This is a genomic window from Pseudomonas sp. B21-048 (genome assembly GCF_024748615.1).
Classification (GTDB): domain Bacteria; phylum Pseudomonadota; class Gammaproteobacteria; order Pseudomonadales; family Pseudomonadaceae; genus Aquipseudomonas.
The window spans coordinates 4,054,819-4,111,580 of the sequence record NZ_CP087168.1 but is presented as its reverse complement, the minus strand read 5'-3'; the positions used below and the strand labels follow the sequence as shown (position 1 = coordinate 4,111,580).

General features: G+C 59.6%; 52 protein-coding genes (2 of these 52 only partly in view). 31 read left to right on the top strand and 21 right to left on the bottom strand.

Annotated elements, in window-relative coordinates:
* Positions 1 to 371, top strand: partial view of a flagellar hook assembly protein FlgD gene (gene flgD / locus LOY56_RS19345; RefSeq protein ID WP_258616615.1) — the 3' portion only. Its footprint begins 319 nt before the window's first position; the window shows 371 of its 690 coding nt (coding positions 320–690); its start codon lies beyond the left edge, outside the window; it ends in the stop codon at positions 369 to 371.
* Positions 372 to 402: 31 nt separating this feature from the next.
* Positions 403 to 1,716, top strand: a complete 1,314-nt coding sequence (flgE, locus tag LOY56_RS19340) for a flagellar hook protein FlgE (RefSeq protein WP_258616614.1) — start codon at positions 403 to 405, stop codon at positions 1,714 to 1,716.
* Positions 1,717 to 1,875: 159 nt separating this feature from the next.
* Here flgE and LOY56_RS19335 read toward each other — a convergent pair whose 3' ends face one another.
* The gene (locus LOY56_RS19335) at positions 1,876 to 4,770 is read right to left on the bottom strand and encodes a ribonucleoside-diphosphate reductase subunit alpha (protein ID WP_258616613.1); all 2,895 of its coding nucleotides are present in this window, start codon (positions 4,768 to 4,770) and stop codon (positions 1,876 to 1,878) included.
* A 733-nt stretch (positions 4,771 to 5,503) separates the two neighbouring features.
* On the opposite strand from LOY56_RS19335, the gene LOY56_RS19330 reads away from it, so the two are divergent.
* Both LOY56_RS19330 and LOY56_RS19325 read left to right on the top strand, forming a co-directional pair.
* Complete coding sequence (locus LOY56_RS19330; RefSeq protein WP_258616612.1) at positions 5,504 to 6,217, top strand: response regulator; 714 nt, start codon at positions 5,504 to 5,506, stop codon at positions 6,215 to 6,217.
* Positions 6,214 to 7,824 (top strand): ATP-binding protein, encoded by a 1,611-nt coding sequence (locus tag LOY56_RS19325; RefSeq protein WP_258616610.1) that lies wholly within the window; start codon positions 6,214 to 6,216, stop codon positions 7,822 to 7,824. Before LOY56_RS19330 ends, LOY56_RS19325 begins: the two co-directional genes overlap by 4 nt.
* A gap of 143 nt (positions 7,825 to 7,967) precedes the next feature.
* Here LOY56_RS19325 and LOY56_RS19320 read toward each other — a convergent pair whose 3' ends face one another.
* The gene (locus tag LOY56_RS19320) at positions 7,968 to 8,693 is read right to left on the bottom strand and encodes a 4'-phosphopantetheinyl transferase (protein ID WP_258616609.1); all 726 of its coding nucleotides are present in this window, start codon (positions 8,691 to 8,693) and stop codon (positions 7,968 to 7,970) included.
* Positions 8,694 to 8,856: 163 nt separating this feature from the next.
* Entirely contained in the window at positions 8,857 to 9,648 is a 792-nt protein-coding gene (locus LOY56_RS19315; protein WP_258616608.1) for a dienelactone hydrolase family protein, read from the bottom strand.
* 148 nt (positions 9,649 to 9,796) lie between these two features.
* Here LOY56_RS19315 and LOY56_RS19310 point away from each other — a divergent pair, with 148 nt between their 5' ends.
* The 4 genes from LOY56_RS19310 (at position 9,797) to LOY56_RS19295 (ending at position 13,447) form a co-directional block, all read left to right on the top strand.
* A complete protein-coding gene (locus tag LOY56_RS19310; RefSeq protein WP_258616606.1) occupies positions 9,797 to 10,399 on the top strand; it encodes a porin family protein in 603 nt (200 codons plus the stop codon).
* A gap of 242 nt (positions 10,400 to 10,641) precedes the next feature.
* Positions 10,642 to 11,319 (top strand): response regulator transcription factor, encoded by a 678-nt coding sequence (locus LOY56_RS19305; RefSeq protein ID WP_258616604.1) that lies wholly within the window; start codon positions 10,642 to 10,644, stop codon positions 11,317 to 11,319.
* Positions 11,316 to 12,662, top strand: coding sequence for an ATP-binding protein (locus LOY56_RS19300; protein ID WP_258616602.1), 1,347 nt, complete (start codon positions 11,316 to 11,318; stop codon positions 12,660 to 12,662). Before LOY56_RS19305 ends, LOY56_RS19300 begins: the two co-directional genes overlap by 4 nt.
* A 425-nt stretch (positions 12,663 to 13,087) precedes the next feature.
* Positions 13,088 to 13,447 (top strand): DUF6124 family protein, encoded by a 360-nt coding sequence (locus LOY56_RS19295; protein ID WP_258616601.1) that lies wholly within the window; start codon positions 13,088 to 13,090, stop codon positions 13,445 to 13,447.
* 142 nt (positions 13,448 to 13,589) lie between these two features.
* Here LOY56_RS19295 and LOY56_RS19290 read toward each other — a convergent pair whose 3' ends face one another.
* Positions 13,590 to 14,588 carry an AraC family transcriptional regulator gene (locus LOY56_RS19290; protein WP_258616600.1) on the bottom strand — a complete coding sequence of 333 codons (999 nt, stop codon included), beginning with the start codon at positions 14,586 to 14,588 and terminating at the stop codon, positions 13,590 to 13,592.
* Positions 14,589 to 14,927: 339 nt separating this feature from the next.
* Here LOY56_RS19290 and LOY56_RS19285 point away from each other — a divergent pair, with 339 nt between their 5' ends.
* The gene (locus tag LOY56_RS19285; RefSeq protein WP_258616598.1) at positions 14,928 to 16,262 is read left to right on the top strand and encodes a dicarboxylate/amino acid:cation symporter; all 1,335 of its coding nucleotides are present in this window, start codon (positions 14,928 to 14,930) and stop codon (positions 16,260 to 16,262) included.
* A gap of 145 nt (positions 16,263 to 16,407) precedes the next feature.
* Positions 16,408 to 17,589, top strand: a complete 1,182-nt coding sequence (locus LOY56_RS19280) for a CaiB/BaiF CoA-transferase family protein (RefSeq protein WP_258616597.1) — start codon at positions 16,408 to 16,410, stop codon at positions 17,587 to 17,589.
* A gap of 110 nt (positions 17,590 to 17,699) precedes the next feature.
* Here LOY56_RS19280 and LOY56_RS19275 read toward each other — a convergent pair whose 3' ends face one another.
* The gene (locus LOY56_RS19275) at positions 17,700 to 18,194 is read right to left on the bottom strand and encodes a SprT family zinc-dependent metalloprotease (RefSeq protein ID WP_008011643.1); all 495 of its coding nucleotides are present in this window, start codon (positions 18,192 to 18,194) and stop codon (positions 17,700 to 17,702) included.
* Positions 18,195 to 18,352: 158 nt separating this feature from the next.
* Positions 18,353 to 18,955, bottom strand: a complete 603-nt coding sequence (locus tag LOY56_RS19270; RefSeq protein WP_258616595.1) for a Yip1 family protein — start codon at positions 18,953 to 18,955, stop codon at positions 18,353 to 18,355.
* A 308-nt stretch (positions 18,956 to 19,263) separates the two neighbouring features.
* Between LOY56_RS19270 and ttcA the strand changes: the two genes are divergently transcribed.
* Together ttcA and LOY56_RS19260 are read left to right on the top strand one after the other, a co-directional pair.
* Positions 19,264 to 20,088 carry a tRNA 2-thiocytidine(32) synthetase TtcA gene (gene ttcA, locus LOY56_RS19265; protein WP_258616594.1) on the top strand — a complete coding sequence of 275 codons (825 nt, stop codon included), beginning with the start codon at positions 19,264 to 19,266 and terminating at the stop codon, positions 20,086 to 20,088.
* A 146-nt stretch (positions 20,089 to 20,234) separates the two neighbouring features.
* Positions 20,235 to 20,909, top strand: a complete 675-nt coding sequence (locus LOY56_RS19260; RefSeq protein ID WP_258616593.1) for a DNA-3-methyladenine glycosylase I — start codon at positions 20,235 to 20,237, stop codon at positions 20,907 to 20,909.
* A 123-nt stretch (positions 20,910 to 21,032) separates the two neighbouring features.
* Here the strand turns inward: LOY56_RS19260 and LOY56_RS19255 are convergent, their stop codons facing one another.
* Genes LOY56_RS19255 through arsC form a run of 3 tightly spaced genes read right to left on the bottom strand, consistent with a single transcriptional unit; the run spans position 21,033 to position 22,406 of the window.
* Complete coding sequence (locus LOY56_RS19255) at positions 21,033 to 21,458, bottom strand: DUF2069 domain-containing protein (RefSeq protein WP_258616592.1); 426 nt, start codon at positions 21,456 to 21,458, stop codon at positions 21,033 to 21,035.
* A 1-nt stretch (position 21,459) separates the two neighbouring features.
* On the bottom strand, positions 21,460 to 22,056 hold the full coding sequence (gene wrbA, locus LOY56_RS19250; RefSeq protein ID WP_008011647.1) for an NAD(P)H:quinone oxidoreductase: 597 nt from the start codon (positions 22,054 to 22,056) through the stop codon (positions 21,460 to 21,462).
* The gene (gene arsC, locus LOY56_RS19245; RefSeq protein WP_258616590.1) at positions 22,053 to 22,406 is read right to left on the bottom strand and encodes an arsenate reductase (glutaredoxin); all 354 of its coding nucleotides are present in this window, start codon (positions 22,404 to 22,406) and stop codon (positions 22,053 to 22,055) included. Before arsC ends, wrbA begins: the two co-directional genes overlap by 4 nt.
* A 115-nt stretch (positions 22,407 to 22,521) precedes the next feature.
* Between arsC and LOY56_RS19240 the strand changes: the two genes are divergently transcribed.
* Entirely contained in the window at positions 22,522 to 22,989 is a 468-nt protein-coding gene (locus LOY56_RS19240) for a TlpA disulfide reductase family protein (RefSeq protein WP_258616588.1), read from the top strand.
* A 144-nt stretch (positions 22,990 to 23,133) separates the two neighbouring features.
* Here LOY56_RS19240 and LOY56_RS19235 read toward each other — a convergent pair whose 3' ends face one another.
* The 4 genes from LOY56_RS19235 to LOY56_RS19220 form a co-directional block, all read right to left on the bottom strand.
* Positions 23,134 to 23,538 carry an META domain-containing protein gene (locus LOY56_RS19235; RefSeq protein WP_258616587.1) on the bottom strand — a complete coding sequence of 135 codons (405 nt, stop codon included), beginning with the start codon at positions 23,536 to 23,538 and terminating at the stop codon, positions 23,134 to 23,136.
* Positions 23,538 to 23,972: a hypothetical protein gene (locus LOY56_RS19230; RefSeq protein ID WP_258616586.1), complete on the bottom strand. Its 435-nt coding sequence runs from the start codon at positions 23,970 to 23,972 to the stop codon at positions 23,538 to 23,540. The genes LOY56_RS19235 and LOY56_RS19230 overlap by 1 nt, the downstream gene beginning before the upstream one ends.
* A gap of 77 nt (positions 23,973 to 24,049) precedes the next feature.
* On the bottom strand, positions 24,050 to 25,042 hold the full coding sequence (locus tag LOY56_RS19225; RefSeq protein WP_258616585.1) for a 2-hydroxyacid dehydrogenase: 993 nt from the start codon (positions 25,040 to 25,042) through the stop codon (positions 24,050 to 24,052).
* Positions 25,043 to 25,105: 63 nt separating this feature from the next.
* The gene (locus LOY56_RS19220; protein WP_258616584.1) at positions 25,106 to 27,856 is read right to left on the bottom strand and encodes a response regulator; all 2,751 of its coding nucleotides are present in this window, start codon (positions 27,854 to 27,856) and stop codon (positions 25,106 to 25,108) included.
* Positions 27,857 to 28,071: 215 nt separating this feature from the next.
* Here LOY56_RS19220 and LOY56_RS19215 point away from each other — a divergent pair, with 215 nt between their 5' ends.
* The 7 genes from LOY56_RS19215 (at position 28,072) to LOY56_RS19185 (ending at position 36,466) form a co-directional block, all read left to right on the top strand.
* Positions 28,072 to 28,794 carry a response regulator transcription factor gene (locus tag LOY56_RS19215; RefSeq protein ID WP_258616583.1) on the top strand — a complete coding sequence of 241 codons (723 nt, stop codon included), beginning with the start codon at positions 28,072 to 28,074 and terminating at the stop codon, positions 28,792 to 28,794.
* Entirely contained in the window at positions 28,781 to 30,343 is a 1,563-nt protein-coding gene (locus LOY56_RS19210; protein WP_258616581.1) for a sensor histidine kinase, read from the top strand. Before LOY56_RS19215 ends, LOY56_RS19210 begins: the two co-directional genes overlap by 14 nt.
* A gap of 34 nt (positions 30,344 to 30,377) precedes the next feature.
* Entirely contained in the window at positions 30,378 to 31,280 is a 903-nt protein-coding gene (gene cysM / locus LOY56_RS19205; RefSeq protein WP_007899067.1) for a cysteine synthase CysM, read from the top strand.
* Positions 31,280 to 32,632: a 23S rRNA (uracil(1939)-C(5))-methyltransferase RlmD gene (rlmD, locus tag LOY56_RS19200; protein WP_258616576.1), complete on the top strand. Its 1,353-nt coding sequence runs from the start codon at positions 31,280 to 31,282 to the stop codon at positions 32,630 to 32,632. Before cysM ends, rlmD begins: the two co-directional genes overlap by 1 nt.
* Before the next feature lie 128 nt (positions 32,633 to 32,760).
* Positions 32,761 to 35,004 (top strand): GTP diphosphokinase, encoded by a 2,244-nt coding sequence (gene relA, locus LOY56_RS19195; protein ID WP_258616574.1) that lies wholly within the window; start codon positions 32,761 to 32,763, stop codon positions 35,002 to 35,004.
* A 57-nt stretch (positions 35,005 to 35,061) separates the two neighbouring features.
* Positions 35,062 to 35,895 (top strand): nucleoside triphosphate pyrophosphohydrolase, encoded by an 834-nt coding sequence (gene mazG, locus LOY56_RS19190; RefSeq protein ID WP_258616573.1) that lies wholly within the window; start codon positions 35,062 to 35,064, stop codon positions 35,893 to 35,895.
* Between the two features lie 28 nt (positions 35,896 to 35,923).
* Positions 35,924 to 36,466, top strand: coding sequence for a DUF2058 domain-containing protein (locus tag LOY56_RS19185; RefSeq protein ID WP_030130085.1), 543 nt, complete (start codon positions 35,924 to 35,926; stop codon positions 36,464 to 36,466).
* A 66-nt stretch (positions 36,467 to 36,532) separates the two neighbouring features.
* On the opposite strand, the gene LOY56_RS19180 is transcribed toward LOY56_RS19185, so the two are convergent.
* From LOY56_RS19180 to LOY56_RS19155, 6 genes are all read right to left on the bottom strand, one after another.
* Positions 36,533 to 36,721, bottom strand: a complete 189-nt coding sequence (locus tag LOY56_RS19180) for a hypothetical protein (protein ID WP_030130084.1) — start codon at positions 36,719 to 36,721, stop codon at positions 36,533 to 36,535.
* 310 nt (positions 36,722 to 37,031) lie between these two features.
* Positions 37,032 to 38,252, bottom strand: a complete 1,221-nt coding sequence (fabB, locus tag LOY56_RS19175; RefSeq protein WP_258616571.1) for a beta-ketoacyl-ACP synthase I — start codon at positions 38,250 to 38,252, stop codon at positions 37,032 to 37,034.
* Between the two features lie 11 nt (positions 38,253 to 38,263).
* A complete protein-coding gene (fabA, locus tag LOY56_RS19170) occupies positions 38,264 to 38,779 on the bottom strand; it encodes a 3-hydroxyacyl-[acyl-carrier-protein] dehydratase FabA (protein WP_007899046.1) in 516 nt (171 codons plus the stop codon).
* Positions 38,780 to 39,027: 248 nt separating this feature from the next.
* On the bottom strand, positions 39,028 to 40,929 hold the full coding sequence (locus tag LOY56_RS19165; RefSeq protein ID WP_258616570.1) for an ATP-binding protein: 1,902 nt from the start codon (positions 40,927 to 40,929) through the stop codon (positions 39,028 to 39,030).
* On the bottom strand, positions 40,926 to 41,858 hold the full coding sequence (locus LOY56_RS19160) for an ABC transporter substrate-binding protein (protein WP_258616569.1): 933 nt from the start codon (positions 41,856 to 41,858) through the stop codon (positions 40,926 to 40,928). Before LOY56_RS19160 ends, LOY56_RS19165 begins: the two co-directional genes overlap by 4 nt.
* Position 41,859: 1 nt before the next feature.
* Positions 41,860 to 43,983 carry a TonB-dependent siderophore receptor gene (locus tag LOY56_RS19155; protein ID WP_258616567.1) on the bottom strand — a complete coding sequence of 708 codons (2,124 nt, stop codon included), beginning with the start codon at positions 43,981 to 43,983 and terminating at the stop codon, positions 41,860 to 41,862.
* A gap of 196 nt (positions 43,984 to 44,179) precedes the next feature.
* Here LOY56_RS19155 and LOY56_RS19150 point away from each other — a divergent pair, with 196 nt between their 5' ends.
* The 4 genes from LOY56_RS19150 to LOY56_RS19135 all read left to right on the top strand — a co-directional run bounded on the left by LOY56_RS19150 (position 44,180) and on the right by LOY56_RS19135 (position 46,663).
* Positions 44,180 to 45,205 (top strand): NAD(P)H-dependent glycerol-3-phosphate dehydrogenase, encoded by a 1,026-nt coding sequence (locus LOY56_RS19150; RefSeq protein WP_258616566.1) that lies wholly within the window; start codon positions 44,180 to 44,182, stop codon positions 45,203 to 45,205.
* Between the two features lie 30 nt (positions 45,206 to 45,235).
* A complete protein-coding gene (locus LOY56_RS19145) occupies positions 45,236 to 45,583 on the top strand; it encodes a DUF4389 domain-containing protein (RefSeq protein WP_258616565.1) in 348 nt (115 codons plus the stop codon).
* Positions 45,580 to 46,032, top strand: coding sequence for a phosphohistidine phosphatase SixA (gene sixA / locus LOY56_RS19140; protein WP_258616563.1), 453 nt, complete (start codon positions 45,580 to 45,582; stop codon positions 46,030 to 46,032). Before LOY56_RS19145 ends, sixA begins: the two co-directional genes overlap by 4 nt.
* A 187-nt stretch (positions 46,033 to 46,219) precedes the next feature.
* Positions 46,220 to 46,663, top strand: a complete 444-nt coding sequence (locus tag LOY56_RS19135) for a hotdog fold thioesterase (protein ID WP_258616561.1) — start codon at positions 46,220 to 46,222, stop codon at positions 46,661 to 46,663.
* 46 nt (positions 46,664 to 46,709) lie between these two features.
* On the opposite strand, the gene LOY56_RS19130 is transcribed toward LOY56_RS19135, so the two are convergent.
* Entirely contained in the window at positions 46,710 to 49,511 is a 2,802-nt protein-coding gene (locus LOY56_RS19130) for an RHS repeat-associated core domain-containing protein (protein ID WP_258616559.1), read from the bottom strand.
* A 223-nt stretch (positions 49,512 to 49,734) separates the two neighbouring features.
* Between LOY56_RS19130 and LOY56_RS19125 the strand changes: the two genes are divergently transcribed.
* The 6 genes from LOY56_RS19125 (at position 49,735) to pyrF (ending at position 55,030) form a co-directional block, all read left to right on the top strand.
* Positions 49,735 to 50,541, top strand: coding sequence for an alpha/beta fold hydrolase (locus tag LOY56_RS19125; protein ID WP_258616556.1), 807 nt, complete (start codon positions 49,735 to 49,737; stop codon positions 50,539 to 50,541).
* Entirely contained in the window at positions 50,538 to 51,392 is an 855-nt protein-coding gene (locus LOY56_RS19120) for an alpha/beta hydrolase (RefSeq protein WP_258616555.1), read from the top strand. The genes LOY56_RS19125 and LOY56_RS19120 overlap by 4 nt, the downstream gene beginning before the upstream one ends.
* A 50-nt stretch (positions 51,393 to 51,442) precedes the next feature.
* Positions 51,443 to 52,102, top strand: coding sequence for a glutathione S-transferase family protein (locus tag LOY56_RS19115; RefSeq protein ID WP_258616553.1), 660 nt, complete (start codon positions 51,443 to 51,445; stop codon positions 52,100 to 52,102).
* An 8-nt stretch (positions 52,103 to 52,110) separates the two neighbouring features.
* Positions 52,111 to 52,917 (top strand): DUF4892 domain-containing protein, encoded by an 807-nt coding sequence (locus LOY56_RS19110; protein ID WP_258616552.1) that lies wholly within the window; start codon positions 52,111 to 52,113, stop codon positions 52,915 to 52,917.
* A 77-nt stretch (positions 52,918 to 52,994) separates the two neighbouring features.
* A complete protein-coding gene (locus tag LOY56_RS19105; protein WP_258616551.1) occupies positions 52,995 to 54,050 on the top strand; it encodes an AI-2E family transporter in 1,056 nt (351 codons plus the stop codon).
* A gap of 281 nt (positions 54,051 to 54,331) precedes the next feature.
* Positions 54,332 to 55,030, top strand: a complete 699-nt coding sequence (pyrF, locus tag LOY56_RS19100) for an orotidine-5'-phosphate decarboxylase (RefSeq protein ID WP_177409381.1) — start codon at positions 54,332 to 54,334, stop codon at positions 55,028 to 55,030.
* Between the two features lie 59 nt (positions 55,031 to 55,089).
* Here pyrF and LOY56_RS19095 read toward each other — a convergent pair whose 3' ends face one another.
* Positions 55,090 to 56,094: an NADP-dependent oxidoreductase gene (locus LOY56_RS19095; protein WP_258616548.1), complete on the bottom strand. Its 1,005-nt coding sequence runs from the start codon at positions 56,092 to 56,094 to the stop codon at positions 55,090 to 55,092.
* Between the two features lie 272 nt (positions 56,095 to 56,366).
* Here LOY56_RS19095 and LOY56_RS19090 point away from each other — a divergent pair, with 272 nt between their 5' ends.
* Positions 56,367 to 56,762, top strand: the 5' portion of a protein-coding gene (locus LOY56_RS19090) for a PLP-dependent aminotransferase family protein (protein ID WP_258616545.1). The gene runs 990 nt beyond the window's last position; the window shows 396 of its 1,386 coding nt (coding positions 1–396); its start codon is at positions 56,367 to 56,369; its stop codon lies beyond the right edge, outside the window.

Below are 56,762 nucleotides of genomic sequence, written 5' to 3'. Positions count from 1 at the left end.
ACAAAACGGTGGTTGATACCTCCAAGAGCCTCAACGGTACCGTCGTGATGCCGACATCGGTTGCTGCTGCCACCGTCAAGATCAGCAACTCGGAAGGCAAAACCATCCGCACCCTCGACCTGGGCAGTCAAAGTGCCGGCAACGCCAGTTTCATCTGGGACGGCAAGGACGAGGCGGGCGCGGTGGCACCGGCGGGTACTTACACCTTCGGCGCGACGACCAGCATCGACGGCACGAACACCTCACTGATTACTTACCTGCCGGCAACGGTCAACAGCGTGACCATCAGCCAGACCGGCGGTGAGTTGATGCTGAACCTGGCAGGCATGGGCAGCGTTGCCCTGTCCCAAGTTCAAACCATTGGTCTATAGAGCCGACTAGCACGGCACAAAGGAGTGGAATATGTCTTTCAATATCGGCCTTAGCGGTCTCTATGCAGCCAACAAACAACTGGACGTGACCGGCAACAACATCGCCAACGTCGCGACCACCGGTTTCAAATCCTCCCGTGCAGAATTCGAAGACGTGTACTCGGCCACTCGCCTGGGTACCGGCAGCAAGACCGTCGGTAACGGCGTGCGTCTGGCCAACGTTTCCCAGCAGTTCAGTCAGGGCGACGTGAACAATACTGGCAACGTGTTGGACATGGGCATCCAGGGCAACGGCTTCTTCATCCTCAGCGACAATGGTTCCCTGAGCTACACCCGTGCCGGTGCGTTCAAGACCGACGCTGAAAACTATGTGGTGGATAACAACGGCAACCGTCTACAGGGTTTTGGCGCTGATGCCAACGGCAAGATCATCAACGGTGTGTTGACTGACTTGAAGATTAATACGTCGGCCCTCAAGCCGAACCCGACGACCAAGGTTGATCAGACGATGAACCTGAATTCGGCGGAAACAACGCCGACCGTGGCCACGTTCAGCCCGACCGATACCAACAGCTATAACAAGACCATTTCCACCAAGGTCTACGATAGCCAGGGTAACGAGCACACCATGGATCAGTACTACGTGAAAACGGGAACCAATGCCTGGCGTATACACACTTACATGGACGGTCGTTCCCCGGCCAACCCGGCCAACAACACCCTGACTCCGGCTGTGGCGGATATCACCTTCAACTCTGACGGCAGTATCAACACGCTGGCCGCCGTTTCCGGTTGGACCATAAGTGGCAAAACCTTGACCATGAGTAACTGGGTTCCAGGTGCTGTGACCAACGCTGCAACGACTCCTGTGACTTGGGGCCCGAACGGTTCCGTCGCGGCCACGGGTGGTATCGCGTTCAACATGGCGCTGACTAGCTCTTACAACTCGCCAACCGCCCGTACCGCCCAGTACCAGGACGGCTACGCCACCGGCCAGATCTCCAGCCTGACCATCGACGCCAGCGGCGTCATGACCGCCAACTTCAGCAACCAGCAAACCAAGGCCATCGGCCAGGTGGCGGTGGCCAGCTTCGCCAACGAGCAAGGCCTGCAGCCAATTGGCGGCACACGCTGGAAAGAAACCTTCGCTTCCGGCGTGGCCGGTGTCGATGCGCCGAAAACCGGTACCCTGGGCGCGGTCGTGTCCAACTCGCTGGAAGAGTCCAACGTAAACCTGACCAACGAACTGGTTGACCTGATCAAGGCGCAGAGCAACTACCAGGCAAACGCCAAGACTATCTCCACCCAGAGCACCATCATGCAGACCATCATTCAGATGACCTGATGCTGGTTAGCCGATAGCGCTTCACCAAGAACCCCTCGCAAGAGGGGTTTTTTATGGGTGGGAGATCAAGATCTTAGAGCAGGCAAAAGAAAACCCCCGACAAGCCAGAGGCCTGTCGGGGGTTTCAGGTAAGCGCCTCGCGGCGCTCATCCATTCAGCTTATTGGCAAGCTTCGCAATCCGGCTCGTCGATGGCGCAAGCCTTCGGCACTGGGGCAGGGCCGGCAGGAGCCGCCAGAACCGAATCGTCACCGTGGTTGCCGCCGCTGGAAACAGCGTTCAGCTTACCGGTGTTGATGGTCGACTTCTCGGTGCTGGTCGCGGCCAGGGCACGGAGGTAGTAAGTGGTTTTCAGACCACGGTACCAAGCCATGCGGTAGGTCACGTCCAGCTTCTTGCCCGAAGCACCGGCGATGTACAGGTTCAGCGATTGAGCCTGGTCGATCCACTTCTGACGACGGCTTGCCGCGTCAACGATCCACTTGGTGTCCACTTCGAACGCAGTTGCGTAGAGCTCTTTGAGTTCTTGCGGGATACGCTCGATCTGCTGTACCGAACCGTCGTAGTACTTCAGGTCGTTGATCATGACCGAGTCCCACAGGCCGCGAGCCTTCAGGTCGCGAACCAGGTACGGGTTGATCACGGTGAATTCGCCCGACAGGTTCGATTTCACGTAGAGGTTCTGGTAAGTCGGTTCGATCGACTGCGACACGCCAGTGATGTTGGCGATGGTCGCGGTCGGTGCGATGGCCATGATGTTGGAGTTACGAATGCCTTTCTGCACACGGGCACGAACCGGTGCCCAGTCCAGGGATTCGTTCAGGTCAACGTCGATGTACTTCTGGCCACGCTGCTCGATCAGAATCTGTTGCGAATCCAGCGGCAGGATGCCTTTGGACCACAGCGAACCCTGGAACGTCTCGTAAGCACCGCGCTCGTCAGCCAGGTCGCAGGACGCCTGGATCGCGTAGTAGCTGACCGCTTCCATCGACTTGTCGGCGAACTCGACGGCAGCGTCGGAACCGTAAGGAATGTGCTGCAGGTACAAAGCGTCCTGGAAGCCCATGATGCCCAGACCGACCGGACGGTGCCTGAAGTTGGAGTTCTTCGCTTGCGGCACCGAGTAGTAGTTGATGTCGATTACGTTATCGAGCATGCGCACGGCGGTGTTCACGGTGCGTTCCAGCTTGGCGGTGTCCAGCTTGCCGTCGACGATGTGGTTCGGCAGGTTGATCGAGCCCAGGTTGCAAACGGCGATCTCGTCCTTGTTGGTGTTCAAGGTGATCTCGGTGCACAGGTTCGAGCTGTGAACCACGCCCACGTGCTGCTGCGGGCTGCGCAGGTTGCACGGGTCTTTGAAGGTCAGCCATGGGTGGCCGGTTTCAAACAGCATGGACAGCATTTTGCGCCACAGGTCTTTGGCCTGAATGGTCTTGAACAGCTTGATCTTGCCTGGGTACTGGGACAGGGCTTCGTAGTACTCGTAACGCTCTTCGAAGGCCTTGCCGGTCAGGTCGTGCAGATCCGGCACTTCGGATGGCGAGAACAGGGTCCACGGGCCGTCATCGAAGACGCGCTTCATGAACAGGTCAGGGATCCAGTTGGCGGTGTTCATGTCGTGGGTACGACGGCGATCATCACCGGTGTTCTTACGGAGTTCGATGAACTCCTCGATGTCCATGTGCCAGGTTTCCAGGTAAGCACACACAGCGCCTTTGCGCTTGCCACCCTGGTTAACGGCGACGGCGGTGTCGTTCACGACTTTCAGGAACGGTACAACGCCCTGGGATTTGCCGTTGGTGCCCTTGATGTACGAGCCCAGCGCGCGAACCGGCGTCCAGTCGTTGCCCAGGCCGCCCGCGAATTTCGACAACATGGCGTTGTCGTGGATCGCGTGGTAGATGCCCGACAGGTCATCCGGCACGGTGGTCAGGTAGCAGCTCGACAGCTGTGGACGCAAAGTACCGGCGTTGAACAGGGTCGGGGTCGACGACATGTAGTCGAAGGACGACAGCAGGTTGTAGAACTCGATCGCACGGTCTTCTTTGTTCTTCTCTTCGATTGCCAGGCCCATGGCCACGCGCATGAAGAAAATCTGTGGCAGTTCGAAGCGGATACCGTCCTTGTGGATGAAGTAACGGTCGTACAGGGTTTGCAGGCCCAGGTACGTGAACTGCTGATCGCGCTCGTGGTTGATCGCCTTGCCGAGTTTTTCCAGGTCGAAGGACGCCAGAACCGGGTTCAGCAATTCGAATTCGATACCTTTGGCGATGTATGCAGGCAGCGCCTTGGCGTACAGGTCGACCATTTCGTGGTGGGTCGCGCTCTCGGCGACGCCCAGGAAGTTCAGGCCTTCGGCACGCAGGGTATCCATCAGCAGGCGAGCGGTCACGAACGAGTAGTTCGGCTCACGCTCAACCAGGGTACGGGCAGTCATCACCAGGGCGGTGTTGACGTCGGACAGGGCCACGCCGTCGTACAGGTTCTTCAGGGTTTCGCGCTGGATCAGATCGCCATCGACTTCTTCCAGGCCTTCGCACGCTTCGGTGACGATGGTGTTCAGGCGACCCATGTCCAGAGGTGCCAGGCTGCCATCGGCGCGGGTGATGCGGATCGATGGGTGAGCGTTGACCGCTTCTTCGGCCGGTTTGTGTGCTGCGCGTTCCTTGGAACGGCCGTCACGGTAGATCACATAGTCGCGCGCCACTTTCTGCTCGCCGGCACGCATCAGGGCCAGTTCGACCTGGTCCTGGATTTCTTCGATGTGGATGGTGCCGCCCGATGGCATGCGACGCTTGAAGGTCGCGGTGACCTGTTCGGTCAGGCGGGCAACGGTGTCGTGGATGCGCGACGAAGCGGCAGCGGTGCCGCCTTCAACTGCAAGAAACGCTTTGGTGATGGCGACGGTGATCTTGTCATCGGTGTAAGGAACGACAGTCCCGTTACGCTTGATCACGCGCAGTTGGCCAGGCGCGGTAGCGGACAGATCCGAAGTCGAATCGGCGGCCTGCGGCAAGGTGCCCTGCGGGTTCTCGCGAGTTGTATCGGTTTGCATGGGGGGGTTGTCTCCACATTCTCTATGTTTGTTTGGGCACCATCACGGTGCCCACCGTTCTGTCCTGAAGCACTACAACCGACGGGCGTCGGGCATAACAACTTCGGGACAGTAGGAAAAAGGCTAATGAGGCCGTCCTTGCCGAAGTTTCGGTACGAGCCTGTGCTCGAAACCGCATTCCTTTCGAGGTGTCAGTAATGACTGCAACACCCGTACCGTTTTCACCACTTTGGGCCGAAATACAGTAGCCATCCGCACGCGCGGTTTGGTCTTCGAAAAATTCGTTTGGTTCAACCGGAAAGACACATGAAAAGCGCTTGAAATTGCTGTCCGGTTTGTGTTTGGTTTGCCGCGTAAAACCCTATATGTAGCGATTTTTCAACGCGCGGGCTACAAGATAATGCGTTTCGGGGGGTGAATGCAACGTACTGCCTGTGGATAAACCTGTGCGTAAATTGTGTGTGAAAGGGGGAGCCGGCGTGTAGGCCGCGATCTAGCTGGATTGAAGCTTTTTTCAGTGATTTTCCACGGGTGAAAACAGTCATTCGGATTTTTAAGGGCGCGAACCCTATCACAAAAAACCGCTGTGTCCGAACGCATTTACCCGCTTGTGTTCCAGACGTGCGCCGTTTATACAATCGGCCAATGCAGATGCATTCTTATCCTCCCCAATCATTACAAAAAGACGGGTGGATCCTTCCCTTTAAAGTGATGTTGGCAAGCAGAGGTCATCGTGGAGCAAGAAGCCTGGCGGGTATTGATTGTCGAGGACGACCAGCGTCTGGCCGAACTGACCCGCGACTACCTCGAAGCCAATGGCCTGCGCGTCTCGATCGAGGGCAACGGCGCGCTTGCCGCGGCACGCATCGTCAAGGAAAAACCGGACCTGGTGATCCTCGACCTGATGCTGCCGGGCGAAGATGGCCTGAGCATTTGCCGCAAGGTTCGCGACAAGTTTGACGGCCCGATCCTGATGCTCACTGCGCGCACCGATGACACTGATCAAATCCTCGGCCTGGACCTCGGCGCGGATGACTACGTCTGCAAACCGGTTCGCCCACGCCTGCTGCTGGCGCGCATCCAGGCCTTGTTACGGCGCAGTGAACCCCCTGAAACCGCTCCGGAAAAACAACGGCGTCTGCAGTTCGGCCCGTTGGTGGTGGACAACGCGTTGCGCGAGGCCTGGCTGCATGACAAAGGCATCGAGTTGACCAGTGCCGAGTTCGATTTGCTCTGGCTGCTGGTGGCCAACGCCGGGCGTATTCTGTCTCGCGAAGAAATTTTCACCGCGCTGCGCGGCATCGGTTATGACGGTCAGGACCGCTCCATCGACGTGCGTATTTCACGTATCCGGCCGAAGATCGGTGATGACCCGGAGCATCCGCGGCTGATCAAAACCATCCGCAGCAAAGGTTATCTGTTCGTGCCGGAAGCTTGCACGCTGTGAACTCGATCTTTCTGCGTATTTATGGCGGCATGTGCGCGGCGCTGATTCTGGTGGCCGTGCTCGGCGTGCTGGCCTTGCATTTGCTCAATCAGGTGCGTAGCGAGCAGTACCGCGAGCGCCTGGCCCACGGCACGTTCTCGCTGATGGCCGACAACCTGCAACCGATGAACGAAACCGAGCGCCGTCGGGCGCTGCTGGTGTGGGAGCGCTTGCTCGGCATTCCGTTGGCGCTGAAGACATTTCCTCAGACCGACCTCGACCTGACCCAGCGCACCCGCGTGCTGCGCGGCCAGGCCTTGGTGGAGCAGACCGGCCCCCACGCGGCGAAGGTTTATCGCTTGGTCAGTGACAAGGAACAATTGGTGCTCACCGGGGAAGTCCAGCAGATCAGCGAACAATTGGCGCGGGCGACCATTTACCTGCTGGCCGATGAACTGGTGCGCTACCCGGTGGCCGAGCAGCCCAAACGTCTGGCGCAGTTAAAGGAAGAGAAGGGGTTCGGCTTCGATCTGCGCTTGGTGACTGTCGATCAGGCCGACATGGACGAAGACCAGAGCCGCCGAGTATCCGAAGGCGACACGGTGATGGCACTGGGCAAGGGCGGCGATTCGATCCGGGTGTTCGCCGGCATGGTCGGCACGCCGTGGGTGCTGGAAATCGGCCCGCTGTACCAGATGAATCCTTACCCGACTGAGTGGCTGGTGCTGATCGCGGCCCTTGGCCTGAGCCTGATCGGTTTGATTGTCTATCTATTGGTGCGTCAGCTGGAACGCCGTTTGCGCGGGCTGGAAGCCGCCGCCACACGGATCGCCCAGGGCAGCCTGGAAACTCGCGTACCAGCACGCGGCGCGGATTCGGTGGGGCGCCTGGCCTCTGCGTTCAACGGCATGGCCGAGCACCTGCAACAGTTATTGGCGATTCAGCGAGAACTGGTGCGCGCGGTGTCTCACGAGCTGCGCACGCCGGTGGCGCGTTTGCGTTTTGGCCTGGAGATGATCGGTTCGGCCACCACGCCTGAGGCGCTGGAGAAGTACCGCGAAGGGATGGACCACGACATCGAGGACCTCGATCGGCTGGTCGATGAGATGCTCACTTATGCGCGGCTGGAGCAAGGTTCGCCGGCGCTGAATTTTCAGCGGATCGATCTGGATGCGTTGGTCAATCAAGTGATCGAAGAACTGGCGCCGCTGCGCGCCGAGGTCACGGTGCAGCGCGGCTTGTGCTTGTCGGCCGCCGATTGCGACGACGCCTGGGTCGAGGCCGAGCCGCGTTACCTGCACCGAGCGTTGCAGAATCTGGTGACTAACGCCATGCGCCACGCTCATTCACGGGTGACCGTCAGTTATCAGGTGGGGCAGCAGCGTTGTCGGGTGGATGTCGAGGATGATGGGCCGGGCGTGCCGGAAACGGCCTGGGAGAAAATCTTCACCCCGTTCCTGCGCCTCGATGACAGCCGCACCCGCGCTTCGGGCGGGCATGGGTTGGGGTTATCGATTGTGCGGCGGATCATCCATTGGCATGACGGGCGAGCGTTGATCAGCAAAAGCAAAAGCCTGGGTGGGGCCTGTTTCAGTTTGAGCTGGCCGAGGAATCAGGAACGGCGTTGAGGTCGTGTGTCTGGATAATCGCCTTCGCGGGCAAGTCGGATCGCCGCAAGGTTATCTCGATAACGAGATGTGTGAACGGCCCCGATCCGTATCCGTAGGAGCGAGGCTTGCCCGCGAAGAGGCCCTGAAAGCGCTACAAACCCTCAAACCTTGATACTGACCAGACTCAACAACTGCCCATCCATCACGGCAAATTGCGCATCCAGCTCAGTGCCGTTACACCATTCACTGGACAGGTCGGTCAGCAACCGCAACCGCACTTCACCTCCTTCGCTCCACTCCAGCACTTCGGCGTGTTCGAAATAGAAGCGCTGTTGAACGATCGGGTAGAGCGCCTTGAACAGGCTTTCTTTCACCGAAAACGTCAGCGTCACCCACAGTGCCAATTGATCACGAGCACCGCCAGCCATGCGCTGCAACTCAGGCCCGGTGAGAATTTCCCCGGCCAGGCGTTCGGCGCGTTCCGCGTCGAGCAGGTTTTCCAGGTCCATCCCCAAACCGCGCCAGTGCGCCTTGTTCGCGACAATCGCTGCGGCCCGGCCGGTGCTGTGGGTGATCGAACCGGTGATATGCGCCGGCCACACCGGTGCGCGGTCTTCGCCGATGGCCGGGATGAAACTCAGCCCCTCCAGTTGTTGCAACGCCGCCCGAGCGCAGACCCGCCCGGCGAGAAACTCGGCCTGGCGCTTGGGCACTGAACGCTGGATGCTCGCGGGCGGCTCGATGGCGCTGCGCTGGAAATCATCGCTGGCCAGTTGCTTGGTATCAAAGTGGGTACCCAACAAGACCGTATCGGGCAGCACAAACGGCAGCGGCCAATGGGCGTCGAGTGGGGTGCAGCAGACGGGTAGGGCGGGGACGGGATTCATGACGGGCATTTTGCCGGGTTGCCTTGAGGCTGGGTAGTCCCAAGGTGATCGTTCCCACGCTCTGCGTGGGAACGCATCCAGTGACGCTCTGCGTCACACCGTCGAAGGGACGCGGAGCGTCCCGGGCTGCATTCCCACGGGGACCGTGGGAACGATCATTGTGTCAGCCGAATATCTTCTTGAAAAACGCCTGCATGTCCGCCCAAGACTTCTCATCCGCGGTCTTGCTGTAACCAATGTCCGGCCCGCCGTGGTCGCCATGGCTCAGACGATCCGCCTCGGGATTGCTGAACCCATGCTTGGCGCCTTCGAGGGTGACGAACTTGTAATCGGCCTTGGCCTTGTCCATTTCCGCTTTGAATGCCATCACGTTTTCCGCCGTGACCATGCTGTCCAGCGCACCATGCTCCACCAGGACTTTCGCCTTCACACTGCCAGGTGTCGCTGGCGTATTGGTCACCAGCGCGCCGTGGAAACTCACCACGCCCGCCAGCGGCAAACCCTGACGCGCCGCATCCAGCACCACTTTGCCGCCAAAGCAATAACCGATGGCCGCCAGTTTGTCCGGATCGGTTTGCGGCTGTTTTTTCAGCAAATCGAGCCCGGCCTGAAACCGCGCGCTGGCTGCAGCGCTGTCCTTCAATGCGGCTTGCATGAAGGCCATGGCGTCCTTGGCGTGTTCGGTGTTCTTGCCATCGCCAAACATGTCGATCGCCAGCGCGCTGTAGCCCAGACCGGCCAGATCACGGGCGCGGCGCTTGGCGTAGTCGTTGAGGCCCCACCATTCATGCACCACCACTACGCCCGGGCGCGGGCCTTTGATGGCGTCGTCGTAGGCGTAATAGCCGATCAGCTGGGTGCCGTCGGCACTCTGGTAGGGAATTTCCTGGGTCTGGATGGCAGCCTGGCTGACCCCACTCAGCGCCAGTAATACGAGGGCGAGGAACATACGCATGATCAAATCTCCTTATTAAGAGTTGTCAAAACAGCGTAGTCGATGTGATTCAGCTCAGGTTCAGAGTGCGTTCAGGGGCAGTACAGGGAGGGGGCAGTAACCTTGCCCCGGTACCCAAAAAGCACATAGTGCATGAGGAAACTCCCCAATGACTGCCTTCAAAAAACTGTTTCTGGCTTTCACCATGATGGGCGCCAGTGTGGCGGCCCATGCCGATACCACCCATTTTGCCGGCCTGACCTTTGGCCAGACCAGCGACAAGGTTAAAAAATCCAACGCCCTGAACGACAACCTCAACCACCCGAACGCCGACGGTGTGATCGACAAGGACAACACCTGGGGCGTGCGTCTGGGCCAGCAAGACAGCAAGGGCCGTTACTACGCCACTTACGACAACGTGTCGGGCTCGCACAATGGCATTAAACTGCGTCAGGAAAACCTGCTGGGCAGCTACGATTTGTTTTACCCGGTGGGTGGCAGCACCCAATTGTTCGGCGGTGCCACCGCTGGTTTGACCAAGCTGAGCCAGAACTCGCCGGGTTTCAGCCATGACAGCGACATCGGCTACGCCTTGGGCGGCCAGCTCGGGGTATTGCAGCAAGTTTCGCAAAACACCTCGGTCGAGCTGGGTTACCGTTACCTGCGCAGCAATGCCAGCACTGAGATGAGCGAGCGCGGCGCCAGCAAACAGGGTTCGCTGGATTTGACCAGCAGCGCCCAGACGTACCTGTCCGCCAACTACGTTTTCTAAGTGTTTCGTTGCCCACACATGTAGGAGCCAGCGGTGCGGCAATCCGACTTGCCGGCGAAGGCGTCCTTAAGAGCGCCTTCGCCGGGCACGCATTAATGCCAGTCAGTTAAGCGTGATACTGAACCTGTGGCGAGGGAGCAAGCTCCCTCGCCACAGGTTACTCATCGCTTGTTCTATCTCTTAACGGACTGGCATTAGTGCGGTCGCGCCTTTGGAGATTTTGATTTGCCCAGGAGAGCGTTATGAAATTGCTGGTCGTCGAAGATGAAGCGCTGTTGCGTCATCACCTGCAAACCCGTTTGACGGACAGCGGCCACGTAGTCGAGTCCGTGGCCAACGCCATCGATGCATTGCATCAAGCCGGGCAGTTCAACCATGACCTGGCGGTGATCGACCTTGGTCTGCCGGGCATGGACGGGCTCGACCTGATTCGTCAGCTGCGTTCCCAAGGCAAGACCTTTCCGATCCTGATCCTCACCGCGCGCGGCAACTGGCAGGACAAGGTCGAAGGCCTCGCCGCCGGTGCCGACGACTACGTGGTCAAACCGTTCCAGTTCGAAGAGCTGGACGCCCGACTGAATGCCTTGCTGCGCCGCTCCAGTGGTTTCACCCAATCGACCATCGTCGCCGGCCCGTTGCTGCTGGACCTCAACCGCAAACAGGCGTCCCTCGATGAGCAACCGCTGGCGCTGACCGCCTACGAATACCGGATCCTCGAGTACCTGATGCGGCATCACCAGCAAGTGGTGGCCAAGGACCGCTTGATGGAGCAGCTCTACCCGGATGACGACGAGCGCGATCCGAATGTGATCGAGGTGCTGGTCGGCCGCTTGCGCCGCAAACTCGAAGGCCCGGCCGGCTTCAAACCGATCGATACCGTGCGTGGCCTCGGCTACCTGTTTAACGAGCGCTGCACTTGATTCGTTCCCTTCGTGTTCGCTTGATGCTCGCCGCCACGATCCTGGCGGTGTTGTTCATGCTGGCGTTGCTGCCGGCGATGCAGGGCGCATTCAGCCTGGCGTTGCAGGATTCCATCGAGCAGCGCCTGGCGTCGGACGTCACCACGCTGATCTCCGCCGCCCGGGTGGATAACAACCGCTTGCAGATGCCGGCGCAGTTGCCCGATGAGCGCTTCAACCTCACCGACAGCCGTTTGCTCGGTTACATCTATGACCGCGAAGGTCATCTGGTCTGGCGTTCGAAGGCCACCCAGGAAGAGAACATCAACTACAAGCCACGTTACGACGGGCGCGGTAATGAGTTCGCGAGAATTCGCGAAGCCAATGGCGAAGAGTTCTTCGTCTATGACGTCGAGGTCAAACTGCTGGGCGGCAAAAGTGCGGCGTTCAGTATCGTCGCGCTGCAACCGGTACGCGAATACGAAATCACCCTCGAAGGCCTGCGGGAAAACCTCTATCTGGGTTTCGGCGCAGCCTTGCTGGTGTTGCTCGCCTTGCTATGGATTGGCCTGACCTGGGGTTTGCAGGCATTGCGCCGGCTGAGCCAGGAGCTGGACCAGATCGAAAGTGGCACTCGCGAAAGCCTCAGCGAACAACACCCGCGTGAATTGCTGCGCCTGACCGGCTCGCTCAATCGCTTGTTGCACAGCGAGCGTGAACAGCGCAGCCGTTATCGCGACTCCCTCGACGACCTGGCTCACAGCCTGAAAACCCCGCTGACGGTATTGCAAGGGGTCAGCGAAGACATGGCGCAAAAGCCGCAAGCACGCGATCAGGCCTGGGTGCTGCAAACCCAGATCGAGCGTATGAGCCAGCAGATCGGCTATCAACTGCAGCGCGCGAGCCTGCGCAAAAGCGGTCTGGTGCGCCATCAAGTGCGCCTGCGTCCGGTGCTGCAAAGCCTCTGCGACACGCTGGACAAGGTCTACCGCGACAAACGCGTGCGGGTCGCTATCGACCTGCCGGAGCAATGTTACGTGCCGATCGAGCAGGGCGCCTTGCTGGAAATGATGGGCAACCTGTTGGAAAACGCTTATCGCCTGTGCCTCAGCGAAGTGCGCGTCAGCGTGCGTGAAACCTTCAGCGGGATTGAACTCTGTGTCGAAGATGACGGGCCGGGCGTGCCACCGGATCAGCGTGCGCGGATTCTGCAGCGGGGCGAGCGGCTGGATCGTCAGCATCCGGGGCAGGGGATTGGGTTGGCGGTGGTCAAGGACATCATCGAAAGCTACAGCGCCAAGCTGACGCTGGGGGATTCGCCGATGGGCGGGGCGGCGTTCCGGATTCATTTTCCGGTGGTTTGATCCCTGTCACCGATCGTTCCCACGCGGAGCGTGGGAACGATCAAAGGCTCGGTGTCAAACCGCTAAACAAGCACTGTTTAAACGACACTTCCAGATACTCTCCCAGGCTACACATCCTTGCGCCGCTGCCTACGACTACGCCAGAATCCGCCGGCTTGTGCGCCTGAGGTGTGGGCTCTATCGTTTGCGGGTCGCTGACGAATCAGCGATCGGGTTTAGCGATCCGATCCCATACACAGACGCAAAAGCGCCCAAGATTTGATTGCAGTTTTTAGTGCCTGCAATTCGCGTAATGGTGGCTGTGCGTGGGAGACCTTCGAGTCTACCCGGGGTTTCTGTGACCCGGATCGCTAACCTGCGTACAGCCGCCACCTTTACTTGTTTAGCGATAGGTCGTGGTGGCTCAACCAACCACGGAGCTTCACATGTTCAAGATCACGCCCAACCCACCGGAAACCGACGACGTTTCCCCGTACGAAACCCCCGACTCCAAAAAGCTCAACGAAGCCGCCGACCGCGCCCTCGATTACTACCTCAAACCAGTCATTCCCAAAGATACTCCGCGCAAACCCAGCACCATTTACCATGTCGGCGCCGAGGTCGATAACGAAACCCTGCTGGTCAACGCCTGCGAATCCCTGGCGTCAGCGAGCATGATGCTCAGTGAGTTCGCCGGATTGATGGACGTGCCACATCGCAACATGATGTTGGGGATTCAGCAGGTGGTCATGCTTGGTGAGTTGGCAGTCAATCGGGTGCTGGATAACTTCGATCCGCGAGGCTAGCGAAGAACCTGTAACCGATCGTTCCCACGCTCTGCGTGGGAATACCTCAAGGGACGCTCCGCGTTCGGCTCTAGAGGGTGGGACGCGGAGCGTCCCGGGCTGCATTCCCACGCAGAGCGTGGGAACGATCAAGCGCTAGAATTCAATTCTCTTGGGCGCGATAGGCCCCCGGCGTCAACCCCGTCCATTTCTTGAACGCCCGGTGAAACGCCGACGGCTCGGAAAACCCCAGCTGCTCGGCAATCTGTTGCAACGACAAATCCGCGCGGCCTAGATGATAAATCGCAATGTCCCGACGCAACTGATCCTTCAATTCCTGAAAACTCGTGCCTTCTTCGCGTAAATGCCGACGCAAGGTTTGCGGGCTGATGTGCAGGTGCGCGGCCACGGCTTCCAGGTCCGGCCAGCGCGCACTGTCGCGGCTGAGCAAGCGCCGCAATTGGCTGCTCAGGCTGTCGCCTTCATCAGGGCGCGATAGCAGGTCGGCGGGAGAGCGCTCGAGAAAGTGCTTGAGGGTGCGTTCGTCCTGCAACAGCGGCATGTTCAGGTAGCGACTGTGAAACAACAGGCTGCTTTGCGCGCAAGTGAACTCAAGCGGGCAGGAAAACAGCAAATCGTATTCGGCCCCGTGTTCGGGCCTCGGGTAGCTGAACGTAGCCTGCTCCAGACGAATGCGCTGGCCGATCAGCCAACTGCCGAACCGATGCCAGATCACCAACAGGCTTTCGCTGAGGAAATGGTCCGGGTCCCACAGCGGCGAATCGTCCAGGCTCAGGCGAACCATGTCGCCTTCGCGGCTCAGCGTCAGACGCGGCGCGCCGGGGAACAGGCTGTAAAACAACAAACCGCGATTGAGCGCTTTCTCCAGCGTGCGGCTGTGGATCACCGCGTGGCACATCATCGCGAAGCTGCCGGGTTTGCTCGGGGCCTGTCCGAAGCCCAGGTATTCGTCGTCCAGAGCCAACCACAGCCCCTGGATCAATCGGGCGAACTGCTCGGGTGCGATTCGGGCGCGCGGCTCCTCAAGCAGCTCGGGGCTGATCCCCAGTTGCTGCAACAGACTCGAATAGTCGTAGCCACGCCGGCGCGCGCCACCGAGGGCGGCACGGGCGAAATGGCTGGCGATGGTGCGTTCGCGCATAGAGGGCAGGTCCGTCCACTGAGCAATGGATGGTAGCGGTGCCCGTGAAGAATGAACAAGGCGGATATCCGCCAAATTGCAGGACGAGATTTGGCTGATGGGCGGAAATCCGCCACTTTGACGTAACCGCTCAGTGACGAAGAAAAACCTGTAACCCTTGATGTCACAAGGCTGGCAGGTTTTTTTTCGAAGGTGGCACGGGGCTTGCGATACAAGCCGCAGAGGTCTGCCGTAGCGCAGCTCGACAAAACAAATCCCTCCAGTGCAGGAGGGTTCGCAATTGAGGTGTCAGGGACAACAGATGGATGTTGTTCTGAGGCACTCTTGAGGAACTTTGCAATGACGACTCGTCAGCCACTGTATAAATCCCTGTACTTCCAGGTGATCGTTGCCATCGCTATCGGCATTTTGCTCGGTCACTTCTACCCGCAGACCGGTGTAGCCCTCAAGCCGCTGGGTGACGGGTTCATCAAACTGATCAAAATGGTCATCGCACCGATCATCTTCTGTACCGTCGTCAGTGGTATCGCCGGCATGCAGAACATGAAATCGGTCGGCAAGACAGGCGGCTATGCGCTGCTGTACTTCGAAATTGTTTCCACCATTGCCTTGCTGATCGGTCTGGTCGTGGTCAACGTCGTGCAACCGGGCGCCGGCATGCACATCGACGTGACGACCCTGGACACCAGCAAAATCGCTGGCTTCATCTCGGCCGGTAAAGACCAGAGCATCATTGCCTTTATCCTCAACGTGATCCCGAACACCATCGTCGGCGCCTTCGCCAACGGCGACATCCTGCAAGTGCTGATGTTCTCGGTGATCTTCGGTTTCGCCCTGCATCGCCTGGGTGCCTACGGCAAACCGGTGCTGGACTTCATCGATCGCTTTGCTCACGTGATGTTCAACATCATCAACATGATCATGAAGCTCGCTCCAGTCGGCGCGTTCGGTGCGATGGCCTTCACCATCGGTGCCTACGGTGTCGGTTCGCTGGTGCAACTCGGTCAGCTGATGATCTGCTTCTACATCACCTGCATCCTGTTCGTGGTTCTGGTACTGGGCGCCATCTGCCGCGCGCACGGTTTCAGCGTTATCAAACTGATTCGCTACATCCGTGAAGAACTGCTGATCGTGCTGGGTACTTCCTCTTCGGAATCCGCGCTGCCACGCATGCTGATCAAGATGGAACGCCTGGGTGCGCAGAAATCGGTTGTGGGTCTGGTGATCCCGACTGGCTACTCGTTCAACCTCGACGGTACTTCGATCTACCTGACCATGGCGGCTGTGTTCATCGCTCAGGCGACTGATACCCCGATGGACCTGACTCACCAGATCACCTTGCTGCTGGTGCTGCTGTTGTCCTCCAAAGGTGCGGCGGGTGTGACCGGTAGCGGTTTCATCGTGCTGGCAGCCACCCTGTCGGCCGTGGGTACTCTGCCGGTGGCCGGCCTGGCGCTGATCCTCGGTATCGACCGCTTCATGTCCGAAGCCCGTGCGCTGACCAACCTTGTTGGTAACGCCGTGGCCACCCTCGTGGTCGCCAAGTGGGTGAAAGAGCTGGACGAGGACAAACTGCAAGTCGAGCTGGCTTCCGGCGGTCGCGGTATCTCCGACGAGCGTGAAGTAGACGATCTGGGTGTGGCTGAAGGCCCAACCCCGGCCAGCGTCAAGTAAGTACTCTGGCTGCATGAAAAACCCGCTTCGGCGGGTTTTTTCTTACCTGCGATTTGAGCGCAACGGTCACCGCCACTGACACATAAGGTGATTGCTGCAATGTCCCAGGCTGCCTAGGCTTGGGGGATCGCACTGGAGAACACTTATGCTCGGTCCACTGGCATCACTCAAGGTTCTGGATTTCTCGACACTGTTGCCGGGGCCGTTCGCCTCGTTGCTGCTGGCAGACATGGGCGCCAAGGTGCTGCGCATCGAATCGCCGACCCGCATGGACCTGTTGCGAGTATTGCCGCCGCATGATCAAGGCGTGTCGGCCAGCCACGCGTACCTCAATCGCAACAAGCGCAGCCTGGCGCTGGACCTCAAGCAGCCCGAGGCGCTGGAGGTGATCAAGCAATTGCTGCAGGACCACGACATCGTGCTGGAGCAGTTTCGTCCCGGCGTGATGGACCGGCTCGGTTTGGGGTATGAAGCCTTGAAGGCGATCAACCCGAAGCTGATCTATGTGTCGATCACCGGTTATGGCCAGACCGGCCCCTACAAGGACCGCGCCGGCCACGACATCAACTACCTGGCGCTGGCGGGGCTTTCGAGCTACACCGGTCGCGTTGACAGCGGCCCGTTGCCGTTGTGCATACAGGTGGCGGATGTCGCGGGCGGCTCGCTGCACGGGGTGATCGGCCTGCTGGCGGCGGTGATCGCGCGGCAGCAGACCGGGCAGGGGCAGCATCTGGATGTGAGCATGACCGACTGCGCCTTCAGCCTGAACGCCATGGCCGGTGCCGGGTACCTGGCCTGTGGCGTGGAGCCGGGCAGGGAAGACCAGATGCTCAACGGCGGCAGCTTCTACGACTACTACCGTTCGCGCGATGGACGCTGGTTGTCGGTGGGCAGCCTGGAGCCGGCGTTCATGCAGCAACTCTGTACGGCCCTGGGCCGGCCAGAACTGGCAGCCCAGGGGCTGTCACCCGAACCGGCCCGGCAACAGGTGCTCAAGGAGGCGTTGAAAGTTGAATTCGAAAAATACGACTTTGCCACGTTGTGTGAGCTGTTTGCCGGGGTCGATGCGTGCGTCGAGCCGGTGTTGAGCCTGGGCGAAGCCGTGCGGCATCCGCAGTTGAAGGCACGGGAAATGGTGAATGAGGTGCCGAGGGGCGATGGTTCGACTCAGGCGCAGATGGCTTGTCCGTTGAAGTTTTCGGACGGGTTGCCTGAGCCGCGGCATATCGGGGCGGGGCTGGGTGAGCATACCGATCAGGTGTTGGGGGAGTTGGGGTTTAGTGCGCAGCGCATCGAAGAGTTGCGTATGGCGAAAGTAGTGAGTTGATTGAGTTCCCACGCTCCGCGTGGGAATGCCGCCATGGACGCAGAGCGTCCACTGTGACGCAGAGCGTCACGGGATGCATTCCTTTGCTGCGCATGGGAACGATCATGCGGTTATTCGACCCGCATCTCCCCACTAAACACCAATGTGCTCCTGCACCGCCGGCACAAATACCGCCGCCCCTGCCTCACCAAACCATGGCGCTGCGCCGAGAACGGGAAATCGCTGTCGGCGCACGGGCATTTGTAGATGTAGCGGGTCACGCTGCGGCGTTTGACGTCGTAGGTGTGGCAGCGGTTGGGCGGCAGTTCGTAAACACCGCGCATGATCAGTTGCCACTCTTCACCATGGGGCTGGATGCGGTCGCCGAACAATTGATGGGCGATCAGGTGTGCGACTTCATGCGCCACGGTCTGCTTGAGGAAGTCTTCGGTGTTTTCCCGGTACAACTGCGGATTGAAGCGCAGCAGGTTCTCGTGCAGATGCGCGACACCGGCTTTTTGCCCGCGCAGCTTGAGGCTCACCACGGGGCGTTTGAAAGGTCGTTTGAAAAAGGATTCGGCTTGTTGGAAACAGTCTTCGACGCGGGTATTGAGTTGCTCGGGCATGCTTGATGGATCTCCAGAGACGTCGAGTATGCCGCAACCCTCGGGACTTGCGAATCGTTCAGGCGCCGAATGGTCGTCGCTCCTGCTCTTTCTTAGAGAGTAGAAGGCCGCCTTGCGGCGGCCTGTGTTGGCAGATCTTGTTTTTGGCGGGTGTGTGGCTAATTCGTATAGACCGGTCCTACGCCCAGTCCCCAGACAATCACCGTGAACGCCATGATCGCCACCAGCACCACCAGTCCGACGGCGAGCACCGAGCTTGAAAACAGAAATCCCTCGTCCGACGGAATGTTCATGAACGTCGGCAGGCCCACATACAGCAGGTACACCGTGTAACAGATGGCCGCGGTGCCGACGATCATGCCCAGCCACATATGCGGGTACAGCGCCGCCAGACCACCGATGAACAGTGGCGTCGCGGTGTACGTGGCGAACGCGACACAGCGCGCCATACTCGGGTTGGCGTCATAAGTGCGGGCCATCCAGTGGATGAACGCGCCCATCACCGCGACACCGCCGAGCATCGCCAGGTACGACATGATGGTCATCCACAGCGCACTTTCCATGGTCAGCATCACTGGCGCCCGACTACCAATGACCCAGCCGACCTGCGTGGTGCCGATAAACGCCGACACGGCGGGGATCGCCGCCAGTATCAGGGTATGCGTGAGGTACATGTGGCTGATGCTTTCCTCCTGGTCGCCACGGATTTCTTTCCATTCCTGGTCAGGGTGGGTGAAGAGCCCCACTACGTGATGGATCATGCCAGTCACTCCTCTTGTTGTTGCCATCGCCCCCCAGCGGAGCGCTTACGGGCCAAAGTGGCCAGGTAAGTACAGGTCTGAATACGTGTGCGACCTTATGCCGCAGTATAGAAAGGAGTTACCGGCAATAGTGCGAGGGCTTTAGAGCAAATCGCGCTGTAAACACTCTTGTTAATCGCCGCCGGGTCTGTGCCGAATGAATCCCTCGCCACAGGGGTATGCTCAAGTCATATAAAGTGCAGGCTTCGCCCCGAAAGGGTTTTTGCGTAAAATGCCGGCCTTTCGTCACACCTCACGGATTTCGCGTCATGGGCACTCTTACGGTCAACCAGAACAAACTGCAAAAGCGCCTTCGCCGCCAGGCCGGTGAGGCTGTCGCCGATTTCAACATGATTGAAGACGGCGACAAGGTCATGGTCTGCCTGTCCGGTGGCAAGGACAGCTACACCCTGCTCGACGTGCTGATGCATTTGCAGAAGGTCGCCCCGATCAAGTTCGAGATCGTGGCCGTGAACATGGACCAGAAGCAGCCAGGCTTTCCCGAGCACGTGCTGCCGGCTTACCTCAAAGAACTGGGCATCGAGTACCACATCGTCGAGAAAGACACCTATTCGGTGGTCAAGGAGCTGATCCCGGAAGGCAAGACCACCTGCTCGCTGTGCTCACGCCTGCGTCGCGGCACGCTCTACACCTTTGCCGATGAAATCGGCGCGACCAAAATGGCCCTCGGTCATCACCGCGACGACATCGTCGAGACGTTCTTCCTGAACATGTTCTTCAACGGTTCGCTCAAGGCCATGCCGCCGAAGCTGCGTGCCGACGACGGTCGCAACGTAGTGATCCGCCCGCTGGCTTACTGCAACGAAAAAGACATTCAGGCTTACTCGGACTTCAAGCAATTCCCGATCATTCCGTGCAACCTCTGCGGCTCCCAGGAAAACCTGCAACGCCAGGTGGTTAAAGAGATGCTGCAGGACTGGGAACGCAAGACCCCGGGTCGTACCGAAAGCATTTTCCGCAGCTTGCAGAACGTGATCCCGTCGCAACTGGCGGACCGTAACCTGTTTGACTTCACCAACCTGCGCATCGATGAGACCGCCGCATCGCGGTTCGTCAACGTAGTAAACCTCTGAGCAATATGTGGGAGCGGGCTTGCTCGCGAATGCGTAGTGTCAGCCGACATTCATGTTGAATGGCACACCGCTTTCGCGAGCAAGCCCACTCCCACAGGTTTTATCGCTCGCAGGCGCCGTTTTCATTTCAATCCTCAGGAGAGGGCATGCGCGACTACAAGTGGCTGAACGAATACTGCTTGAACCGCTTCGGTTCGGCGGCTGAACTGGAAGCCCATCTGCCCGTTCCCAAGACCCCGGCGCAATTGCGCAAGATCAGCGACGACCGCTACCTCTCGACCATGGCGCTGCGGGTGTTCCGCGCCGGGCTCAAGCACAGCCTGGTGGACGCCAAGTGGCCGGCGTTCGAAGAGGTGTTCTTCAAGTTCGACCCGGAAAAAGTCGTGCTGATGAGCGCCGAGCATCTGGAGCGCTTGATGCAGGACGCGCGAATCATCCGCCACCTGGGCAAGCTCAAGAGCGTGCCGCGCAATGCGCAGTTCATTCTGGACGTGGCCCATGAGAAGGGCAGTTTTGGCGCGTTGATCGCCGAATGGCCTGTGACCGACATCGTCGGGTTGTGGACCTACCTGAAAAAACACGGGCATCAGTTGGGCGGGTTATCGGCGCCGCGATTCTTGCGCATGGTCGGCAAGGACACCTTCGTGCCGAGCTACGACGTGGTGGCAGCGCTGAGTGCGCAGAAGATCGTCGACAAGGCTCCGACCAGCCTGCGGGACATGGCCACGGTGCAGAATGCGTTCAACCAGTGGCATGAAGAGAGCGGTGGGCGGCCGATGAGCCAGATTTCGATGATGCTGGCGTACACCGTGAATCACTGACGAAAATGATCGTTCCCACGCTCTGCGTGGGAATGCCGCCGGGGACGCTCCGCGTCCCTGTGACGCGGAGCGTCACTTGATGCATTCCCACGCGGAGCGTGGGAACGATCACTGTGGGGGCGGTCAGGCGACGGAGGTTTCGCCCTCGCCAGCCAACTTGCGATTCAACTGAAACCGCCACCGCACATACAACATGGCCGAGCAGAACACCGCCAGGCTCGCGCCCATCTCCAGTAACCCGAACAGCTGCCGGTTCGGGTCATACGCAGCCAATGCGCCCTTCATGAAATACAGGTTCACCACAAAACACATCCACGAATGCCCGCGGGCGCTGCCGATGATCATCCCCGGCGCCAGCAACAGCAGTGGCACCAGTTCGATCAGCAGAATCACCCACGGCCGCGCGCCATGCAGGTCGGCGAATACCAGGTAGTAGGCGCAGAGCAGCCCCACCAGGCCGAAAAAGCACAGCAGGCTGATGACGCGCATTGCTCGTACTCGCGGTTCGAGCCATTCGATGGAAGGCAGAGTCTTCGGCTTTTTGGCCATATCAGCTCACCAGCTTTTGCGCAGTCTTCGCCAACCGCAGGCCCAAAGCCCGGCACAGCGCAACTTCGTGTTCATTCAAACCGCTTTTGCCATCGGCACCGGCGTGATGGCTGGCGCCATACGGCGTGCCGCCGCCACGGGTTTCCAGCAGCGCCGATTCGCTGTAAGGCAGGCCGGTGATCAGCATGCCGTGGTGCAGCAACGGCAGCATCATCGACAGCAGGGTGGTTTCCTGGCCGCCGTGCAGGCTCGCGGTCGAGGTGAAGACCCCGGCCGGTTTGCCCACCAGGGCGCCGGTCAGCCACAGATTGCTGGTGCCATCGAGGAAGTACTTGAGTGGTGCGGCCATGTTGCCGAACCGGGTCGGGCTGCCGAGGGCCAGGCCGGCGCAGTTCTTCAAATCGTCGAGGCTGGCGTACAGCGCGCCTTCATCGGGAATGTCCGGCGACACGGCTTCGCATTCAGTGGAGATCGCCGGCACGGTGCGCAGGCGCGCTTCCATACCGGACTGCTCGACACCGCGGGCAATCTGCCGGGCCATTTCATTGGTCGAGCCGCTGCGGCTGTAATACAGCACCAGAATGTACGGCGCACTCACGGCAGCAACTCCAGCACATTCTCCGGCGGACGGCCGATGATGGCTTTGTCGCCGACTTCGAGAATCGGGCGCTCCATGAGTTTCGGGTGTGCGGCGATGGCGGCGATCAATTGCGCCTCGCTCAGGCTGCTGTCGGCCAGGTTGAGGGTTTTGTACTCGTCCTCGCCGGTGCGCAGCAATTGCCGGGCGCTGATGCCGAGCTTGTTCAGCAGGCTCTGGATTTGCGCGGCGTCGAGCGGGGTTTCCAGGTAGCGGACCACGGTCGGGGCCACGCCACGGGCTTGGAGCAGTTCGAGCGCACCGCGGGATTTCGAGCAGCGCGGGTTGTGATAAAGCGTCAGATCGGTCATGTGCGGGTCGCATCTTGCGTAAGGTGGCGGCTATTCTAACTGTGCGGCGCGTAATCCAGAACCTTGGGAGGCGATGGGTCGCAGGTGCATTCTATTTTTTGACAAGGATCGGGACATGACAAGGCGACTGGCAGCGGCATTGGCGATCATGGGGGCGTTATTACTGGGGGGCTGCGGCAATGACTATGGCACCGACCAAAATGGCCACAAAGTCGCCGCCGAGCGTCTGGACAAACAATGGCTGGTGCTCAATTACTGGGCCGAATGGTGCGGCCCGTGCCGTACCGAGATTCCTGAGTTGAACGTGCTGGCCGAGCAGCTCAAGGGCAAGAAGGTCGGAGTGTTCGGGGTCAATTTCGACAATGTGCAGGGCGAAGAGCTGAAAAGCGCCAGCGAGAAACTGGGGATCGCCTTCACCGTGCTGGCCCAGGACCCGGCCGATCTTTTCGAATTGCCACGCAGTGAAGCGCTGCCGGTGACTTACATCATCGATAACAAGGGCAAGGTGCGCGAACAGTTGATGGGGGAGCAGACGGCGGCGGGGGTGATGGCGAAGCTTGAGGCGTTGCAGGCCAAGAATTGATCATTAGAGAGGGGTAAAGAGACTGATCGTTCCCACGCTCTGCGTGGGAATGCCGCCCGGGACGCTCCGCGTCCCTGTCACGCAGAGCGTCACTAGATGCATTCCCACGCAGAGCGTGGGAACGATCGGTCGAAAAGAGACTGATCAACCCTCTTCAAGCCACCAACGCAGTGGTTTGCCTTGCGCCGGCCAGAAGCGCATTTGGTCGATCGGTGAAACGTCCCAGCGCTGCACGTTTTCCAGCGCCTGCAGGAAGCGTTTTTCCTGCTCCATCAACGCTGGTGCACACATTTTGCGGGTGCTGCCGATCTTGCCGAAGCTCAGCTTGTCGCCTTCCAGGGTATACGGCGCGAACCAGTGGTTGCAGCCGCCATTGCCATAGGCCCGACCGTCTTTATCGAGGGTGATGGTCAGATGGCTGTAGTCCATCAGTGGGCGTTCGCCGATCCATTCCAGAATGTAGCTACGGTTGTGTTGCAATTGCACCGGTTCGGCGGCGCAGCCCAACAGGCTGGCGCCAGCCATGGCGGTCAGAGCAAGGCGTTTCATCACGCAGGCTCCTGGCACTGCTTGCACAGGTGCTTGTCGGCAACGGTGGCCCAGCCCAGCTCGGCAATCCGTGCAGTGGCGGCCGGTTTTTCCGCCTTGTTGCCCAGCTTGGCGTCGACCGCGAACTCAAAGCTCAGCTCTTTGGCGCAGCTGTCGCAGTTGACTTGCCAGGTGTGGATCGCCAGTTCGCCGAACACCGGACCACTGGCCACCGCGACCCATTGGCCCGGCGGGTTGATCAGGTGGCGAACCGTTTCGACGGTCAGGCGCATGGACAAGTCCTTGCTGCCTTTAAGGGTCACTACCAGCACGTCGTTATTACGAATCGAGCCGCCGTTGCCGGTGACTTGATAACGCCCCGGCACGAGGGCGCGGCATTCGGTGAGGGTGTGTTGCGGGTTCATCAGGCTGTAGCGAAAATCGTGTTCGACCATGGGTCCTCCAAATATGCGCGATATGCTAGCACGGGCATCAACGCAGCATGGTGCGGGCATGTAACCTTCGATCTGGTTCAGCTGCCCTCGACCTGATTCTGTGGCGAACCGGCTGCCCAGGCCGCGATGTTCTGCAGGGTGGTCGCGGCAATCGCGCCGAGCGCTTCACGGGTGAGGAAGGCCTGGTGCGCCGTGATGATGACGTTCGGAAAGGTTAGAAGGCGCGCCAGCACATCGTCCTGCAGCGGCAGGTCGGAGCGATCCTCGAAGAACAGCTGCGCTTCCTCTTCATACACATCCAGCCCCAGATAGCCCAATTGCCCGTTCTTCAACGCATCGATCAGCGCCGGCGTATCCACCAGACCGCCACGCCCGGTGTTGATCAACATCGCGCCGGGCTGCATGTGCGCCAACGATTCGCTGTTGATCAAATGTTTGCTCTGTTCGTTGAGCGGGCAATGCAGGCTGATGATCTGCGACTCGGCCAGCAGTTGCGGCAAGCTGAGGTAGCACGCGCCGAGCGCTTCGACCTGTGGGTTCGGGTAAGGATCACAGGCCAATAACCGGCAGCCGAAGCCGTTCATGATTTTCGCGAAAGTCGCGCCGATCTGTCCGGTGCCGACGACGCCGACGGTCTTGCCCACGAGGTCGAAACCGGTCAGCCCGTGCAAGCTGAAATCTCCCTCGCGAGTACGGTTGTAGGCACGGTGCAGGCGGCGGTTAAGCGCCAGAATCAGCGCCACCGCATGTTCGGCCACCGCGTGAGGCGAGTAAGCCGGAACCCGCACAATCGCCAGCCCCAGGCGCTTGGCCACCGCCAGGTCGACATGGTTGTAACCGGCCGAGCGCAGGGCGATCAGGCGTGTGCCGCCCGCGGCCAGACGTTCGAGTACCGGGGCGCTGAGGTCATCATTGATGAAGGCGCAGACCACTTCGTGATGCTCCGCCAGCGCCACCGTGTTGAGGCTCAGTCGCGCCGGCTGGAACTGCAACTCGATGCCGACGGGCAGGTCGGCGCTCAGAAAACTGTCGCGGTCATAGGTCTGGCTGCTGAAAAGAATCGTGCGCATGTTGTCCTCCTGGAAATCTCACTCCACCTTAACCCTTAAAACGCCCGGCATTATTGCGCTGCATCAGGCATTGATGCGCGCCTGGGCCGCCAGGCGATTGATGGCTCGTTCGAGTTCCTCCAGCGCGCCAGTGGCTTTGGGGTCCTGTTGCTTGAGCAGGGTTTCACTGCGCTGGCAGGCGGCGCGCAGTTGCGGGACGCCGCAATAACGGGTCGCCCCATGCAGGCGATGGACTCGCTCGATCAGGGCATTCTGGTCATTGGCTTCACGGGCTACGCGGATGGCCTCGCGGTCGGCTTCCAGAGAGGCCAGCAACATGGCCAGCATGTCCGCCGCCAGATCAGCCTTGCCGGCCGCCAGACGCAGACCTTCATCGTGATCGAGTACCTGCAACTCATGACCGTTGTGGTTGTCGCTGGAGCGCTCCGGCCCGTGATTACGCAACGCTAGGCCGGTCCATTTCAACACCACCTGCGCCAGTTGCCGTTCACTGATGGGTTTGGTCAGGTAGTCGTCCATGCCACTTTGCAGCAACGCGCGTTTTTCGTTGGCCATCGCGTGGGCGGTAAGAGCAACGATCGGCAGCGGCGTGCAATGCCGCTCGCTTTCCCACTGGCGAATGGCTTCGGTGCTCTGGCGGCCGTCCATGCCGGGCATTTGCACGTCCATCAGCACCAGATCGAAGGTCTCGCTCTGCACGGCCTTGACCGCGGCGTAACCGCTTTCCACCGCGAGCACTTTGGCGCCCATGTCTTCGAGCAGGGTTTGCACCAGCAACAGATTGGCCGGGTTGTCATCGACGCAAAGGATCTTCGGCGCGCGACTGGAAAGCGGCTCGCCGGGGTCGCTGCGCTGCTGGCGCGGGTTGACCAGATCCGACAAGGCCCGGCGCAGTTTGCGCGTGCAGGCCGGTTTGGACTGCAGCTGGCTGTGGGGGTTGGGCACCGAGAGGTGGAACAGCGTCAGTTCGGTGGTCGGGCACAGCACCAACACTCTGCAGCCCAGGTGTTCGAGGTCCCAGATGTGCTGGTTGAGGCGCTCCGGCGGCATATCGTTGCTGGTGATGCCGAGCACTGCCAGACCGATGGCCTGATCGGTCTGATGGGCGCCAGTCACGCCATTGGCAAGGCTTTCCAAGGTGTTGAACAGCGTGACTGCCAGGCCGCAGTCTTCCAGTTGATGCTGCAAGGCCTGACGGGCCAGCTCATGGTTTTCCAACACCGCCACCCGCTGTCCGAGCAAGGGTGGGCCGGGCAGGTCTTCGGCGTCGTCGCGGGCTTTGGGCAGGCTCAGGCTGATCCAGAACTCCGAACCTTCACCCGGTGTGCTGTCGACGCCGATCTCGCCACCCATCTGTTCGATCAGGCGTTTGGAAATCACCAGCCCCAGGCCGGTGCCGCCAGGTTGCCGGGACAGCGAGTTATCAGCCTGACTGAAGGCCTGGAATAAAGCGCGCACGTCCTGATTCGACAGACCAATGCCGGTGTCCTGAATACTGATGCGCAGTTGCACGCTGTCTTCATGCTCTTCTTCGAGCATGGCCCGGGCGACAATGGTGCCTTCGCGGGTGAACTTGATCGCATTGCTCACAAGGTTGGTAAGGATCTGCTTGAGCCGCAGGGGATCGCCCACCAGCGATAGTGGCGTATCGCGATAAACCAGGCTCACCAGCTCAAGCTCTTTGGCGTGGGCAGCCGGGGCAAGGATGTTCAAGGTGTCTTGCAGCAAGTCGCGCAGGTTGAACGGAATATGGTCGAGCACCAGTTTGCCGGCCTCGATTTTCGAGAAGTCGAGAATCTCGTTGATGATCCCCAGCAAGCTGTCGGCGGATTTTTCGATGGTGCCCAGGTAATCGAGCTGGCGCGGGGTGAGTTCGCTTTTTTGCAGCAAATGGGTGAAGCCGAGAATGCCGTTGAGCGGCGTGCGGATTTCATGGCTCATGTTGGCTAGAAACTCGGATTTGATCCGGCTCGCCTCCAGGGCTTCCTTGCGCGCCAGGTCCAGCTCGATGTTCTGGATTTCGATGGTTTCCAGGTTCTGACGCACGTCTTCGGTGGCCTGGTCGACGCTGTTTTGCAATTCTTCCTGAGCGTTTTGCAGGGTTCCGGCCATGCGGTTGATGCCGGACGCCAGTTCATCCAGTTCCTGGCTGCCGAGAGGCGGCAGGCGGGTTTCCAGGTGACCGTCCTTGAGCTGAGCCACGGCCTGTTTGATCTGGCTCAGCGGCCGGTTAATGGTCCGGCCCATGCGCAACGCCAACAGTGCCGCACCGCCCAGGCCTGCGCCGATCAGCAGCAGGCTGGCGAACAGACTGCGATAACCGCGCAACAACATGCCGTTGTGGGACAGTTCAAGTTCGACCCAGCCCAGCAGGCGGTCGGCTTCATCGGGGATCGGGGCGCCGGCCAGGTTGCGGTGCTTGCCGAACACCGGCAGCAGGTAACGCGTGGCGTCATTGCCACTGCGGTGCAGCAGCTGTGAACCGCTGCCCAAAGGGGCCTGATTGAGCATGGTCGGGCCGGCGTGGGCCAGCGGTGTGCGGTCGGGGGCGAGGAACGTTACCGCGCGCACGTCGGTTTGTTCCAGGAACTGGGTGGCGATGCGTTCCAGCAGATCGTTGTCTTTGCGACCCATCGCCGGTGCCACCAGCGGCGCCAACTGTTCGGCAATCATTTCGCCGCGCTGCATGAGTTGGGATTGCAGGTCCGATTGCTGCATCCAGGTGAAATAGCCGCCCAGGACCAGCGCTATCAGGGTGGTCGGCAACAGGGTCAGCAACAGCACGCGGCCTTTAATTCCCAGTTTCTTGAGCACGCATCTCTCCCGCATCCAGCTGTTCATTGACCTGCACGTGCGTCCGGCACGCGCCACCTGCGCAGTGTAGCGATTTGCAGGCGGGCAATCTTCGTAAAAATGATGTCGTCATTCGTCGGCCAGTTCGGTGCTTTGGTCTCAGGGGCAAACCTTTGGGTTGCCGCCGACGAGGCAATCTTGAATAATCGGCAATTGAGAATTATTTGCAGATGATCATGGCTCCCATCTCTATCAGTCATCCCCGTATCCTCTCCATCGAAGACGATCTGGTGCTGGGTGCTTATGTTCATGAGCATCTGGAGCGCTGCGGTTTTCAGGTGACCTGGTGCCAGAACGGCCTGGAAGGGTTGGCCATTGCCCGCCAGCAAGCCTTCGATGTGGTGTTGATGGATATTCTGCTGCCGGGGCTGGATGGCCTGGCGGTGCTGACCCAACTGCGTCAGAGCCATTCCACGCCGGTGGTGCTGATGTCGGCGCTGGGCTCGGAGGCGGATCGCATCAGTGGCTTTCGCCTCGGCGCCGATGATTACCTGCCCAAACCGTTCAGCATGGTCGAATTGCGGGTGCGCATCGAGGCGATCCTGCGGCGGGTAGCGCTCGACCGGCGGCCGGCGCCGGCACCGATTGCCTCAGTGGTGGGCAGCCTGCGTTTCGATGAAGAACGGTGCGAGGTCTTTTGGGGCGGGCACGCGGCCGGCCTGACCCGCAGCGAATATCGGTTGCTGGATACATTGAATCGCAACGGCGATGAAGTACTAAGCAAGGCATTCCTGTATCAGCAGGTGTTGCAGCGCGGCTACGCGCCCCATGACCGCAGCCTCGACATGCACGTCAGCCAGATTCGTCGCAAACTCAAGGCCATCGGTTACACCGAGCGTGAAGTGCGTACGGTCTGGGGTAAGGGGTATGTATTGAGTGCGGCCGATGACATGGTCTGACGTGCCGGGCCGGCACTCACTGTTCTGGAAACTGGCTTGCTGGTTGGTGGCGTTCTGTCTGCTGATGATCTGGTTGAGCTGGTCCTGGGGCCGCTACATGGAAAAGAAAAACCTGTTCCTGTCCGACGAGGCCCGGGGCACCCTGACGCGCTACGCCGCCGAGGCGGAGCGGGCTTGGAACGAGCAGCAGAGTGCAGGCATTGATGCCTGGTTGCAGCGAGTCCGCCAGCGTGAGTCGACCTGGGTCGGTGTCATCGGCGCCGACTTGCAATCGCTGAGTAATCATCCGCTGGCCAACCAGGAAATCCAGCGCCTGACCTTTTTGCGCGGTCTGGATTGGCCGGTGAGTCGGCGTAATCAAGGCCTGCCGTGGCTGAAGATTCCATTTCCCAACGACCCGTCCGCCGCCAGCCTGGTGATCGAATTGCCTCAGCGTTTCATGCCCGGACGCTACCGGGTGTTTTGGCGGGTGATCACCAATGGAGTGATTCCCGGGCTGTTCACCCTGCTGCTGTGCGTGGGGCTGTATCGATTGTTGGTCGTGCCATTGAACAGCCTGCGCGAACAAGCCAACGCCTGGCGCGCCGACCAACTGACTGTGCGTTTATCGAGTAGCACCACCAACCGCTCGGACGAATTGGGGGAACTGGGCAGGGCCTTCGATTACATGGCCGAGCGCTTGCAAGGCACGGTGGCCCTGCAACAGCAACTGCTGCGCGACCTGTCCCATGAATTGCGCACACCGCTGAGCCGGCTGAGGGTGGCCAGCGAAAGCGAGCAAGACCTGGGGCAACTGCGCGAACGCATTGGCCGGGAAGTCGACGGCATGCAGCGTCTGGTCGAAGACGCCCTGCAACTCGCCTGGCTCGACACCGAGCGTGCGCCGTTGCCCGATGAGGCGATCCAGGTCCAGGCGTTGTGGGAAATGCTCACGGAAAACGCCTGCTATGAAAGTGGCTGGTCGGCGAGTCAGTTGCACTGCGCAGTGGATGCATCCTGCTGGGTGCGTGGCCATCTCAATACCCTGGCCCAGGCGCTGGAAAACATTCTGCGCAATGCCATTCGTCATTCACCCAAGGGCGGTGTCGTGACGCTCGGTGGTCGGCGTGATGGCGATTTCTGGCACTTGTGGCTGGAAGACGAGGGCGGCGGGGTGGCTGAAGAGGATCTTGAACGGATCTTCTCGCCGTTCATCCGGCTCGACGGTTCGCGGCCAGGGGATGGTGGATTCGGATTGGGTTTGAGCATCGCGAGGAATGCGGTGCGGAGGCAGGGCGGGCGGTTGTGGGCGGAAAACAGCGGGGCAGGGTTGCGGTTGAATATGCGGTTATTGGCGGATATTGATGGTGTCTGTGACGACGCCATCGCGAGCAGGCTCGCACACATTGAATGTGTGTCAGCCCCACATTGTGTGAACAACCCTGATCCCTGTGGGAGCGAGCCTGCTCGCGATGACATTCACCAACCCACCACAAAACCCACCCTTATTCCCATTCGCCATAAGCCCCTTACTTTGCGTGATATGGCCTGCGCTCGTTTGCCGGTATGATAGGCCCCCCCGCAGTCTGGATTGCGAATACGCCATGACCTTGCAGTACCCAACCATCGCCGATTGCGTCGGCAACACTCCGCTGGTCCGTTTGCAGCGCCTGCCTGGCGCCACCAGCAACACCCTTTTGCTCAAGCTCGAAGGGAATAACCCGGCGGGGTCGGTCAAGGACCGTCCGGCGCTGTCGATGATCACCCGCGCCGAATTGCGCGGGCAGATCCACGCCGGCGATACGCTGATCGAAGCGACCTCGGGCAACACCGGGATCGCCCTGGCGATGGCTGCCGCGATCAAGGGTTACAAGATGATCCTGATCATGCCGGACAACTCCAGTGCCGAGCGTAAAGCTGCCATGACGGCCTATGGCGCCGAGCTGATTCTGGTCAGCCAGGAAGAAGGCATGGAAGGCGCCCGCGACCTCGCCCAACGAATGGAGGCCGAAGGCCGCGGCAAGGTGCTGGATCAGTTCGCCAACGGTGACAACCCCGAGGCGCACTACACCACCACCGGTCCGGAAATCTGGCGTCAGACCGAAGGCACCATCACTCATTTCGTCAGCTCGATGGGCACCACCGGCACCATCATGGGCGTTTCGCGCTACTTGAAAGAGCAGAACGACAACGTGCAGATCATCGGCCTGCAACCGATGGAAGGCTCGGCGATTCCGGGCATCCGTCGCTGGCCGCAGGAATACCTGCCGAAGATCTACCAGGCCGAGCGCGTGGACCGGATCGTCGACATGGCGCAAAGCGAAGCCGAAGACGTGACCCGTCGTCTGGCGCGCGAAGAAGGCATCTTCTGCGGCGTGTCTTCGGGCGGTGCCGTGGCGGCGATGCTGCGTCTGTCCAAAGAAGTTGAAAACGCGGTGATCGTCGCGATCATCTGCGACCGTGGCGACCGTTACTTGTCGACCGGCATTTTCGACGCGCCCAACTGATGGCCAAGCAAGAGAGAGGCCTGCGCTTCCAGCCCGCGGGCGGCAGCAAGGCCCCGCAAGTCCCTACCGGCAAAAAGCAGCGCTTGACCATTGAGCGCCTGGCCAATGACGGTCGCGGTATCGCGTTTTTCGAAGGTCGCACCTGGTTCGTCATCGGCGCATTGGCCGGTGAAGACGTCGAGGCGCGGGTCTTGGGTGCCCACGGCAAAGTGGTCGAGGCGCGCACCGAGCGCGTATTCCAGGCCAGTGAATTGCGCCGCCCGGCACCGTGCGCTCATGCCGCTCGCTGCGGCGGTTGCAGCGTGCAGCATTTGCCCCACAACGAACAGCTCGCCCTGAAACAGCGCATGCTCGCCGAGCAATTGTCGCGGGTTGCCGGTGTCGAACCTGAAGAGTGGGCAGCGCCGTTGAGCGGTCCGGAATTCGGCTACCGTCGTCGCGCCCGCGTGGCGGTGCGTTGGGACATGAAAGCGAAAAAACTCGAAGTCGGCTTCCGCGCTGCCGGCAGTCAGGACATCGTCGCCATCAACGAATGCCCGGTGCTGGTACAGCCCTTGCAACCGATCATGACCCACTTGCCGGAGATGCTGCGGCGCTTGAGCAAACCTCAGGCGCTGGGGCATGTGGAGTTGTTCAGCGGTTCGTCATTGGCGGTATTGCTGCGGCACATGGCCCCGTTGTCCGAAGCCGACATGACCATTCTCAAGGAATTCTGTGCGTTCCATGAAGCCCAGTTGTGGCTGCATGGCGAGGGTGAGCCGCAGCCGGTCGAGGCCGATCAGTCGCTGGGCTATCGCCTTGAACAGTGGGACTTGAACCTGGCGTATCGGCCGGGGGATTTCATCCAGGTCAACGCCGGGGTCAACGAAGCGATGGTCGCCCAGGCGTTGGCATGGTTGGCGCCCAAATCCGATGAGCGGGTTCTGGATCTGTTCTGTGGGTTGGGCAACTTTGCCTTGCCGCTGGCCAAAACCGTTCGCGAAGTGGTGGCGGTGGAGGGCGTGCAGGCGATGGTCGAGCGGGCCGCCGCGAATGCCGCGAACAACAATTTGCATAATGCGAAGTTTTTTCAGGCCGATTTATCTCAGCCTTTGGCCGATGCCGAATGGGCCGATAAAGGCTTTTGTGCGGTACTCTTGGACCCACCTCGCGACGGCGCTTTTGAGGTGGTGCGCAAGCTTAAGTCCCTGGGCGCCAAACGATTGGTGTATGTGTCGTGCAACCCTGCAACGCTTGCGCGCGACACGGTCGAATTGATCAAGCAGGGCTACCGGTTAAAACGTGCCGGGATTCTCGATATGTTTCCTCAGACGGCACATGTCGAGGCCATGGCGTTATTTGAAGCGAGCTAGGACGGCTCGTCTGGTCCGACTGACCCGCTCGTGCAAAGCGCATTCGTCTTAGCCCCGCGAGTGCACACGGGCAGCAAAGGTCAGCGATTTGACGCATTGAATCTGCGTCGTAGGGAAGGTAAAGCAAGATGGTACAGGTGAGAGCACACCAGCCGATCAACACCGACGGCAGTATCAATCTCGAGGCTTGGCTCGATCATGCGGTCAGTGTCGATGCGGCGCTGGATCGCGAAGCCTTGAAGGAAGCCTGCGAGTTCGCTCGCGAGGCCGAACAACAAGCCAATGCGGCGAAGAATCTGTGGTCCGAAGGGACCTCTAGTTTCCGCACGGGCCTTGAGATCGCCGAGATTCTCGCCGACCTCAAACTCGACCAGGATTCGTTGGTTGCAGCGGTGCTGTACCGCGGCGTGCGCGAAGGCCAGATCCAGTTGCCGGCGGTCAGCCAGCGCTTCGGTCCGGTGGTCGCCAAACTCATCGACGGCGTGTTGCGCATGGCGGCGATCAGCGCCAGCCTGAGCCCCCGTCAATCCCTGGTGCTGGGCACTCAGGGCCAAGTCGAAAACCTGCGCAAAATGCTGGTGGCCATGGTCGACGACGTGCGCGTCGCGCTGATCAAACTGGCCGAGCGCACCTGTGCGATCCGCGCGGTGAAAACCGCCGACGACGAGAAGCGCAACCGCGTCGCCCGTGAAGTCTTCGACATTTACGCGCCGCTGGCCCACCGCCTCGGTATCGGTCATATCAAGTGGGAGCTGGAGGACTTGTCCTTCCGCTACCTTGAGCCCGACCAGTACAAGCAGATCGCCAAGTTGCTCCACGAGCGACGGCTGGATCGCGAGCGCTTCATTGCCGACGTGATGACCCAACTCAAAGACGAGTTGCAGGCCACCGGCGTCGATGCCGACATCAGCGGCCGAGCCAAACACATCTATTCGATCTGGCGCAAAATGCAGCGCAAGGGTCTGGAGTTCAGCCAGATCTACGACGTGCGCGCGGTTCGCGTGCTGGTGCCGGAAATGCGCGACTGCTACACCGCGCTCGGCATCGTCCACACCCTGTGGCGGCACATCCCGAAAGAATTCGACGACTACATCGCCAACCCGAAAGAGAACGGCTACCGCTCGCTGCACACCGCGGTCATCGGCCCTGAAGGCAAGGTGCTGGAAGTGCAGATCCGCACTCATGCGATGCACGAAGAAGCCGAGCTGGGGGTGTGTGCGCACTGGAAGTACAAAGGCACCGACGTCAAGTCCAGCTCCAATCACTACGAAGAGAAAATCTCCTGGCTGCGTCAGGTCCTCGAGTGGCACGAAGAACTCGGTGATATTGGTGGCCTTGCCGAACAACTGCGGGTCGATATCGAGCCGGACCGGGTCTATATCTTTACCCCGGACGGTCACGCCATCGACTTGCCGAAGGGCGCGACGCCGCTGGACTTCGCTTACCGCGTGCACACCGAAATCGGTCACAACTGCCGCGGCGCCAAGATCAACGGGCGCATCGTACCGCTCAACTACAGCCTGCAAACCGGTGAACAGGTCGAGATCATCACCAGCAAGCACGGCACCCCAAGCCGCGACTGGCTGAACCCGAACCTGGGTTACATCACCACCTCGCGGGCCCGGGCGAAGATCGTTCATTGGTTCAAGTTGCAAGCCCGCGATCAGAACGTCGCGGCCGGTAAAACCTTGCTCGAGCGCGAACTCAACCGCCTCGGCCTGCCGCAGGTGGACTTCGACAAGCTGGCCGAAAAGGCCAACATGAAGACCGCCGAGGACATGTTCGCCGCCTTGGGCGCAGGCGATTTACGCCTGGCACAACTGGTGAACCTGGCGCAGCAACTGGTCGAGCCGGAGCGCGGCAACGAACAGCTGGAACTGATCCCGCGCAAAGCCACAGGCTACAAGCCAGGCAAGCGCGGCGACATTCAGATCCAGGGCGTCGGCAACCTGATGACCCAGATGGCCGGCTGCTGCCAGCCGCTGCCGGGGGATGCGATCGTCGGTTACATCACTCAGGGCCGTGGCGTGAGCATTCACCGTCAGGACTGCGCCTCGGTACTGCAACTGGCCGGGCGCGAGCCGGAGCGGATCATCCAGGTCAGCTGGGGCCCGGTGCCGGTGCTCACCTACCCGGTGGACATCATCATTCGCGCCTACGACCGTTCCGGTCTGCTGCGTGACGTGTCGCAGGTGCTGCTCAACGAGCGGATCAACGTGCTGGCGGTCAACACCCGTTCGAACAAAGAGGACAACACGGCGTTGATGTCCCTGACCATCGAGATTCCGGGGCTGGATGCGCTGGGGCGGTTGCTGGGACGGATTTCCCAGTTGCCGAACATCATCGAAACCCGCCGTAACCGCACGCCGTGAGAGACCTGCACGGAAATTGATGGTGACTGTACAAATGCAATCTGTAGAGACTGATTGATGTATTCACTTGAAGACTTGCTGCACCTGATGAACCGTCTGCGCGACCCGCAATACGGCTGCCCGTGGGACATCAAGCAAACTTACGCCACCATCGTCCCGCACACCCTCGAGGAAGCCTACGAAGTCGCCGACGCCATCGAACGCGGGGACTTCGATCACTTGCAGAGTGAGTTGGGCGACTTGCTGTTCCAGGTGGTTTATTACAGCCAACTGGCCCGGGAAGAAGGGCGCTTCGAGTTCGAAGGCGTGGTCGACAGCATCACGCGCAAACTGATCCGCCGTCATCCTCACGTGTTCCCCACCGGTGATCTGTATGCGCCGCTGGACATCCCGCGTTTGAATGAAGAGCAGGTCAAGCAACGCTGGGAAGAGATCAAGGCGCAAGAACGCGCCGAGAAGTCTTCGGCGCCGCAGCAGTTGTCCTTGCTCGACGACGTGCCTGCCGCGTTGCCGGCGCTGTCCCGTTCGGCAAAACTGCAGAAGCGCGCAGGGCAGGTCGGTTTCGACTGGCCGGACGCCTTGCCGGTGCTCGACAAGGTGCGCGAAGAGCTCGATGAAGTGCTCGAAGCCATGGCCGACAATGACTTGGTAGCGATTGCCGATGAAGTCGGCGACTTGCTGTTTTCCGTGGTCAATCTGGCGCGACATCTCAAGGTCGATCCGGAAACAGCACTGCGTGGCGCGAACTCAAAGTTTGAAAGACGCTTCCGATTTATCGAACAGGCATTGCGCGACACCCACCGTCCCATAGAAGATTGCACCCTCGAAGAGTTGGACGCCTTGTGGGGCGAAGCCAAACGTCAGGAAAAGAATTTGCCCAGCTGCGGTTGAGCAGTTGCCTAAGTGAGAAATAAGCATCATGAGCATTTCCCTTCGCGACCAGTTGCTCAAAGCAGGGCTGGTCAATCAAAAGCAGGCCAAACAGGTCGGCAAAGAGAAGCAGAAGCAGCAACGTCTGGCCCACAAAGGCCAGATCGAACTCGATGACTCCCAGCAGCGTGCCGCTCAGGAAGCCATGGCCGAGAAGGTCAAGCGCGACCAGGAGCTGAACCGCCAGCAGCAGGAGAAAGCCGAAGCGAAGGCCCGCGCCGCCCAGGTCAAGCAATTGATCGAAGTCTCGCGCCTGCCCAAGCTGACCACCGAGGATTACTACAACTTCGTTGACGACAAGAAGGTCAAGCGTATCTCCGTCAACACCCTGATGCGTAACAAGCTCAGCAGCGGTTCGCTGGCGATCGTGCATCACGCCGGTGGATACGAAGTGATCCCGCGTGAAGCGGCCCTGAAGATCCAGGAGCGCGATCCGCAGCGCATCGTGCAGCTGAATGTGCAGACAGAAGAAGTCAGCGCGGAAGACGATCCATACGCGGCCTATCAGATCCCTGACGATCTGATGTGGTAAGCCGTTAGCGACTGCAATAACGACAAACCCCGCTCATGGCGGGGTTTGTCGTTTTCAATGCGGTCATTATGCAGAACGCGCTTCGCGCTGCTGCTCCAGTGTTTCCAGTTCGGCCTTGTATTGGTGGGCTTCGGTCTCGGAGTGAAACATCCCGACCAACAGGTCTTGTTGATGCACATCCCAGATGCGGATACCGGCGGCGATGCCTTCATGGGACATATGTGAATCGTCGCGTTCAGTTACTTTTACAGTCATCTGCTAGCTCCAATCTCTGTTATCTGCAGCAAGGCGTGTGCAGGCCTTTGTTATAAGTTTGATTAGCAGGCTAAGTAAACGACTGAGTTCGGCAACGAATTTTTGCAGAATCGGCAAAAGTCCTGCAGCCCGCGAAATACGCGACATTCAGTCGCAGGCCCAGAAGTTTCATGACAAAGGTTTCATGTTCGCGAGAAGAAAGCCGCTGAGTTTGAATGAAGAATTGCGATTGGGGGCCCAGTTTATTACAGGCAAAAAAAACGCCCCGAACCAGTCGGGGCGTTTTCATGTGCGGCTCAGCAGCGGGTAATTACTTACCTGCCCAGCGCTTCAGGACCAGCGTGGCGTTGGTGCCGCCGAAGCCGAAGCTGTTGCTCATCACGGTGTTGAGGGTGGCGTCTTCGCGAGTCTTGGTCAGGATTGGCATGTCTGCCACTTCCGGATCCAGTTCGTCGATGTTGGCCGAACCCGCCATGAAGTTGCCTTCCATCATCAGCAGGCAGTAGATCGCTTCGTGAACACCGGCGGCGCCCAGGGAGTGACCCGACAGGCTCTTGGTGGAGCTGATGGCCGGAGCGTTGTCGCCGAACACTTCACGCACACCTTTCATTTCCATGACGTCGCCGACCGGAGTCGAGGTGCCGTGGGTGTTCAGGTAGTCGATCGGTGCGTCGACGGTGGACATGGCCATCTGCATGCAGCGGATAGCGCCTTCGCCGCTCGGAGCGACCATGTCGTAGCCATCGGAGGTCGCGCCGTAGCCAACGATTTCCGCGTAGATCTTCGCGCCGCGGGCCAGAGCGTGTTCCAGCTCCTCGACCACGACCATGCCGCCACCGCCGGCAATGACGAAACCGTCACGCTTGGCGTCGTAGGCACGGGAAGCTTTTTCCGGGGTTTCGTTGTACTGGGTGGACAGGGCGCCCATGGCGTCGAACAGGAACGATTGGCTCCAGTGTTCTTCTTCACCACCACCGGCGAAGACGATGTCCTGCTTGCCCAGCTGGATCTGTTCCATGGCGTTACCGATGCAGTGAGCACTGGTAGCGCAAGCGGAGGAGATCGAGTAGTTCACACCCTTGATCTTGAACGGCGTGGCCAGGCAGGCCGAGACGGTGCTGCCCATGGTCCGCGTGACGCGGTACGGGCCGACGCGCTTGACGCCTTTCTCGCGCAGGATGTCCAGCGCTTCCATCTGGTTCAAGGTCGACGCGCCACCGGAGCCGGCGATCAGGCCGGTACGCACGTTGGAGACTTGCTCATCGGTCAGACCGGAATCTGCGATGGCATCTTTCATGGCCAGGTAGGCGTAAGCCGCCGCGTGGCCGACGAAGCGAAAGATCTTGCGATCGATCAGCTCTTCGAGGGGAAGGTCAATGGAGCCGGAAACCTGGCTACGCAGACCCATTTCGGCATATTCCGGATTGAACCGGATGCCAGGGCGGCTTGCACGCAGGTTAGCGGAGACGGTCTCTTTGTCATTGCCCAGGCACGAAACGATGCCCAGACCAGTGATAACGACGCGGCGCATGCGGATAACCCTTAGAAGTTGTCAGTGGAGGTGAAAACGCCGACCCGAAGGCCTTCGGCGGTGTAGATTTCGCGGCCGTCGACGGTCACCGAACCATCGGCAATGGCCATGTTCAGCTTGCCCTTGAGGACGCGTTTGATATGAATGTTATAGGTGACTTTCTTGGCGGTCGGCAGTACCTGGCCAAAAAATTTCACTTCGCCCGAACCCAAGGCGCGACCGCGGCCGGGCAGACCTTGCCAGCCGAGGAAGAAACCGACCAGTTGCCACATGGCATCGAGGCCCAGGCAGCCCGGCATCACCGGATCACCTTCGAAGTGGCAGGCGAAGAACCACAGGTCTGGAGTGATATCCAGCTCGGCGACCAATTCACCTTTGCCGTACTTGCCACCTTCTTCGCTGATATGGGTGATGCGATCGACCATCAGCATGTTCGGGGCGGGCAGTTGCGCGTTACCTGGGCCGAACAGCTCACCGCGACTGCAGCGCAGCAGGTCTTCCCGGGTAAAGGCGTTTTGTTTGGTCATGCGAGCTCCTCAATAGTCCATGCGGCAGGGTGGGGGCGAATCTTCCCGGCCGATCGAAGCATTCACGCCTCGAGTCAGCAGCCTACTCATAGACTATTGCGTTGTGGTGAAAGTCACAGCACCAAGGACATGAATGTACACTTGTGCACTGAAATTTTTATTCAAGCCCCTTTTCGGGCCTGTACGGGTGCCTAAGACTGCCGCACTTTCGTCGTTCACGCCAGTCGCAGATAGCCGAAAGGCCTTTGCTACTGCACCCAGCGCTGCAAAATCTGCTGCAAATCGGTGCGTTTGAAGGGCTTGGCCAGGTAATCGTTCATCCCCGCTGATAAGCAGGCTTCGCGGTCGCCCTGCAAGGCATTGGCCGTCAGGGCGATGATCGGCACGTCAGCACAGCCAGGCAATCGGCGAATCTGTCGGGTGGCCTCATAGCCGTCGATGACCGGCAATCGGCAGTCCATCAGAATCGCTTCGAAAATCAGGCTTTCGGCACTACGCACCGCTTGTGCACCATCGGTGACGACGCTGACAGTAAAGCCCAGACTGCGCAACATTGCTTCGACAACGGTGCGATTGACCGGGTTGTCCTCTACCAGCAGCACATGGCGACCTTCGCCGTGATCATCGCCGATAGGGCCTCGTGAGGTCAGCAGCGGCAGTGGCTGCTTGTACAGAGCCAAAGGGATTTCCAGGGTGAACACCGAGCCAACGCCTTCTTGGCTTTGAGCGCGCAAGGTACCGCCCATCCGCTCAGCCAGCGTGCGGGCAATCGGCAGCCCCAGTCCGGTGCCGCCGTAACGTCTTGAAATAGAACTATCGGCTTGCTGGAACGCGTTAAACATCAACTCCAGGCTTTCGGCCGAGATGCCAATGCCGCTGTCGCGCACGGTGCAGGTGAACCACAGCAATTCATGATCCAGGGCCTGCCACTGCGGTTCGAGGGTGACGCGGCCGCGTTCGGTAAACTTCAGCGCATTGCCGACCAGATTCACCAGAATCTGCCGGATCCGCGTCGGATCGCCCTGAACTTGAAGGGCGCGCATGTCCTCGGGGATCCGCAGTTGCAGGTCGAGCCCGCGTTGCGCCGCGCTGTGCTGGAATGACTGGGCGCAACTGCCGATCAGGTCCGCGAGGTTGAACGCAATGTGCTCCAGCTCCAGTTCCGAACGCTCGATGCGCGAGAAATCGAGAATGTCGTTGATCACTTTGAGCAGATGTTCGGTGGATTCCGAGGCGAGCGCCGCATACTCGATCTGCTCGTCGGTCATCTCGGTGGTTTCCAGCAGTTGCAGCATGCCCAGCACGCCATTCATCGGCGTGCGCAGTTCGTGACTCATCATCGCGAGGAAATCGGATTTGGCGCTGTTGGCCTTTTCCGCTTCCTCGCGAGTCTGGATCAATTGGGCCATGGCCTGATGCTGTTCGCGACTGGCTTGCTCAAGGCCTTGGGCAAGGTTGTTGATGTGCTGCGACAGGGCGCCCAGTTCGGTGTCGTCGACAATCGGCAAGGGCGTTTTGTAGTCGCCTTCCTGGATCGCCTTGACCGCATTGCCGATGTCGTGGATCGGTTGCGACAGGCTGCCGGCCAGACGCCGAGCCAGCAGAAACGTAAACAGCAGAGCGAACAAGGCGAGGATCCCGGCCTTGAAAAGGATTTCCTGCTGGCGCTGGTTGAAGGCGTCATTGGACAGGCCGACGATCACCCGGCCCAGATAATCCTCGCCCGGCGCACTGGCGACGGTACGGCTGTTCTGGAAAAAATCACTGTGGAGCGTGATGCGTTGCAGGCGTACCGGTGCCTGGAATACTTCGACTAGATGTGAACGGTTGTGGGTTTGCGATGGTTGCTCGACGTACACCAGAATCCGGTTGGCGCTGTCCTGCACTTCCAGAAAGCGTACGTTGGGCGTGGCCAAGGTAGCCTTGAGCAAACTCTCGAGCACCTCTTTGTTGCCTGAAATCACCCCGTACTCGGTGGCCGGCGCCAGTTGATTGGCGATCAGCTGACCGGTGTGATCGAGTTCCTGGCGCAGGTCCTGGATGCGCACGAAGGTGAAAAAACTGATCAGCAGCAACGTCAGCAGCAAGGCCGGGCCGAGGCTGATGATCTGGGTGCGGGTATTGATGTCCCAACCGCGACGGAAGGTCATGGGCGGTGTTCTCCTTCGGCCAGCTGTGTTGCGACAGAGGCTTCATTCATCGGTTCGATACTTAATGAACGAGCCACTTGCGGGTTGCTTAAGACCTTGAAGTGTTGCGGATAAAGTGCGCGCGGCCAGGTGCTCGAAGGGCGGTCGAGCAGTTCGTCGAGAATCTTCAGCCAATCGTTCTGGTCGCTGTAAGTACTGGCCAGGCTGCCGGCCCTGACAAAGGCTGCGTTGGGACCGATCAGCGCCAGTTGCCGCGCATAGCTGCTGAGCAGCAGGTTTTTCACGGTTTTCGGGTTGTACAGCTCAGGGTCGTCCAGGCCCAGCAGCACATCACTGTTTTTTAGCAAGGCCTGCAAGGGGCGGCTGTCATGGGTGTTATCCCAACGCTCGGTGACCACTTCAAGGCCCAGGGGCAGGGCGGCCTGACGCAGTTCCTTCAACAAGAATTCGCTGTGGCTGTCGAAAAGCACGCCGACCCGCCGGGCCTCAGGCAGGAGCAGTCGGGTCAGGCGCAATTGTCGATCCAGCGGCGGATCGCTCCAGAGCAGGCTGAGGTGTGGGGGCATTTCATTGCCCAAGCGTCGGCGAGCTTGCAGGCGGCTGATGCGCAGCACCAGTGTCGCCGGGCCCTGGGCGTCTTGCAGGCGCCAGTCGAGGCTGGGCAAGTCGAGCAGAATCAGACGGGTGCCGGCGGGCAGTTGGCCTGGCGCCGGCAGGCTGGCGACAGGCTGGAAGCGCACGCTGTCGGTGGGGCGCAATTCGCTGAGGGCCTGAACGAAAGATTCCACGCCGGGGCTGTCCTCAGCACCCGTCAGCAGAATGTCGGCGGCCCGTGCCGGCAGATTGCACAGCAACCCGGTAAACACCAGGCACACCCCGACCAGCAGGCGGCCAAGGGATGGCGTCTTCGAGGGCGGGCGCTGTTGCATCTTAAAACTCCAGCTCCGCGCTGAAATAGAGCACCCGACGTTCGTCGTAATGGTTGTCGATGAAGGTGGTGGGCTGATTATCGAGGCGTTGCTGGAGGACCCCGGCCAGCTCCAGATGAGCCTTGCCCAAGCCGATGCGTTTGGCGATGCGGGTGTCCACCCGTTCGAAGCGGTAACCGTTGAGAACGTCGGCTCCATAGTAGAAGAGCGCGCTGTTCCAGCCATGGCCCCAGCTGCGTAGCCAACCGGCGGAGCCGCTGTTGCGCGCGGTCTGTTGCGCATCCAGCGGGTTGCTCGCCTCGGCATCGACGTAGGCATACGTCAGGCGCAGACGATCGGCGTTACTGACGCGCCAATCCAGCTGGGTTTCAGTTCCGCTGAAGCGCGAGCTGTTCGAGTTGCTGGCAATGTATTGGTTATTGCGTAGCGGTTCGCTGATCATGCCGGTGATTTCGTCGTAGAACAGCTTCACGTCGACCGCCAGCCCCCACTCTGCGAAGTAGCCGTTGTAGCCCAATTCCCGGGAGCGCATGCGTTCCTGTTCGAGGTCGCCCGGGCCTCGGGTCTTGACGAAATAGCGCGCGCTGTTCTGCCCGTAGGCACTGGGCTGAAGGTTGGTCACCTGATAGCTCCAGTTGACGTTGTTCTCGAACATATCTGGCGAGCGGATAGCTTCTGAATACACCGCGCGCAAGCCGTGGCGCGGATTGATCAGGTAATTGACCGCCACCCGCGGGGTCAGCGAGTTGCCGGTCAATTGTGAGTCTTCGTACATCGCCCCGCCCTGCAACAACCAGTGTTCGGTGGCACGCCACTCGAGTTGGCCGAACGCTCGCCAGGTCGTGTCGTCGAGCGTGCCATTAAAGTAGGTCTCGGAATGGGCCCGGTCGTAACGATAGTTCATGCCGCTGACCAGCCGCAGGCTGTCGGACAGGCTGAGCGTGTCTTGCAGTTCAAGGTTGTAGCGAGATTCACGGGTGCTCTGGTCAATGTCGCCGCAGAGGGTTTGCCGGGCGCCGTTTTGCCATTGCCTCAATACCTGATTGCCCAGCGCACGTTCCGCCTCAGTGCCCGCCGGTGCGCCGGAACCGGTGTAGCGCAGCATGTTACGCGCCAGACGTTCGGTGTAGTTCGGGTTGAGTTGCCACAGTTGGGTCAGCTCCGGGCTGAACGAGATCTCGGCGTCGCAGGCGCGCCACGTCTGCTGGCGATCCCAATGTTGCGCCGAGCCTTGAATATAAAGGCTGTGATCGGGGTTGATGTCCAGGTTCCAGCGCAGCGAGCCGGCATAGTCCTTGGCGATGACGTCGGAATTGTCCCCGGCGGCGGTAATCCCCGAGAACACCGGACGGTAGGTATAGGGCCGCTGGTTAGTCCCGTCCTTGGCATTCAGTTGCCAGTCGATGCTCTGGTTTTCATTGAGCGTCTGGCTGACGGCGAGGCTGAAGCGGTTCAAGCGACGGCTGTCGCGGTAATCGGCGCCGGTGCGGTCCGAATCGAAGCCATCGTCTTGCTGGCCGGACAACGACAGGCGCAAGTCGCCGCTGTCCCAGCCCATGCCCTGGCTGGCGTAGAAATCGTTGATGTCGCGCTGGCCCCGGGTGACTTTCAGCCGCGTGCCATGAGTGTCGGCCGGTTTGCGGGTGATGATATTGACCACCGCCATCAGCGCGTTGGCGCCATAGCTCACGGTATTTGGGCCACGGAAGACCTCGATGCGCTCGATGTCCTCCATGGCCACCGGAATATCACTCCAGTCCACGGTGGCCAGGCCTGCGCGGTACACCGAGCGGCCGTCGATCAACACTTGCAGGCGCCGCGCTTCGCTGGCGTTGGTGCCGTGGTAGTTCACCGCCGCCTGATTACCGGTGATATTACCGACCATCATTCCCGGCACCAGCCGCAGCAACTCGCTGATGTCCCGCGCACCGCTGGCATTGATCAGTTCGCTGTCGATCACCGTCATGCTCCCCGGCACGGCCGCCGGCGACTGCTTCAGGCGCGTCGCCGTCAGCACTTGCGGCAACGGATCGTTGTCGAGGAACAAGTCATCGGCCAGCAACGGCGAGCTGAAGATCAGCGTCAGTACCAGCGGCGAGCGAGGGCAGGGAAAGCCAAAAGACACGGCACGGCCTTGATAGCGATTAGTTGGCGCGCATGTTAACCGAGGACAAAGACTTTTCCAGTCACGTTATGGGCATTTTCCTCGGTTTTCTTGGTCTTCTTCCTACAAGTGTCGGTAATTGATGCAGGGGCTGGCCGCGACCGGGCCGCTCCGTATAATGCCGGCATCGCCACTGGTATGGATTAACGGATTGCATATGACTGAACAGCGCCCGATTGCGGTCCTGGGAGGCGGAAGTTTTGGTACCGCCGTGGCTAATCTGCTGGCCGAGAATGGGCATCAGGTCCGGCTGTGGATGCGTGACCCCGAACAGGCTGAGGCCATTCGGGTCAATCGTGAGAACCCGCGTTATCTCAAAGGCATCAAGATTCTTCCAGCGGTGGAGGCGGTCACGGACCTGCAAGCCACCCTGGAGGCCTGCGACCTGTGCTTCGTCGCGCTGCCGTCCAGCGCGCTGCGCTCGGCATTGGTCCCTCACGCCGAACGTTTGAGCGGCAAACTGCTGGTGAGCCTGACCAAAGGCATCGAAGCCAAGACGTTCAAGCTGATGAGCGAGATCCTCGAAGAGATCGCCCCGCAAGCGCGCATCGGCGTGCTGTCGGGCCCGAATCTGGCCCGTGAAATCGCCGAACACGCGCTGACCGCCACGGTGGTCGCCAGCGAAGATGAAGAGCTTTGCCAGCGGGTTCAGGAAGCGCTGCACGGCAAGACCTTTCGCGTGTACGCCAGCGCCGACCGCTTTGGCGTGGAGTTGGGCGGGGCGTTGAAAAACGTTTACGCGATCATCGCCGGCATGGCGGTGGCGCTGGGCATGGGTGAAAACACCAAGAGCATGCTGATCACACGGGCGCTGGCGGAAATGACCCGCTTCGCAGTGAATCAGGGCGCCAACCCGATGACGTTCCTGGGCCTGGCGGGCGTGGGCGACTTGATCGTGACGTGCTCGTCGCCGAAAAGCCGAAACTATCAGGTCGGGTTTGCCCTCGGCCAGGGCTTGAGCCTGGAAGACGCGGTGACGCGCCTGGGCGAAGTCGCCGAAGGCGTGAACACCCTGAAGGTGCTCAAGGCCAAGGCTCAGGACGCGGGCGTGTATATGCCATTGGTCGCCGGATTGCATGCGATTCTGTTTGAAGGGCGCACGCTTGAACAGGTGATCGCCCTGCTGATGCGCGCCGAGCCGAAAACCGATGTCGACTTTATTTCCACCAGCGATTTCAACTGAACCCTCTATTCAATAGGAACGGAGTGAGACATGAACGATCAGAAAGTAGAAGCCAAGTACGAATCCATCCTGCTGCGGGTGCTGTGGATGATTGTCTATGTGCTGGTCTGGCAAGTAGCGCAATTGATCCTCGGTGCGGTGGTGTTGGTGCAGCTGATCTATCGTTTGATTTACGGCGCACCGAGCTCCAGCCTGATGAATTTTGGCGACAGCCTGAGCCAGTTTCTGGCGCAGATCGGTCGTTTCGGCAGTTTTCACAGCGACCAGAAACCCTGGCCGTTCGCCGACTGGCCGACGCCGCGTACACCGGAAGGTGAAGCCCCACACGTTGTGGGGCCAGCACCACATCCGGCCCGAGATGAGGAACCGAAGCTATGAAACTCTGGGTATTGCGTCATGGTGAAGCCGAACCTCACGGTACTCGCCCGGACTCTGAGCGGGCCCTGACCGTCAAGGGTCGTGAAGAAGTGTTGCGCACGGCCGCCCAATTGATCGGCCAGCCGCTCACCGCCATTTATGCCAGTCCTTTCCTGCGAGCGCAGGAGACGGCTTTGCTGGTGCGTGAGGCATTGGGTTTCGAGCCAGAGATCCGCACCGTCGACTGGCTGACACCGGATACCGATCCGGACAAGGTGGCGGAGCAGCTTGTGTCGGTGAGTGATGTCCTGCTGGTCAGTCACAATCCGCTGGTGGGCAACCTGCTGAGCTATCTGCAGCACGGCGCCGGTTATCCACCGGAAAAAGTCAGCACCGCCGGCCTGGCCGAGCTGGAGAACAATGAACTGCTGATCGGGTCGATGAAGCTCAACGGCATCAAGCACCCGTAATCTGCTTCAGCTGTGGCTTGTGCTTGCGCTTTTGTAGGTGGGCGGTGTTCTTGGTTTTTGTGTGAAATAGTCAACCGAGCACTTGCTTGCTTGGTTGGCTACGCTTGCTCCAGACAAAAAATAAAAATCGCCTGGCGGTGCTGTGGCAGGATTGAGCCGCTAACAACACCAATAAAGGAACTCAACGATGAGTCTGTGGCGCACCACTCCCAACGTCGAGCAGTTGAACGCAATCCAGAAAAACACCATCGGCGAAGTGCTGGATATTCGCTTCGAAGCCTTCGATGACGAGTCCCTGACCGCAAGCATGGTCATCGACCATCGTACGCACCAGCCCTATGGTTTGTTGCACGGCGGCGCCTCCGTGGTGCTGGCCGAAACCGTCGGTTCGATGGCCAGTTTCCTGTGCATCGACACCAGCAAGTTTTATTGCGTGGGCCTGGAAATCAACGCCAACCATTTGCGCGGCCTGCGCAGTGGGCGAGTGACGGCGGTGGCCAAGGCGATTCACATTGGTCGCACTACCCACGTCTGGGATATCCGCCTCACCAGCGATGAGGGCAAGGCCAGTTGCGTGTCGCGGCTGACCATGGCGGTTGTTCCATTGGGGGAACAACCGCCAGCACGGTGAGAATCATTGCATCAGCGAAAGAGACCTCGGGCTCGGGTGTAGAGACTCAATACGGCTTGCGTGTTTGTTGATAGCTGTATTGAGACGGTTTCAATCGGACTTTGTTTGGAACCAACACCTGAGGGCGATAAAGTGAATTCATCAAGGTGTCGGCAGACACGTCATAGAGTGTGTCTCCCGGCTCTTCTGCGTAGGTTAAAACATCAATCATGACGTTGAGTCCCATTCCGCGAATCATGTCTTGCTGTCCCACGAACATCGCCCCGTGACGTTGGGTATCTTCATTCTCGTTGTCCCTCAAAGCGAAGTCTCTTCCGTACGCGTGGGCATCTTTTACCCAGGCAGGGGCTGCCCTTGGTCTGCTTGTGGGCAATATGATATCAAGGCTCTGGAGCATGGAATGCTCGGCCTGACCGCTTTCCTGCAGTATTGAAAAAGCTGCTCTGTAGCGCTTGTCACCGAACCGGCTGCTGGGTTTGGCGGGCTCGTTTTGTGCTTCCAATGAAAAGAAAACAAAATCGTCAGTTCCCAATGAGGTCAAGTCGCCCTCCGCTGTGTTGTTTTCATTGAATACCAACTGCCGTTCGATCAGTTGTTTTCTGGAGAAGAGTTCAACCACATCGTTGGTGCGAAGATCCTGGTCGGAAAAGTGGACGATATGGAATGAGCTGTCGCTGAATTCCTGGAGAAAAAGAGTCTCGGCAGAGTCCAGTTCGATTGATTCGCCAAGGCGCTCTTCAAGTTGCCTTATATTTTTCCTGGACTGTTGCTGGAAGGTAGTCAGGCCGTCTTGCCCGTTATCAATCTGCTTCCATGCTGACCCATTGCGCAACATGTGATCGAAAGCCTCTATAGCCTCTGTGAGCGCCTGACCATCAGAGTCGACAAAGGTCACAGGATTACTTCGGACAAAAAGATAAAGATTCAGACCATCAACGGTTCCGGCAGGATCCGGATTGAGCCAGCGTTGCCACCAAGGCGAGTAGTACCTGGCACCGTAGTAATACAAGCCGGTAGCATCGCGCTCCTTACCGCTGTAGCGAATGGTTCTGTAACTGGCTTCAATTTTGTCATTTCCGGCCCACCATGCAGTCCCTCCGTACGGATAGTAACTTTCCAGGCTGATCAGCTTTGCCTGATCGTTCAATACCAGAGTGCTGGAACCCAAGTGATCATTCAGGCTGTAGTGATATTGATTCTGCGCAGCGGCTGATGGCCCGCCTTTTTCCCAATGCAAAACTTGCACTGTGCAGCATCCGGCCTGCACAGAGATAACGTGCAGAACTTCATCAGCCGACGTGCGGATTTCCAGTCCCGGTAAAAATCGCGTCTCGTGAGTACGCGTTAAAGTGCCGGCGGAAGCGATGCGGATTTTCCGTTGACGCTGACCGGCTTCGTCATAAATGTAGATTTCGGTGTCATTTGGAGCGTTCTCGCGCACCACCTGATCGACTTGCTGCAGACGGCTATTCAAGCTCCAGATCAGATTCTGACCTGGCTGCAGTAGTTTCTTATTGCCGTTGGCATCGAATCCTGCGGCTATTTCGTTCTCGGTGGGTAATTCGCCATTGTCCTTTTGCGGCAGGCCCCGATTGCTGTATTTGGAGATGCCTATGCGCTGCGTCTGGCTGCGGCTGGCAGCGCTGTGAATCAGCTTGGTCAGATTGCTACCTGCATCGTACGTGTAGGTCTGGCAGTAGTTTTCCAATTGCCCGGGGTCAGGTGGTGACTCGAAGTCTGGCAGTTGTGGACCCATCTGGCTGTTGGCCCGCTGCCAGCCCTTTGCCTCTATCAGTTGATATAACGAGTCGTAGGCAAAGGTACGGATTGGTTCGACCTTCTGGTTGCGAAAGAAATAGGTGCGCAGTGCCGCATCATTGATGCTGAGAATATTGCCGACCCGGTCGTACCTGTAACTGAAATGTTGCAGCAATGATTTGCCGGGCAGTCGGGTCTTGAGCTCAAGCAAACGGCCGTCGAGTGGGGAGTAACAGGCTTCGCTGATCAAGCCATTGCCGGCGATCTGCCGCTCGATGCTGCCAAAAGCGTTGTAGTCGATGAAGCTCAGCAGTGATTTCTCTTGTGTTTGTGCGGCGAGTTTCAGGCCCGTCTCTCTGAGTTGGCCGGCGATATTTAAGTGTGAGAACCGGACGTTGCCTCGGGCATCTTCCTGGCTGATTGCGAACCCTGCGGCATTGTAGTGATTGTGGGTGGTTGCGCCGGTACCTGCTTCGTTCAACAGGTTTCTTTCGGCTTCGTCAATCGGCCAGTCTGGTTCGTCTAATTTTTTGAGAAAATGTCGGACCTGCGAGTTGATTCCACCGGTCAGTGCGTAGGCTGTGAAATGCACGGTGCCGGCACTGTCATCATGACGGATCAGCCGACCGCATTGATTGCGTGAGGCAGTTTCCTGGGTCGCGTCACCATAGGTGTAAAAGGCACGGGTTCTGGCTGGTTTGTCTGGAGCTTGCTCGACAGTTTTGACGGGGCGCAGCAATAGGTCATAGTCGGTCCTGACTTGAGTGAGCAAACTGTCCCAACTCATGAGATTTTGACCAGCCATGCCGAGCAAGACCAGCCGACTGCCCGCGTCCACACTACCAATGTAGAGGGGCGCACCCGTGAGGCTGAAAACTGTCAGCAGGTTTGGCCGGGCGTCTGGCTCGGTCTCAAGCAGCTTGTACAGACGAGGGTCGCGGCTGATCGTCGGGCGACCTGCGGCATTATAGGATTGACGGTAAATTCGAGGCTCTGCTGGCTTGCCGAGTGTGTCGCGGTAGTAGGACACAGTGGCGACATTGAGCCCTCGCGGATCCTTCACGGAGACTGTCGGGGTTTTTCTGTGCATGGAAGCAGCCTCCTGAAACAGCTTCGTGTCGGGCACAGTTATTCTCGGTTGCTCCCGACGTGTCAACTGTCAGAAATAACAGGTAAGTGAGGCGTTCGAAGAATGCCCGGATTGTTTTCCATCGATGAAGCGACGCTGTCATCATTCCTGTCAGTTACGGTCATTGCTGTAGCGCACGGTCTTACGGACAATCAAGCCTCGTTTCGCTCATGGACTTGCAGGTATGTCGCAACAGATATTTTTTGCCCACGCCAATGGTTTTCCATCGGGGACCTATGGCAAGTTGTTCGCGGCGCTAGCGCCCGAGTATCAGGTGACGCATCTGGAGCAGCACGCCCATGACCCGCGTTTTCCGGCGGACGACAACTGGAACAATCTGGTGGATGAGCTGATTTATCACCTCAAGCAGCAGCCGGAGCCGGTGTGGGGCGTTGGCCACTCCTTCGGTGGCGTGCTGCACCTGCATGCTGCTCTACGTTGCCCTGAGCTGTATCGTGGCGTGGTGATGCTCGATTCGCCGGTGCTGACCCGCGCCGATCAATGGGTGATCCGTGCCGCCAAGCGCTTTGGTTTCATCGATCGCTTGACCCCGGCCGGTCGTACGTTGGGCCGACGGGAAGAGTTTGCCGATCTGAACGCGGCTCGCCTGTATTTCGCTGGCAAAACCCTGTTTCGTGGCTTCGATCCGGAATGCTTCGAGGCCTATCTTCAACATGGTTTGCAAAAGGTCGGCGACAAACTGCGCCTGCGTTTCGACCCGGCCACGGAAATCAGCATCTATCGTGGTGTGCCCCACACCAGCCCTGGTCGGGCACGGCAGTTGAAAGTGCCGCTGGCGGTGGTTCGCGGGCACAAGAGCCTCGTGGTGATGCGCCATCACGCCCGTTCCGTCGGGCGCATGCCATTGGGCGAGTCCTTGACCCTGCCTGGCGGCCATATGTTTCCCCTCGAACGTCCACAAGACACGGCTACGCTGCTGAAGAATCTGTTCAGTCGCTGGGAAGCTCGCAGTCAACAGGAGTGCGCATGAGCAATGTCGTCGAAGAAGTTCGTCTGAGCCTGCCGCATATCGAGTTGGCGGCGCACTTGTTCGGTCCCGAGGACGGCTTGCCGGTGATCGCCTTGCACGGCTGGCTGGACAACGCCAACAGCTTTGCCCGGCTGGCTCCCAAGCTCAAAGGCTTGCGTATCATCGCGCTGGACATGGCCGGGCACGGTCACTCGGGGCATCGACCGAATGGCGCCGGTTACGCGCTGTGGGACTACGCGCACGACGTGCTGCAAGTGGCCGAGCAGTTGGGGTGGAAACGTTTTGCGCTGTTGGGGCATTCCCTGGGGGCGATCGTCTCGCTGGTGCTGGCCGGATCGTTGCCGGAACGGGTCACTCATCTGGCCTTGATCGACGGCATCATTCCTCCTACAGACAAAGGCGAAAATGCCGCCGAGCGCATGGGCATGGCCCTGCAAGCGCAACTGGATCTGCGAGAAAAACGCAAACCGGTCTACAACCTCCTCGATCGCGCCATCGAAGCACGCATGAAAGGCTTGGTGGCGGTCAGCCGCGAAGCCGCCGAACTGCTGGCCCAGCGCGGCTTGATGCCGGTGCCGGGCGGTTATACCTGGCGCACCGACAACCGCCTGACGCTTCCTTCGCCGCTACGCCTGACCACTGAACAGGCAATGGCCTTCGTCCAGCGCATCAGTTGTCCTGCCCTCTTGGTGGTCGCGGCGGACGGCATGCTCGCCAAACATTCAGAGCTGTTGGAACGTCTACCCTTTAACCGTGAACAGTTGCCTGGCGGCCATCATTTGCACCTGAATGACGAACCCGGCGCCGACCTTGTCGCAGACTGTTTCAATCGGTTCTTCGCCGTTCCTTGACTTGCGCCGGGCAACTGTCGAGGCTGGGCGGGTTGAAATGGGAGACAACCATGATAGATCTGTACACCGCAGCGACTCCGAATGGCCACAAGGTCTCTATCGTGCTCGAGGAACTCGGCCTGCCCTATACGGTGCATGCCTTGAGTTTCGACAAAAAGGAACAGAAGTCCAAGGACTTCCTCAAGATCAATCCCAATGGGCGGATTCCGGCGATTGTCGACCGTGCCAATGGCGATTTCGCCGTGTTCGAGTCCGGCGCGATCCTGATTTACCTCGCCGAGATGACCGGCAAACTGCTGCCCCAGGACCCCAAGGGGCGCTCGGTGGTGTTGCAGTGGCTGATGTTCCAGATGGGCGGAATCGGACCGATGCAGGGCCAGGCCAACGTGTTTTTCCGTTATTTCCCGGAAAAACTCCAAGGCGCTATCGACCGTTATCAACATGAAACCCGGCGCTTGTATGAAGTGCTCGACACGCGTCTGCAAGCCGTGGAATTTCTGGCGGGCGAATACAGTATTGCCGACATTGCCACTTATCCGTGGGTCCGTGGGCATGAATGGTCCGGTGTCGCGGTGGAGGGCTTGTCAGCCCTGCAGCGCTGGATGGCGACCATGGAGGCGCGCCCTGCGGTGCAGCGTGGTTTGCTGGTGCCCGAGCGCATCGATGACGCGAGTGTCGTCAAGGGTGCCCAGGCCATGCTGATCCGATGAATCTATCCATGCGTTCACTCACTGTGCTGGCGCTGTGTTGTTTCAGTCCTCTTTTATTTGCCGCTGATGTCCCTGGCAGTCAGGACCTGCCGATCGTGCCGCGTATGGCCGATGCGCAGATCGTCGACTATCGCCCGGCTGTCGAGCTTGAGCGGATCTACCCGCTGGGATCTATCCGCAAGATCAGTGGTCAGTTGCGCTTTGACGGTCAAGTCAGCGCCCGTGGGCAGGCCACCTCGGTAACCTATGAGCTGCCACCGGAGCATTCCTCCACCGATGCCTTCACCGCCGCCCGCGAAGCGTTGCAAAAACAGGGCGCCGAGTTGCTGTTCTGGTGTCAGGCCCGTGATTGTGGCGAAAGCAGCCTGTGGGCCAATGAAGTCTTCGGCAACGCCAAACTGTATGGCGCCGATAATCAGCAGGCTTATTTGTTGCTGCGTTTGGCGGCCCCTCAAGACAACACCCTGGTGGCGCTTTACAGCATCACTCGCGGCAATCGCAAAGCCTATCTGCACGTCGAGCAGTTCGACGCTGCTGCACCCTTGGGTGATTTGCTGCCAACGTCCGCGACCTTGCTGCGGCAACTCAAAAGCACCGGAAAACTCGATTTCCCCAAGCTTGGGGGTGACCTTGACGACACCTGGTTGCGTTTGATTTCCCGGGGACTGAACCTGGACACCACATTGCGCGTCAGTGTTGCGGGATCCAAGGCCGAAGTCTGGCGCCAGGCGCTGATCGGCCAGGGCGTACGGGCGGCGCGGATGGAAACCGGCAGCGTCGAAGGCTCTGGCCTGCACTTCGAGCTGTTGCGATAAGCTTCATTCGGCGAACGCGTTCTGCGTGTTCGCCTACTCTTGGCTGATTTTTAGACGGACTTTTTTCGGGGTCGCACATGCTCAATAACGATCGGCTGTTGGTGCAGATTCTGCTCCTGGTGCTGTTTGGCGCGAGCTTCTGGGTAATGGCGCCGTTCTGGTCGGCATTGTTCTGGGGGGCCGTGCTGGCGTTTGCCAGTTGGCCACTGATGCGTTTGCTGACCCGTTGGCTCAATGGCCGTGAATCCCTGGCGGCGCTTTTATTGACGCTAGGCTGGATGTTACTGGTGGCAGCACCGCTGGTGTGGCTGGGCTTCAACCTGGCCGATCATGTACGCGATGCCACGGCGTTCATCAAGGATGTGCAAGTCGATGGTCTGCCTGAAGCACCGACCTGGCTGGGCAGTATTCCCTTGATCGGCGAGCGTCTGGTGGCTCTCTGGAACAGCATCGATCAGCAAGGCGCGGCGATGATGCTGGCGATCAAGCCCTATTTGGGGCAGGTCGGTAACTGGTTGCTGGCCCGCAGCGCACAGATCGGCGGTGGCATCCTTGAGTTGACGCTGAGTATTGTCTTTGTTTTCTTTTTCTACCGGGACGGGCCGCGATTGGCGGTGTTTGTCCATGGGTTGCTGGAACGGCTGATTGGCGATCGCGCCGGGTATTACATCGAACTGGTGGCAGGTACCGTACAGCGTGTGGTCAATGGTGTGATCGGTACGGCGGCGGCTCAGGCCGTGCTGGCGTTGATCGGCTTCCTGATTGCCGGCGTGCCTGGGGCGCTGGTGTTGGGGATTGTGACGTTTTTGCTGAGCCTGATTCCAATGGGCCCGCCCTTGGTGTGGATTCCGGCCACGGCGTGGCTGGCCTGGAAGGGCGAGTACGGAATGGCGGTGTTTCTCGGGATTTGGGGGACGTTCATCATCAGCGGGGTCGACAACGTGCTTAAGCCGTACCTGATCAGTCGTGGCGGGAATTTGCCGTTGGTGATTGTGCTGCTCGGGGTGTTTGGCGGGTTGATTGCGTTTGGGTTTATCGGGTTGTTTATTGGTCCGACGTTGTTGGCGGTTGCGTACAGCCTGTTGACTGACTGGAGCAAAAGCCAGGCTCGCGTTGAAGATCGCCGGCCCTGAGGTTTTTGGTTGCGGCTTTTGCCTCATGTCGCCTCGTTCAGTTATTTGCCTGCGGTCGCGACGTTATCGAGCGAATACGGCTTGCAGGAGCTGCCGAAGGCTGTGATCTTTTTTGTGGCGACCCAAATTCTAGGCAGGCGAATGCCCCCCGAACTCGACACAATTGCCGCAGGAGCTAGTCTTGTCTTGGCCCCGACGACGAATTACCGATCATCGGGTCCCGCAGCGGCGCTGGTTCCGCTACAATGCGCGCCGATTTCGACTTGCCTGAGAGCCCACTCATGTCCGCTTGCCAGACGCCTATCATCGTCGCCCTGGATTTTCCCTCCCGTGACGCCGCACTGAAGCTGGCCGATCAACTGGACCCGAAGCTGTGCCGGGTCAAAGTCGGTAAAGAACTGTTCACCAGTTGCGCCTCGGAAATCGTCGGCACCCTGCGCGACAAAGGCTTCGAAGTGTTCCTGGACCTCAAGTTCCACGACATTCCGAACACCACCGCCATGGCCGTCAAGGCCGCCGCGGAAATGGGCGTGTGGATGGTCAACGTGCACTGCTCCGGCGGTCTGCGCATGATGGCCGCCTGCCGTGAAGTGCTCGATCAGCGCAGCGGCCCGAAACCGCTGTTGATCGGCGTGACCGTGCTGACCAGCATGGAGCGTGAGGATCTGGCGGGTATCGGTCTGGACATCGAGCCACAGGAGCAGGTACTGCGCCTGGCCGCGCTGGCGGAAAAAGCCGGGATGGACGGTCTGGTCTGCTCGGCCCTGGAAGCCCAGGCCTTGAAAGCCGCTCACCCGTCGTTGCAACTGGTGACCCCGGGGATTCGTCCGGCGGGCAGCGCCCAGGACGATCAACGCCGCATCCTGACCCCGCGTCAGGCGCTGGACGCCGGTTCCGATTACCTGGTGATCGGCCGTCCGATCAGCCAGGCGGCGGATCCGGCGAAGGCGTTGGCGGCCGTGGTCGCAGAGCTCGCTTAAGCGGCGCCTGCTAAAACCATTCGGGGGTAAGTCGGCGATCCGACTTGCCCGCGAAGCTTTTAAACCTTCAACACCAACTTGCCGAAATTCTCGCCGCTGAACAATTTCATCAGCGTCTCCGGGAACGTTTCCAATCCTTCAACAATATCTTCCTTGCTCTTGAGCTGCCCCTTGGCCATCCAGCCGGCCATTTCCTGCCCGGCAGCGCCGAACTGCGCGGCGTAATCCATCACCACAAAGCCTTCCATCCGCGCGCGGTTGACCAGCAGCGACAGGTAATTGGCCGGGCCTTTGACCGCTTCCTTGTTGTTGTATTGGCTGATGGCACCGCAAATCACCACCCGCGCTTTCATGTTCAAACGGCTCAGCACCGCGTCGAGAATATCGCCGCCGACGTTATCGAAATACACATCGACACCTTTCGGGCATTCGCGCTTCAGGCCAGCCTGTACGTCTTCGTTTTTGTAGTCGATGGCACCGTCAAAACCCAGCTCGTCGATCAGGAACTTGCACTTGTCCGCGCCGCCGGCAATGCCCACCACCCGGCAACCTTTGATCTTGGCGATCTGCCCGGCAATGCTGCCCACCGCACCGGCCGCGCCCGACAGCACCACGGTGTCGCCGGCTTTCGGTGCGCCGACATCGAGCAGGGCGAAGTAGGCGGTCATCCCGGTCATGCCCAGCGCGGATAAATAGCGCGGCAGCGGCGCCAGTTTCGGATCGACCTTGTAGAAACCTCGCGGCTCGCCGAGGAAGTAATCCTGCACACCCAAGGCGCCGTTGACGTAATCCCCCACGGCAAAACCCGGATTGTTCGAGGCAATGACTTTGCCTACGCCCAATGCACGCATCACTTCGCCAATGCCAACCGGAGGGATGTAGGACTTGCCCTCATTCATCCAGCCACGCATGGCCGGGTCCAGCGACAGGTATTCGTTCTTGACCAGAATCTGACCCGCCGCTGGCTCGCCGACCGGTACTTCCTGATAGGTGAACGTCTCCCGGGTAGCCGCCCCCACGGGACGTTTGGCGAGCAGAAACTGGCGATTGGTCAGGGTAGTCATGACAGGCACTCAAGATGAATGAAGTCTTGTTGATAGACCTTCACGGGCAATGTCGCAAGGCGGGCTGACGCTGCGAATGCACATCGATCCAGTGCAGTGATAGTGAGGCCGGCCGTTTGCGATTTTTTATCGTTAGGCATCGATTCCGTGGAAGCACCGGTAATGTGTTTCAAATGGTTAGAACCAAGGGTTTTGGCGGCGTTGTCGCACATCCTCTCGGGCGCTCCTGTGATTAACTGTTTCCCGCAAAACAGACAGGAGTTTGCTTGCTCATGGAGTTGAGAATCGATCGACAGGCATTGGTGCCTGTTGTGCAGCAAATCGTCGACGCATTGGTCGACTGGCTCCGTCGCGACGAGGTATCGCCGGGAACGCGTTTGCCGACCGTACGGCAAATCGCGCGGATCAATCTGCTCAGTCAATCCAGCGTTGTCGAAGCCTGCGAACGGCTGGCGGCTCAAGGGGTACTGGCGACGCATAACGGGGCGGGTTTCTTTGTCGCGGCTACAGCGCTGGCCGTTCAGAGGCAACGGGATCTGCCCTGGTTCGAAGGAGGTGAGCAGCAGAGCGACTTCGTCAGCGAGCTGACGCTGGGTTGCGGCGGATTACCCGAAAGCTGGCGCGAGACCGACGACCTGAGCTATGCCATACGCCAAGTCAGCCGCACT

Bases quoted from the DNA above. Each gene is read 5' to 3' on its own strand.
- LOY56_RS19335 (WP_258616613.1), bottom strand. From the start codon at position 4,770: ATGCAAACCGATACAACTCGCGAGAACCCGCAGGGCACCTTGCCGCAG.
- LOY56_RS19185 (WP_030130085.1), top strand. From the start codon at position 35,924: ATGAGCATTTCCCTTCGCGACCAGTTGCTCAAAGCAGGGCTGGTCAAT.
- LOY56_RS19315 (WP_258616608.1), bottom strand. From the start codon at position 9,648: ATGCGTATGTTCCTCGCCCTCGTATTACTGGCGCTGAGTGGGGTCAGC.
- fabB (WP_258616571.1), bottom strand. From the start codon at position 38,252: ATGCGCCGCGTCGTTATCACTGGTCTGGGCATCGTTTCGTGCCTGGGC.
- arsC (WP_258616590.1), bottom strand. From the start codon at position 22,406: ATGACCGATCTGACGCTTTATCACAACCCGCGCTGCTCGAAATCCCGC.
- LOY56_RS19165 (WP_258616570.1), bottom strand. From the start codon at position 40,929: ATGACCTTCCGTCGCGGTTGGGACATCAATACCCGCACCCAGATCATC.
- LOY56_RS19275 (WP_008011643.1), bottom strand. From the start codon at position 18,194: ATGCCCGAGCAACTCAATACCCGCGTCGAAGACTGTTTCCAACAAGCC.
- LOY56_RS19210 (WP_258616581.1), top strand. From the start codon at position 28,781: ATGACATGGTCTGACGTGCCGGGCCGGCACTCACTGTTCTGGAAACTG.
- LOY56_RS19135 (WP_258616561.1), top strand. From the start codon at position 46,220: ATGAGTCTGTGGCGCACCACTCCCAACGTCGAGCAGTTGAACGCAATC.
- LOY56_RS19130 (WP_258616559.1), bottom strand. From the start codon at position 49,511: ATGCACAGAAAAACCCCGACAGTCTCCGTGAAGGATCCGCGAGGGCTC.
- LOY56_RS19215 (WP_258616583.1), top strand. From the start codon at position 28,072: ATGGCTCCCATCTCTATCAGTCATCCCCGTATCCTCTCCATCGAAGAC.
- LOY56_RS19105 (WP_258616551.1), top strand. From the start codon at position 52,995: ATGCTCAATAACGATCGGCTGTTGGTGCAGATTCTGCTCCTGGTGCTG.
- sixA (WP_258616563.1), top strand. From the start codon at position 45,580: ATGAAACTCTGGGTATTGCGTCATGGTGAAGCCGAACCTCACGGTACT.
- LOY56_RS19290 (WP_258616600.1), bottom strand. From the start codon at position 14,588: ATGCGCGAACGCACCATCGCCAGCCATTTCGCCCGTGCCGCCCTCGGT.
- LOY56_RS19305 (WP_258616604.1), top strand. From the start codon at position 10,642: ATGAAATTGCTGGTCGTCGAAGATGAAGCGCTGTTGCGTCATCACCTG.
- LOY56_RS19180 (WP_030130084.1), bottom strand. From the start codon at position 36,721: ATGACTGTAAAAGTAACTGAACGCGACGATTCACATATGTCCCATGAA.
- pyrF (WP_177409381.1), top strand. From the start codon at position 54,332: ATGTCCGCTTGCCAGACGCCTATCATCGTCGCCCTGGATTTTCCCTCC.
- LOY56_RS19295 (WP_258616601.1), top strand. From the start codon at position 13,088: ATGTTCAAGATCACGCCCAACCCACCGGAAACCGACGACGTTTCCCCG.
- rlmD (WP_258616576.1), top strand. From the start codon at position 31,280: ATGGCCAAGCAAGAGAGAGGCCTGCGCTTCCAGCCCGCGGGCGGCAGC.
- LOY56_RS19225 (WP_258616585.1), bottom strand. From the start codon at position 25,042: ATGCGCACGATTCTTTTCAGCAGCCAGACCTATGACCGCGACAGTTTT.
- LOY56_RS19235 (WP_258616587.1), bottom strand. From the start codon at position 23,538: ATGAAACGCCTTGCTCTGACCGCCATGGCTGGCGCCAGCCTGTTGGGC.
- LOY56_RS19255 (WP_258616592.1), bottom strand. From the start codon at position 21,458: ATGGCCAAAAAGCCGAAGACTCTGCCTTCCATCGAATGGCTCGAACCG.
- mazG (WP_258616573.1), top strand. From the start codon at position 35,062: ATGTATTCACTTGAAGACTTGCTGCACCTGATGAACCGTCTGCGCGAC.
- flgE (WP_258616614.1), top strand. From the start codon at position 403: ATGTCTTTCAATATCGGCCTTAGCGGTCTCTATGCAGCCAACAAACAA.
- LOY56_RS19260 (WP_258616593.1), top strand. From the start codon at position 20,235: ATGCGCGACTACAAGTGGCTGAACGAATACTGCTTGAACCGCTTCGGT.
- LOY56_RS19120 (WP_258616555.1), top strand. From the start codon at position 50,538: ATGAGCAATGTCGTCGAAGAAGTTCGTCTGAGCCTGCCGCATATCGAG.
- LOY56_RS19280 (WP_258616597.1), top strand. From the start codon at position 16,408: ATGCTCGGTCCACTGGCATCACTCAAGGTTCTGGATTTCTCGACACTG.
- LOY56_RS19320 (WP_258616609.1), bottom strand. From the start codon at position 8,693: ATGAATCCCGTCCCCGCCCTACCCGTCTGCTGCACCCCACTCGACGCC.
- ttcA (WP_258616594.1), top strand. From the start codon at position 19,264: ATGGGCACTCTTACGGTCAACCAGAACAAACTGCAAAAGCGCCTTCGC.
- LOY56_RS19110 (WP_258616552.1), top strand. From the start codon at position 52,111: ATGCGTTCACTCACTGTGCTGGCGCTGTGTTGTTTCAGTCCTCTTTTA.
- LOY56_RS19160 (WP_258616569.1), bottom strand. From the start codon at position 41,858: ATGCAACAGCGCCCGCCCTCGAAGACGCCATCCCTTGGCCGCCTGCTG.
- LOY56_RS19125 (WP_258616556.1), top strand. From the start codon at position 49,735: ATGTCGCAACAGATATTTTTTGCCCACGCCAATGGTTTTCCATCGGGG.
- LOY56_RS19230 (WP_258616586.1), bottom strand. From the start codon at position 23,972: ATGGTCGAACACGATTTTCGCTACAGCCTGATGAACCCGCAACACACC.
- LOY56_RS19150 (WP_258616566.1), top strand. From the start codon at position 44,180: ATGACTGAACAGCGCCCGATTGCGGTCCTGGGAGGCGGAAGTTTTGGT.
- LOY56_RS19285 (WP_258616598.1), top strand. From the start codon at position 14,928: ATGACGACTCGTCAGCCACTGTATAAATCCCTGTACTTCCAGGTGATC.
- LOY56_RS19115 (WP_258616553.1), top strand. From the start codon at position 51,443: ATGATAGATCTGTACACCGCAGCGACTCCGAATGGCCACAAGGTCTCT.
- relA (WP_258616574.1), top strand. From the start codon at position 32,761: ATGGTACAGGTGAGAGCACACCAGCCGATCAACACCGACGGCAGTATC.
- LOY56_RS19240 (WP_258616588.1), top strand. From the start codon at position 22,522: ATGACAAGGCGACTGGCAGCGGCATTGGCGATCATGGGGGCGTTATTA.
- LOY56_RS19145 (WP_258616565.1), top strand. From the start codon at position 45,236: ATGAACGATCAGAAAGTAGAAGCCAAGTACGAATCCATCCTGCTGCGG.
- LOY56_RS19310 (WP_258616606.1), top strand. From the start codon at position 9,797: ATGACTGCCTTCAAAAAACTGTTTCTGGCTTTCACCATGATGGGCGCC.
- fabA (WP_007899046.1), bottom strand. From the start codon at position 38,779: ATGACCAAACAAAACGCCTTTACCCGGGAAGACCTGCTGCGCTGCAGT.
- cysM (WP_007899067.1), top strand. From the start codon at position 30,378: ATGACCTTGCAGTACCCAACCATCGCCGATTGCGTCGGCAACACTCCG.
- LOY56_RS19095 (WP_258616548.1), bottom strand. From the start codon at position 56,094: ATGACTACCCTGACCAATCGCCAGTTTCTGCTCGCCAAACGTCCCGTG.
- LOY56_RS19270 (WP_258616595.1), bottom strand. From the start codon at position 18,955: ATGATCCATCACGTAGTGGGGCTCTTCACCCACCCTGACCAGGAATGG.